At 57.0% G+C, this 53452-nt stretch carries 51 protein-coding genes and 2 riboswitches (1 of these 53 only partly in view); of the genes, 29 read left to right on the plus strand and 22 right to left on the minus strand.

All coding sequences use genetic code 11. The features are described from left to right. Positions 1-629 carry the 3' portion of an alpha/beta fold hydrolase gene (locus tag G5B47_RS21980; protein ID WP_165102866.1) on the plus strand. 190 nt of this gene lie to the left of the window's left edge, so only the last 629 of its 819 coding nucleotides appear in the window; its start codon lies beyond the left edge, outside the window; the stop codon is at positions 627-629. An 813-nt stretch (positions 630-1442) separates the two neighbouring features. On the opposite strand, the gene odhB is transcribed toward G5B47_RS21980, so the two are convergent. After that, on the minus strand, positions 1443-2768 hold the full coding sequence (odhB, locus tag G5B47_RS21985; RefSeq protein ID WP_165102869.1) for a 2-oxoglutarate dehydrogenase complex dihydrolipoyllysine-residue succinyltransferase: 1326 nt from the start codon (positions 2766-2768) through the stop codon (positions 1443-1445). A gap of 32 nt (positions 2769-2800) precedes the next feature. Then, positions 2801-5686 (minus strand): 2-oxoglutarate dehydrogenase E1 component, encoded by a 2886-nt coding sequence (locus G5B47_RS21990; protein WP_165102871.1) that lies wholly within the window; start codon positions 5684-5686, stop codon positions 2801-2803. 557 nt (positions 5687-6243) lie between these two features. Then, positions 6244-6333, plus strand: a riboswitch (cyclic di-GMP riboswitch). A gap of 26 nt (positions 6334-6359) precedes the next feature. Between G5B47_RS21990 and G5B47_RS21995 the strand changes: the two genes are divergently transcribed. Further along, a complete protein-coding gene (locus tag G5B47_RS21995; RefSeq protein ID WP_084266401.1) occupies positions 6360-6512 on the plus strand; it encodes an anti-repressor SinI family protein in 153 nt (50 codons plus the stop codon). A 136-nt stretch (positions 6513-6648) separates the two neighbouring features. On the opposite strand, the gene G5B47_RS22000 is transcribed toward G5B47_RS21995, so the two are convergent. The 4 genes from G5B47_RS22000 to G5B47_RS22015 all read right to left on the minus strand — a co-directional run bounded on the left by G5B47_RS22000 (position 6649) and on the right by G5B47_RS22015 (position 10325). After that, positions 6649-6993: a helix-turn-helix domain-containing protein gene (locus G5B47_RS22000; RefSeq protein WP_025332838.1), complete on the minus strand. Its 345-nt coding sequence runs from the start codon at positions 6991-6993 to the stop codon at positions 6649-6651. Between the two features lie 168 nt (positions 6994-7161). Then, the gene (locus G5B47_RS22005) at positions 7162-8139 is read right to left on the minus strand and encodes an aldo/keto reductase (protein ID WP_235957288.1); all 978 of its coding nucleotides are present in this window, start codon (positions 8137-8139) and stop codon (positions 7162-7164) included. A gap of 90 nt (positions 8140-8229) precedes the next feature. Beyond that, positions 8230-8799 (minus strand): PadR family transcriptional regulator, encoded by a 570-nt coding sequence (locus G5B47_RS22010; protein WP_165102873.1) that lies wholly within the window; start codon positions 8797-8799, stop codon positions 8230-8232. 5 nt (positions 8800-8804) lie between these two features. After that, entirely contained in the window at positions 8805-10325 is a 1521-nt protein-coding gene (locus tag G5B47_RS22015; protein WP_165102875.1) for an MDR family MFS transporter, read from the minus strand. A 182-nt stretch (positions 10326-10507) separates the two neighbouring features. On the opposite strand from G5B47_RS22015, the gene G5B47_RS22020 reads away from it, so the two are divergent. Beyond that, positions 10508-11860 carry an RNA-guided endonuclease TnpB family protein gene (locus G5B47_RS22020; protein ID WP_165102878.1) on the plus strand — a complete coding sequence of 451 codons (1353 nt, stop codon included), beginning with the start codon at positions 10508-10510 and terminating at the stop codon, positions 11858-11860. Between the two features lie 175 nt (positions 11861-12035). Here G5B47_RS22020 and G5B47_RS22025 read toward each other — a convergent pair whose 3' ends face one another. Together G5B47_RS22025 and G5B47_RS22030 are read right to left on the minus strand one after the other, a co-directional pair. Beyond that, positions 12036-13874, minus strand: a complete 1839-nt coding sequence (locus G5B47_RS22025; RefSeq protein ID WP_165102881.1) for a bifunctional diguanylate cyclase/phosphohydrolase — start codon at positions 13872-13874, stop codon at positions 12036-12038. A gap of 373 nt (positions 13875-14247) precedes the next feature. Continuing rightward, entirely contained in the window at positions 14248-14838 is a 591-nt protein-coding gene (locus G5B47_RS22030) for a DUF5317 domain-containing protein (protein ID WP_165102884.1), read from the minus strand. A 204-nt stretch (positions 14839-15042) separates the two neighbouring features. Between G5B47_RS22030 and G5B47_RS22035 the strand changes: the two genes are divergently transcribed. The 4 genes from G5B47_RS22035 to nfsA all read left to right on the plus strand — a co-directional run bounded on the left by G5B47_RS22035 (position 15043) and on the right by nfsA (position 19011). Then, positions 15043-15393, plus strand: a complete 351-nt coding sequence (locus tag G5B47_RS22035; protein ID WP_165102887.1) for a metal-sensitive transcriptional regulator — start codon at positions 15043-15045, stop codon at positions 15391-15393. 14 nt (positions 15394-15407) lie between these two features. Further along, positions 15408-15608 carry a copper ion binding protein gene (locus G5B47_RS22040; protein WP_165102890.1) on the plus strand — a complete coding sequence of 67 codons (201 nt, stop codon included), beginning with the start codon at positions 15408-15410 and terminating at the stop codon, positions 15606-15608. A 127-nt stretch (positions 15609-15735) separates the two neighbouring features. Next, positions 15736-18192, plus strand: coding sequence for a heavy metal translocating P-type ATPase (locus G5B47_RS22045; RefSeq protein ID WP_165102893.1), 2457 nt, complete (start codon positions 15736-15738; stop codon positions 18190-18192). 36 nt (positions 18193-18228) lie between these two features. Further along, positions 18229-19011 (plus strand): oxygen-insensitive NADPH nitroreductase, encoded by a 783-nt coding sequence (gene nfsA, locus G5B47_RS22050; protein ID WP_165102896.1) that lies wholly within the window; start codon positions 18229-18231, stop codon positions 19009-19011. Between the two features lie 246 nt (positions 19012-19257). Here the strand turns inward: nfsA and G5B47_RS22055 are convergent, their stop codons facing one another. From G5B47_RS22055 to G5B47_RS22075, 5 genes are all read right to left on the minus strand, one after another. After that, positions 19258-20028 carry an ABC transporter ATP-binding protein gene (locus tag G5B47_RS22055; protein ID WP_235949701.1) on the minus strand — a complete coding sequence of 257 codons (771 nt, stop codon included), beginning with the start codon at positions 20026-20028 and terminating at the stop codon, positions 19258-19260. A gap of 187 nt (positions 20029-20215) precedes the next feature. Continuing rightward, positions 20216-20977 carry an ABC transporter permease gene (locus G5B47_RS22060; RefSeq protein ID WP_165102902.1) on the minus strand — a complete coding sequence of 254 codons (762 nt, stop codon included), beginning with the start codon at positions 20975-20977 and terminating at the stop codon, positions 20216-20218. Continuing rightward, complete coding sequence (locus G5B47_RS22065; RefSeq protein ID WP_025332850.1) at positions 20974-21267, minus strand: thiamine-binding protein; 294 nt, start codon at positions 21265-21267, stop codon at positions 20974-20976. The genes G5B47_RS22060 and G5B47_RS22065 overlap by 4 nt, the downstream gene beginning before the upstream one ends. 99 nt (positions 21268-21366) lie before the next feature. Then, the gene (locus tag G5B47_RS22070) at positions 21367-22434 is read right to left on the minus strand and encodes an ABC transporter substrate-binding protein (protein ID WP_165102905.1); all 1068 of its coding nucleotides are present in this window, start codon (positions 22432-22434) and stop codon (positions 21367-21369) included. Positions 22435-22646: 212 nt separating this feature from the next. Beyond that, positions 22647-22759: riboswitch (TPP riboswitch) on the minus strand. 73 nt (positions 22760-22832) lie between these two features. After that, complete coding sequence (locus G5B47_RS22075) at positions 22833-24266, minus strand: hypothetical protein (protein WP_165102908.1); 1434 nt, start codon at positions 24264-24266, stop codon at positions 22833-22835. 199 nt (positions 24267-24465) lie between these two features. Here G5B47_RS22075 and G5B47_RS22080 point away from each other — a divergent pair, with 199 nt between their 5' ends. The 8 genes from G5B47_RS22080 to G5B47_RS22115 all read left to right on the plus strand — a co-directional run bounded on the left by G5B47_RS22080 (position 24466) and on the right by G5B47_RS22115 (position 31422). Beyond that, a complete protein-coding gene (locus G5B47_RS22080) occupies positions 24466-24906 on the plus strand; it encodes a pyridoxamine 5'-phosphate oxidase family protein (RefSeq protein WP_165102911.1) in 441 nt (146 codons plus the stop codon). Between the two features lie 163 nt (positions 24907-25069). Continuing rightward, positions 25070-26101 (plus strand): EAL domain-containing protein, encoded by a 1032-nt coding sequence (locus G5B47_RS22085; protein ID WP_165102914.1) that lies wholly within the window; start codon positions 25070-25072, stop codon positions 26099-26101. Between the two features lie 145 nt (positions 26102-26246). Next, positions 26247-26921: a response regulator transcription factor gene (locus G5B47_RS22090; protein ID WP_165102916.1), complete on the plus strand. Its 675-nt coding sequence runs from the start codon at positions 26247-26249 to the stop codon at positions 26919-26921. Beyond that, positions 26918-28408 carry a sensor histidine kinase gene (locus G5B47_RS22095; RefSeq protein ID WP_206107488.1) on the plus strand — a complete coding sequence of 497 codons (1491 nt, stop codon included), beginning with the start codon at positions 26918-26920 and terminating at the stop codon, positions 28406-28408. Before G5B47_RS22090 ends, G5B47_RS22095 begins: the two co-directional genes overlap by 4 nt. 63 nt (positions 28409-28471) lie before the next feature. Next, positions 28472-29380 (plus strand): ABC transporter ATP-binding protein, encoded by a 909-nt coding sequence (locus tag G5B47_RS22100; protein ID WP_165102918.1) that lies wholly within the window; start codon positions 28472-28474, stop codon positions 29378-29380. Then, positions 29380-30093, plus strand: a complete 714-nt coding sequence (locus G5B47_RS22105; RefSeq protein ID WP_165102921.1) for an ABC transporter permease — start codon at positions 29380-29382, stop codon at positions 30091-30093. The genes G5B47_RS22100 and G5B47_RS22105 overlap by 1 nt, the downstream gene beginning before the upstream one ends. Before the next feature lie 4 nt (positions 30094-30097). Then, positions 30098-30835, plus strand: a complete 738-nt coding sequence (locus G5B47_RS22110) for an ABC transporter permease (protein ID WP_165102924.1) — start codon at positions 30098-30100, stop codon at positions 30833-30835. A 221-nt stretch (positions 30836-31056) separates the two neighbouring features. Then, on the plus strand, positions 31057-31422 hold the full coding sequence (locus tag G5B47_RS22115) for an ArsR/SmtB family transcription factor (protein ID WP_025332863.1): 366 nt from the start codon (positions 31057-31059) through the stop codon (positions 31420-31422). Positions 31423-31629: 207 nt separating this feature from the next. Here the strand turns inward: G5B47_RS22115 and G5B47_RS22120 are convergent, their stop codons facing one another. After that, complete coding sequence (locus G5B47_RS22120) at positions 31630-32394, minus strand: CPBP family intramembrane glutamic endopeptidase (RefSeq protein ID WP_165102927.1); 765 nt, start codon at positions 32392-32394, stop codon at positions 31630-31632. Continuing rightward, a complete protein-coding gene (locus G5B47_RS22125) occupies positions 32375-32917 on the minus strand; it encodes a PadR family transcriptional regulator (protein WP_165102929.1) in 543 nt (180 codons plus the stop codon). Before G5B47_RS22125 ends, G5B47_RS22120 begins: the two co-directional genes overlap by 20 nt. Positions 32918-33101: 184 nt before the next feature. Between G5B47_RS22125 and G5B47_RS22130 the strand changes: the two genes are divergently transcribed. Next, on the plus strand, positions 33102-35363 hold the full coding sequence (locus tag G5B47_RS22130; protein ID WP_165102932.1) for a heavy metal translocating P-type ATPase: 2262 nt from the start codon (positions 33102-33104) through the stop codon (positions 35361-35363). Between the two features lie 192 nt (positions 35364-35555). Here the strand turns inward: G5B47_RS22130 and G5B47_RS22135 are convergent, their stop codons facing one another. The 3 genes from G5B47_RS22135 to G5B47_RS22145 all read right to left on the minus strand — a co-directional run bounded on the left by G5B47_RS22135 (position 35556) and on the right by G5B47_RS22145 (position 37765). Further along, entirely contained in the window at positions 35556-36509 is a 954-nt protein-coding gene (locus tag G5B47_RS22135; RefSeq protein WP_165102935.1) for an L-lactate dehydrogenase, read from the minus strand. 308 nt (positions 36510-36817) lie between these two features. Further along, positions 36818-37297 (minus strand): CcdC family protein, encoded by a 480-nt coding sequence (locus G5B47_RS22140; protein ID WP_165102937.1) that lies wholly within the window; start codon positions 37295-37297, stop codon positions 36818-36820. Positions 37298-37507: 210 nt separating this feature from the next. Further along, positions 37508-37765, minus strand: coding sequence for a GlsB/YeaQ/YmgE family stress response membrane protein (locus G5B47_RS22145; RefSeq protein WP_025332869.1), 258 nt, complete (start codon positions 37763-37765; stop codon positions 37508-37510). A 252-nt stretch (positions 37766-38017) separates the two neighbouring features. On the opposite strand from G5B47_RS22145, the gene G5B47_RS22150 reads away from it, so the two are divergent. From G5B47_RS22150 to comX, 3 genes are all read left to right on the plus strand, one after another. Then, complete coding sequence (locus G5B47_RS22150) at positions 38018-39070, plus strand: lactonase family protein (protein WP_165102940.1); 1053 nt, start codon at positions 38018-38020, stop codon at positions 39068-39070. A gap of 141 nt (positions 39071-39211) precedes the next feature. Further along, positions 39212-40126 carry a polyprenyl synthetase family protein gene (locus tag G5B47_RS22155; protein WP_165102943.1) on the plus strand — a complete coding sequence of 305 codons (915 nt, stop codon included), beginning with the start codon at positions 39212-39214 and terminating at the stop codon, positions 40124-40126. Between the two features lie 34 nt (positions 40127-40160). Beyond that, entirely contained in the window at positions 40161-40358 is a 198-nt protein-coding gene (comX, locus tag G5B47_RS22160) for a competence pheromone ComX (protein WP_165102946.1), read from the plus strand. 23 nt (positions 40359-40381) lie between these two features. Here comX and G5B47_RS22165 read toward each other — a convergent pair whose 3' ends face one another. Continuing rightward, on the minus strand, positions 40382-42706 hold the full coding sequence (locus tag G5B47_RS22165) for an alpha/beta hydrolase (RefSeq protein WP_165102949.1): 2325 nt from the start codon (positions 42704-42706) through the stop codon (positions 40382-40384). 317 nt (positions 42707-43023) lie between these two features. On the opposite strand from G5B47_RS22165, the gene G5B47_RS22170 reads away from it, so the two are divergent. The 4 genes from G5B47_RS22170 (at position 43024) to G5B47_RS22185 (ending at position 46277) form a co-directional block, all read left to right on the plus strand. Then, positions 43024-44136 (plus strand): sulfate ABC transporter substrate-binding protein, encoded by a 1113-nt coding sequence (locus tag G5B47_RS22170; RefSeq protein WP_165102952.1) that lies wholly within the window; start codon positions 43024-43026, stop codon positions 44134-44136. A 78-nt stretch (positions 44137-44214) separates the two neighbouring features. Beyond that, positions 44215-45051 (plus strand): sulfate ABC transporter permease subunit CysT, encoded by an 837-nt coding sequence (cysT, locus tag G5B47_RS22175; protein WP_025332875.1) that lies wholly within the window; start codon positions 44215-44217, stop codon positions 45049-45051. Positions 45052-45086: 35 nt separating this feature from the next. Further along, on the plus strand, positions 45087-45950 hold the full coding sequence (gene cysW, locus G5B47_RS22180) for a sulfate ABC transporter permease subunit CysW (RefSeq protein ID WP_165102955.1): 864 nt from the start codon (positions 45087-45089) through the stop codon (positions 45948-45950). A 108-nt stretch (positions 45951-46058) separates the two neighbouring features. Then, entirely contained in the window at positions 46059-46277 is a 219-nt protein-coding gene (locus G5B47_RS22185) for a YezD family protein (protein WP_025332877.1), read from the plus strand. Between the two features lie 120 nt (positions 46278-46397). Here G5B47_RS22185 and G5B47_RS22190 read toward each other — a convergent pair whose 3' ends face one another. Continuing rightward, positions 46398-46706 carry a hypothetical protein gene (locus G5B47_RS22190; RefSeq protein ID WP_025332878.1) on the minus strand — a complete coding sequence of 103 codons (309 nt, stop codon included), beginning with the start codon at positions 46704-46706 and terminating at the stop codon, positions 46398-46400. A 156-nt stretch (positions 46707-46862) separates the two neighbouring features. Between G5B47_RS22190 and G5B47_RS22195 the strand changes: the two genes are divergently transcribed. From G5B47_RS22195 to G5B47_RS22220, 6 genes are all read left to right on the plus strand, one after another. Then, positions 46863-47537 carry a DUF421 domain-containing protein gene (locus G5B47_RS22195; RefSeq protein WP_165102958.1) on the plus strand — a complete coding sequence of 225 codons (675 nt, stop codon included), beginning with the start codon at positions 46863-46865 and terminating at the stop codon, positions 47535-47537. Positions 47538-47678: 141 nt separating this feature from the next. After that, positions 47679-48002: a GNAT family N-acetyltransferase gene (locus G5B47_RS22200; RefSeq protein ID WP_328804621.1), complete on the plus strand. Its 324-nt coding sequence runs from the start codon at positions 47679-47681 to the stop codon at positions 48000-48002. 58 nt (positions 48003-48060) lie between these two features. Beyond that, complete coding sequence (locus G5B47_RS22205; protein ID WP_165102961.1) at positions 48061-48693, plus strand: NAD(P)-dependent oxidoreductase; 633 nt, start codon at positions 48061-48063, stop codon at positions 48691-48693. Positions 48694-48709: 16 nt separating this feature from the next. Continuing rightward, complete coding sequence (locus G5B47_RS22210) at positions 48710-48889, plus strand: hypothetical protein (RefSeq protein WP_165102608.1); 180 nt, start codon at positions 48710-48712, stop codon at positions 48887-48889. Between the two features lie 72 nt (positions 48890-48961). Continuing rightward, entirely contained in the window at positions 48962-49567 is a 606-nt protein-coding gene (locus G5B47_RS22215) for a hypothetical protein (RefSeq protein WP_165102964.1), read from the plus strand. Between the two features lie 214 nt (positions 49568-49781). Next, a complete protein-coding gene (locus G5B47_RS22220; RefSeq protein WP_165102967.1) occupies positions 49782-51551 on the plus strand; it encodes an NAD(P)H-hydrate dehydratase in 1770 nt (589 codons plus the stop codon). Between the two features lie 44 nt (positions 51552-51595). Here G5B47_RS22220 and G5B47_RS22225 read toward each other — a convergent pair whose 3' ends face one another. Continuing rightward, positions 51596-52039 carry a hypothetical protein gene (locus tag G5B47_RS22225; protein WP_165102969.1) on the minus strand — a complete coding sequence of 148 codons (444 nt, stop codon included), beginning with the start codon at positions 52037-52039 and terminating at the stop codon, positions 51596-51598. 44 nt (positions 52040-52083) lie between these two features. Beyond that, positions 52084-52983: an SDR family oxidoreductase gene (locus tag G5B47_RS22230; RefSeq protein ID WP_165102972.1), complete on the minus strand. Its 900-nt coding sequence runs from the start codon at positions 52981-52983 to the stop codon at positions 52084-52086. Between the last annotated feature and the right edge of the window lie 469 nt (positions 52984-53452).

Here is a 53452-nt window from a genome sequence, read left to right on the forward strand (position 1 = left end):
ATTATCAGGATATCCGCAGTTCGGACGAGATGCTGGAAGCGGTGCTGTCTTTTCTGGATATCATGCTTCCGGGTGAGACCTATTGTCTCGCTGGGGAATCTTACGGCGGTTATATCGTCAGGGGAATCATTGCCGGGCGTCCGGAGCAAGTGGATGGCGCGGCTTTGATTTGCCCGATGATTATACCGGAAAAAGAGGACAGGAAGCTTCCTGCACAATCCGCTGTTTATACAGACGCCAATTTTGTGGAGAAGCTTACAAAGGAACAGCGGGATGATTTCAGTTCAATCGGAGTCGTCCTTGACGAATATACATGGAATCGCTACAACGAAGAGATATTATCCGGCATCCGGTTGGCCGACGAAGATTTTCTAGCTGACATCAAAGTCCGGTACGGCTTCTCCTTTCCGGTGGATCAGGAGGAATTTCATAAACCGGGACTCTTTATTACGGGAAGGCAGGATGCCGTGACGGGCTACATCGATGCTTTTTCCATTCTTAAGCAGTATACCCGGACTTCATTTGCGGTGCTGGACCGGGCGGGTCATAACCTGCAAATCGAGCAGCCGGAGCTGTTCAACGCCTTGGTGCAGGAATGGCTGGACAGGGTGGGAAGAGAAGGGGAATAGGTAAACCGGCAAAGAGCTTTGAGGGAACGCAGAGCATGCAGGCGCTGGTGCCTTACCTGGCCCCTTCTTGCAGCGGATAGCATCGAACGGAGGATATGGAAGAATGGCGGGCTATGGAGGTCTAATTGACAGACGATCTTTTTTTGCGGGAGGGCGAACAGGGAACTGAGTGGCGATTCTGCGCACCGCCTCCGTCATTAATTCAAGGGACATGTTATCGAGCATAATAATATCCGCGTCTGCGGCCAACGAGGATGGTGCTTGAGTTTAAGCCGACGCATGTATGAACTGGAAAATATCCCCTTTATTTAGGGTAAAAGGGACGTTATACGGACATAAACGGGAAAAGCTCCGGCTTATTGGCCGGGGTTTCTTATATTTCTGCAAAAACGCCTGATTAAGAGGGAGGTATTCCCTTTCAGTTTGGGTAGAAGCCCTCCAGTTGGAAAATAAGAGGGAGGAATTCCGTTCCAGCTCACGATTAGCAGGTTCGATGTGGTTGACCACCGTCATTTGACGCCAAACACCGCGCTCTAAGGAGCTTCGCACTATGCTGACTTTCATCCCATCCGTCCGGCGGTGAGCGAATCCTGGACCACTGAGTTGCGTTGTGTGGAGCGGGGAGCGAGCGGGACTGTGCCAATAGGGTTCGAATTAGACGGGGACGACTCAAAAATGACCTCAAGCTCCACAGGCATGTGGAAGATGAGGTCATTTAGGGTAATAACATTCCGTTTAAAGTGGGGACCCAGCTTCCCGAAATAACTTTTGGGATAGCTTTAAAGGAGGGTTAAGGCTTCCTGTTGGCCTTCTTTAGCCCTCCAGAAGCAGCGCTTCCGGGTCTTCCAGCAGCTCTTTGACTTTGACGAGGAAGCTAACCGCCTCGGCGCCGTCGACGATCCGGTGATCGTAGGACAGGGCGATGTACATCATCGGCCGGTTGACCGTCGTTTCTTCGTCGATGGCGATTGGGCGGAGCTGGATCTTGTGCATGCCCAGAATGCCGACCTGCGGCGCGTTCAGGATCGGCGTCGACAGCAGGGAACCGAATACGCCGCCGTTGGTAATCGTGAAGGTGCCGCCTTGAAGATCGGAGAGGGCGAGCGTGTTGGCTCGGGCTTTGGCGGCAAGCTCGGCGATCTGCCGCTCGATCTGCGGGAAGCTGAGCCGATCGGCTTCCCGGACCACCGGCACGACCAATCCTTCCTTGGCAGACACGGCGATGCCGATATCGTAAAATTTCTTGATAATGAGGTCATCGCCGTCAATCTCGGCATTGAGCAGCGGGTACGCCTTGAGCGCGCCGACCACCGCTTTGGTGAAGAAGGACATGAAGCCGAGGCCGATGTCATGCTTCTCCTTGAAGTTATCCTTGCGCCGCTTGCGGATATCAAGGATCGCAGTCATGTCCACCTCGTTGAAGGTGGTCAGCATGGCCGCCGTGCGCTGCGCCTCCACCAGGCGGCTGGCAATCGTCAGCCGTCTGCGCGACATGCGCTTGCGCTCCGTCTCTTTCCCGTCCGCCGCCTTGGTCCCAGGCAGCGGGCTGCCGTCGGGCGCGCCCTGCGTGGGCGCGGCCGGGGCCGGCTTCGGCGCAGCGGGCGCCGCTGCTGCGCCGAAGGTCTCCACATCGGCCTGGCCAATCCGGCCGATGGGATCGCGCGCACCGACCTCGCCGAGGTCGATGCCGCGCTCGCGCGCGAGCTTGCGCGCACCCGGCGAAGCCAGGTACGCGGCGCCGCTTTCGGCGGCCGGTCCTTCGGGGGCCGCCAGGGTCCCTGCACCGGCGGATGGCGCCGCCGGCTGCTGCGCCGCAGGCGCTGCCGGAGCGGCAGGCACGACCGGCGCTTCCGGTGAGGCAGGCTTGCCGTTGTCCGCCGAAGCCTTGCCGTTCCCGCCGCTACCGCCGTCGCCGATCCGGCCGATCACTTCGCCGACGGCGACATTCTCTCCGGCTCCCCGCAGAATTGCGGAAATGACGCCGCTCTCTTCGGCGCTGATTTCCAAATTGACTTTATCCGTTTCCAGCTCGGCCAGCACGTCTCCCTGGCCGACGGAATCTCCTTCTTTTACATGCCACTTAAAAATCGTGCCTTCGGTAATGGATTCGCCCAAATCGGGCACTTTAATTTCGGACACAGGCCGCTACCTCCCCAAAGTGTGGATTTCTGCTATCGTGACACCGTCCCGGAAGGAGACGGCACAGCCGCTTTTGCTTGCGAGTTCAAATTCAGGGCCTCCGTGACGATTCTGCGCTGCTCGAAGCTGTGGACATCCGCGTATCCGCTCGCCGGACTGGAGCGTTCCGGACGGCCGATATACCGGATGCCGGCATGGGCCGGCGCAATGGCGCGCAGCCGGGGCTCCGCGAAGCTCCAGGCGCCCATATTCTTCGGCTCTTCCTGCACCCAGACAATTTCCTGAAGGGAGCCGAAGGAGGCAAGATGGGCGGCAAGCTCACGCTCGGGGAACGGATACAGCTGTTCCAGACGCAAGATATGCAGCCAGGACCAGTCTCTGCCCTGGGACGCTTCCAGCTCGGCCTCCAGATCGATGGCAATTTTGCCGCTGCAGACCACGAGCCGTTTGACTTCGCCCGGCTTTTGTCCAAGCAGCGGTTCGGGGAACACCGCCTCGAACCGCCCGGACGCCAGCTCCATGCCGGAGGAAGCGCTGCGCGGGTTGCGGATCAGGCTCTTCGGCGTCATAATGACGAGCGGTCTGGCGTCCGCCTTGCCGCACATCGAAGCCTGACGGCGGAGCAGGTGGAAGTATTGCGCCGCGGTGGTCAGGTTGGCAACCGTCCAGTTCTCTTCGGCCGACAGCTGCAAATAGCGCTCGATTCTGCCGCTGGAATGCTCTGGCCCCTGGCCCTCATAGCCGTGGGGCAGCAGAATGGTCAAATTGCTGCGCTGCGTCCATTTGGCCCGTCCGGCGGAGATGAACTGGTCGATAATGACCTGCGCGGCATTGGCGAAGTCGCCGTACTGCGCTTCCCACAGCACGAAGGTCTCCGGCGCGAACACATTGTAGCCGTACTCGTAGCCGAGCACCGAAGCCTCCGACAGCGGGCTGTTATAGACCCCGAAGGATGCGCGGGCGTCCTCAAGCTGGTGAAGCGGGGCGAAGAGCGCTCCGCTGTCGCTGTCGTGAAGCACGAGATGCCGCTGGGAGAAGGTGCCGCGCTGCGCATCCTGGCCGCTCAGCCGGATCGGCGTCCCGTCCTGCAGGATCGTGGCAAAAGCAAGCGTTTCGGCCAGCGCCCAGTCCACCTTCTCCCCATCGTTTAGCAGGTCCTTGCGCCGCTGCAGGATGCGCTGCAGCTTCGGGTACACCTTGAACTGGTCCGGAACGGACAGAAGCTGGCGGTTAATGCTCTGCAGCCGGGTCAGCGGCACGGCGGTTGAGGCCGTCCGGCTTTCCGCGGTCTGAACGGGGACCGACGTCTTGACTTCACCGTTCTTCTGCTTGCCTTCCTTTATCCGCTCGTAGGCCTGCTGGAGCACATGCTCGGTACCGCGGCTCATCGCCGCCACCTCTTCAGGAGTTACGAGCTTCTCGCGTTCCAGCCGCTGCGCATAAATCCTGTAAACGGTAGGGTGGTTCTTCACCTTGCCGTATACGATCGGCTGGGTCATTTCCGGGTCATCCATTTCATTATGGCCGTGTCTGCGGTAGCCGACAAGATCGATGAGAAAATCTTTTTTGAACAGACTGCGGTAAGCGCTGGCCAGACGGACGGCGGCGATGCAGGCTTCCGGGTCGTCGGCGTTGACGTGGACGATCGGAATTTCATAGCCCTTGGCGAGATCGCTCGCGTAGTGCGTGGAGCGGGAATCTTCGCTCTCCGTTGTAAAGCCGATGCGGTTGTTGACGATGATATGAATCGTTCCGCCATTCTGGTACCCCTTAAGCTGGCCGATATTCAGCGTCTCTGCCACAATGCCCTCTCCGGGGAAGGCGGCGTCTCCATGCATCAGGACGGCCATGGCCTTGTTCGTGTCCAGCCCAGGCAGCCCCGGTGCGCTCCGGTCTTCCTGGGCGGCGCGGGTAAAGCCTTCCACCACCGGGTTGACGAACTCCAGATGGCTCGGATTGTTGGCGAGCGTCAGGCGGGCGCGCACGGTTTCGCCTTCATGCACCGCGCGGTCAGCACCCAGATGGTATTTGACATCTCCGGTCCAGCCGTAGTTGATGCCCATGGAGCCTTCAGACGGGAACAGCTCCTTGTTCGGAGAGTGGTGGAACTCGGAGAAAATGATTTCGTAAGGTTTGCCCAAAATATGGGCAAGCACATTCAAACGCCCCCGGTGGGCCATACCCATCAGAATATGCTCCGCACCGTCATGCGCGGCGGCCCGGACGATCTCGTCCAGCATCGGAACCAGCACGTCGGTGCCTTCCAGACTGAAACGCTTCTGGCCGACGAACGTCTTGTGCAGGAAGGTTTCGAAATGCTCGACCTCGATCAGCCGATTCAGCAGAGCTTTGCGCTCGGACGGCGTCAGCGGGGCGGGAGAGGTGGCCGATTCGGCCTGGTTGTTCAGCCAGCGGAGCTCGGATTCGTCGTGGACATGGCCGAATTCATAGGCGATCGTCTTTGTATAAGTCTGGCGCATCCGGTGATAAGCGTCCCAGCCTGTCTGCACATCCGGCGGAGCGTTCTCCCAGATAAGCGAGGCCGGCAGGGCAAGCAAATCCTCGCGCGTCAGTTCGTAAGTCTCGGGGTTCAGCCATTTGGCCATGGAATCCTGAACATGTTCCAGCGGGTCGATATCGGCCGCCAGATGGCCAAAGATGCGAATGTTCGCGATCAGCTTGGAGGCTCTCACCGCTTTCCGGAGCCAGTCAGTGTCGCCAGACAGCGAGGGTCCGGGAGCTTTGGCGGCCTCGGATGTCAGCGGTGGAGGGCCGTAGATGGTGAAAAGTTCGCGGTAGCGGGCTTCGACGGAAGACGGATCTTCAGTGAACTGCTCGTATTTTTCCTGGATGTAGCCCAGATTAGGACCGTAATACTTGCTCCAAACGGATTCGCTATAGGACTCATTGGCTGACATAAAAAACATCCTCCTAACGGATAAACTCCAGGCAGGCGCCGAAGGGCGGTCTGTACAGGAGCTGCAATGATTACGTTTACATTCTATTATAAAAATAACCGATTATAAAGGTATGGCTTCCATCCTATTGTGCTACTTTCAATATAGGTAATCAATTCAACCTTTCGTCCAATCCGTTCGAAAAAAGGCATGAGTAATCACGGCGGTCTTCCCTTGGCCGACCAGCACCTTATAGACCGCATCGGGAGAGGTGATAAACTCTAATTATCGGGCCTATATGACTAGATAAATAATTTTTTACGTTCAAAAAATATGATTAGGGGACTTGAAAAAGGGGTAGTTGTAATTTATAGTCCTTATATACTACAGACTACTAAGAAGATACATAATTGAAAGCGATTGCTATATAGGGATTATCATTTCATCCTGATTTGATCTTCCCTTCCGCGCAAATTATATGGTTTCCATCATTCGACACACTTTCGGCCAAGTCTTTTGTATAATAACCTTTGCAACCTAGTAACAATGATGATCGTAACCAGATCCTTAAACAAGGGTCCAGTAAAAGGTAAACCTGCTGAAAAGCTGGGGCACAAAGTCTCGGGTCTAAGGTGATCTTTAGAAACTACGACGGCCGGACTGCCTGGGGACAAAAATCTTAGGAGGAGATTTTTTGGATAAGTCCAACCAGGGGAAAATCGAAGAACTGCAGACGGTAGAGCTTGATATGGAATGGGTATATTTGCTTCTGAAGGCGAAGAAGCAAGGGATTCATGCGGATGAAATTCGTCGGTTCTTCAATGACAGGACGCTGAAGGCTATGTAGTGGAAAGGGTCTGACAAGATAATCAAATTCATAATGACAGAGGCCATGGCGGCGCGGCGCCATGGCCTCTTTATGTCGGTATAAGAATCTGCAAGCTGCATGTCCGCACCTTCTTATATTGCCCGCGGACAACGCATTATTGATCCTTTTGTTCAAGCCGCCATTTCTGGTAATCCAGAAACTCCTTGAACTCGCGTTTGCTTACACCTGAGGCCATGGCCTCCTGAACCAGCTTGAACCATTCGGAATCGAGCGGTTCCTCCTGCGAATCGGAAAGCTCTCCGTAGAGAAGAACGTGAACGGGTACGTCCAGAGCTTCGGCAATTTTCTCGATGAATTGGATAGAGGGGTTGGATTGGATGTTGCGTTCAACATTGCTTAAGTAGGATTTGGCCACATCGGCCTTGCCCGCCAGCTCGGATAAGGATAATCCCTTCTCCAGGCGGAGCTGCTGAATGTGCTGCCCTATGTTATCTGGCACGACTAGTTACGCCCCCCTCCTTGCTTTTTTGTACTAGTATAGCAAACGTCCGCAGACATGGCAAAACCGGCATTTTCCAGATTTGCCCGAGAAATCCGAAAGGTGCCGGCAATGCAGCTTTATGAGCGGACATATGGCCTTCCCGGCGGCGCTGCGCCGAATGAAGGGTCAGGGCAAGCGTACGCCCCGCGAACTGACATACAGGTCATACCATTCTTTGCGGGTAAGCTCCAGCTTGTCTGCGTCTTTGCAAGCCGCGATGCGCTTCGGGTTTACCGTTCCGATGACAGGCTGAATCGCGGCGGGATGCGTCATCAGCCAGGAGAGGACGACAGCCTCCGGAGTTGTCCCTTTTTCTTCCGCCAGCTTTTGAACCAGGCGAGCGGTGCTGCGGACCGCTTCCGGTTCCTCGTCTCCCAGCGGCCGTCCGCTGTATTTGCCTTGGGCAAGCGGTCCCCAGGCCTGAAGCTGGATATTCTCCAGCCTGCAATGCTCGATCGTCCCTTCGGGCAGGCCGTGGTCCTTCCAGGCTTCCTGGTTCACGCTCACGACCGAATCGATCCAGAAGATTTTCTCCAGGCTCATTTCCAGCTGATTGACGATAATCGGCTCGTCACTGTAAGCCTGAAGCAGCTTGATCTGTCCTGCGCTCATGTTGGAAACGCCGAAGTTCCGGACTTTGCCGGACTCCTTCAGCAGGCGGAGCGCTTCGCCGACCTCTTCCGGGTCCATCAGGGGATCGGGCCGGTGCAGCAGCAAAATATCGAGGTATTCGGCGCCGAGGCGCGACAGAATGCCGTCCACGCTGCTCAGGATATGGCTCTTGGAGAAATCGAACATATTGGAGCTTTCGCCCGGCTCTGCCAGCTTGATGCCGCACTTCGACTGAAGAATGATGCTTTCGCGCAGCTCAGGGCGTTCTTTAAGAACGGCGCCGAATACCTTCTCCGCTTTGCCGCGTGTATAGATATCGGCATGGTCGAACATATTGATGCCGACCGAGAGCGCCGCTTCCACAGCTTCATGTCCTTCCTTGATGTGCTCTTCGGTAACCGGCTCGCGGTCCCAGCCTCCGCCAAGGCCCATGCAGCCCAGGACCAGCCGGCTTGCGGGGATTCCGCGTTTGTTCAGCGGTAACGTTTTCAATACAATCCCTCCGACATGTGATTGATGACAACAAGGCTATTGTACAACTTTAAATGCCCAATTTCTAATCCTGGGCGGGTACCCGGCAAGCTATTGTACGTTCAGATCGAGCGGTTCCCCGACATCACCGAGCCTGTGCGCCCGTACATCGCTGTACAGGCGCTTCAACCATTTCAGTTCGGTCATGCTGTGCTCGTACTTGCCGTACATCAGATGCAGCGCCGCCCGGGAGACGGAAGGAATATGCTCCTCGTAGACCTGATAGGCAAGATTGACCTGGTGCTCGGCCTCCCGGATGCGTTCCTCAAGCAGCTTCGCGATCTTGTCCGGATCGACATGCCGGGAGAAGGCCAGGGCGATATACATCGGGTGAAATATCGCATCGTTTTTGCGGAACTGCTGCAGCAGCAGCTGTTCGAACAGCGATTTGCCCGAACCCGTAATCCTGTATATCGTTTTGTCCGGCCGGTCGATACTGCGGATAATTTCAACTTGCTCGATCTGACCGCTCTTGGCCAATTGATCAACGGCGTAATACAGGGAGCCCATCTGCAGCTTCGTAATCCGGTCCATAGCGCGGTCTCTCATCACCAGCATCATTTCATAGGGATGCATGTCCCGCTCCAGCAGCAGTCCGAGAATGGCCAGCTTCATCGACATGGGGATTACTCCTTGTCGAGGACCGGCTGCGGGGCTTTCTGGCGGTTGAACAGGCGGTCATGCGGCATCAGCAGCACGGCTCCGAGTCCAAGCGCCGCCGGAATAAGCGCCCACAGGAACGTATGCGCGATGGAGGAGGACAGCGCAGCCGAAATTTTCTCCAGCACCGGCGCTGGGATCTTCGCTCTGGCTTCAGGCGTCAGCGCGGACCGCGGATCGCCGAAGGCCGAGGACTGGGCAGCTCCCCCGAACGCACTACTCAGCTTGTCCGTAAACATATTGCGCTGGATGATACCGAAGATCGTAATACCGAGCGTCATGCCGAGCGAGCGCATGAAGGTAATGGCCGACGTGGCCGAGCCGCGCTGACGGACATCGAAATGATGGACCGAGGACATATTGAGCACCGAGAAGGAGAATCCGACGCCGAAACCGGTCAAGGCCATATAGATATTGACCAGAAGGCGGGAAATGTCCGGCGACAGGGTGCCGAGCAGGGCAACGCCGGTGACGAAGCAGACGGCAGACAGCAGCATAATATTGCGGAAGCTCGTTCGGGCCGTGAGCTGTCCGCCAATCTGGGCGCCGGCAACAGAACCGACCATCATCGGCATCAGGATGAGGCCGGAATTGGTCGCGGACCCGCCGAATACGCCCTGCACGAAGATCGGGATGTAGACGGTCGCCACGATGAAGGCCGAACCGTAAAAGAACCCGGCCAGGGCGCTTGTAGCGAACAGCCTTTTTTGAAACATGCTGAAGGTGATGACGGGTTCGGCCGCGCGGCGCTCAATCAGCAGGAAGGCGATCAGCAGAACCGCAAATCCGGAGAACAGGCCGATGATATTGACGGAGCTCCAGGCATATTCCTGACCGCCCAGCTCCAGGGCGAACATGAGGCAGATAACCGATCCGACCAGCGTAAGGGCACCGCCCCAGTCGATCCGCTGTCTGGAGTGGGTGACCGACTCCTTGTAGAACATGGCGATCATAACAAAGGCGATTACGCCAAGGGGAAGATTGATATAGAAGACCCACTGCCAGCCGACGTAGTCGGTAATGTAGGCTCCGAGAAGCGGGCCGAGCACGCTGGAGATGCCGAAGACGGCGCCGAACAGTCCGGTCATCCGGCCGCGCTTCTCCGGCGGGAAGATATCAAAGACGATGGTGAATGCGATCGGCATCACAGCGCCCCCGCCTACGCCTTGAATGGCGCGGTAAATGCTCAGCTGGGTAATGCTGCTTGCCGTACCGCACAGGGCCGAGCCGATCAGAAACAGCACTAGGCCGAGCATGAAAAAGCGTTTGCGGCCGTACATATCGGACAGCTTGCCGAATATGGGGGTGCCCGCCATAACCATGACCATATAGGCGGAGGTTACCCAGACAATCTTGTCCAGGCCGCCAAGTTCGGCGACAATGGTGCCCATGGCCGCGGCGACGATCGTGTTGTCCATGGCGGTCATCAAAATGCCAAGCAGCAGGCCGACCACGACCAGCTTCAAATTGCTTTCTTTCGAATGCATGGGTATAAACTCCTTTTTTGTAAGTTGATGAAATTAATTATATTCAAGTTTGAATAGATTTAGTGTCGCAGTCCTCCACCTCCAAGTCAACAGCGAAGGTGGGGGTTAGATACATTCGCTTTACCAAACATACGTTCCTGTATTATACTAGACTCATCAAACTTGCGATGGAGGCGTATCTCATGAAGGTGGTCAAAACACTTAAACATCCGATTATATCTCACCACCGCATGTTGGATGCGACTCTCCATGTGTATCAAGAGGCGCTGTCCTTTTTGATTACGGTCATTCAAGAGCAGTTTATGGCCTTGGCATCGTTATCCACCCAATCGGTGGTGACGGCGGTAGAACGGTTGACTCACCGTACCAGGCACAATCCGAATCCGTTCTACACCGAATTCGATCAACGCTTTTATAAGTTTCCTTCGTACTTCCGCAGAAGTGCCATTGCCGAAGCGTTTGGCATTGTGAAAAGTCATCATTCCCGGGTTCAGCTTTGGCAAGCCGAGCGGAAACACGCCCAGCAAGAAGGGAAACGCTTTTCGAAAAAACCGCCGACACTCCAAGCTCAGCATCAGGCGTTCCCATGCTTGTACAAAGGCAACATGTTCATACGAACATCTCATACGACAGCCAACATCAAAGTATTTCATCAAGGCGATTGGGTATGGTTCCCCATTACCTTTAAAGGCCAGGACCTATTTAAACGTAACGTGTGGAGCATGAAAGAATGCAGCCCCACATTGGTTCGAAAAGGAAAACGCTATGCTCTTCATATCGCCTATGAAGGTGATGTGAAGTTGACTCAGGCGGAACATTCCAAACAGCGGGTGTGTGCCGTTGATTTAGGATTAACGAATTCCGCAGTTTGTTCCGTGATGGACGCAAGCGGCACTGTCTTGGCGAGGACCTTTATTAACCAAGCCAAAGAAAAAGATCGGATGCGGCAAATCACAGGCAAACTAAAACAAGCCCAGCGTCAATCCGGTCTAGGGGCAAAACCGAATTTCTGGCGGCGGATGAACGGCTTACAGACGCATATCGTCCACGATACCGCGCATCAAATCCTCGCCTTTGCCCAAAAGCACAGCGCAGATGTCATTGTCATGGAGTATTTAGGGAAGATGCGTCTGCCTAAAGGAACATGGGGAGCCAAGCGGCTTCGTGCCAAACTCCAGTTTTGGGCCAAGCGGCGCATCCAAACGAAAGTGACCGAAATGGCGCATTTCCTGGGGATGCGGGTTTCCATGGTTAGCCCTGCGAATACAAGCGCGCTTGCTTTTGACGGCAGTGGATGGGTGCAACGCAACACGAAGCGTGATGTTGCTGTATTCGCAACAGGCAAAACGTATCACGCGGACCTTAATGCCTCGTATAACATCGGCGCACGGTACGTGTTACGCAGTATACACAAAGCCACATCTGAAAAGGTGTGGTTGTCTTTGGAGGCCAAAGACCCTTCATTGGCAAAACGAACGTATTGGACGTTGGCTTCCCTCATTAGGGTGCAACAGGCATTGAGTCTTCAAACATGAAGCTCGCAAGCGTGTGCAACCCTGTATCGATGCCAACAGAAGCCCCCACTTCATGCGTAAGCTAAGTGGGGGAGAGTTCACTAGGAGGGCAATGCTTATTTTCAAAGATTTTCAAGGTTGATCTATCGTTTCACTCGCCGAGCGGGAAACTGCGGTAATGCGCACATCCCGCGCGCTATACCGCAGCCTCCTTGGTGCGAAGATGCCTGGACTCAATGTAACTGATAAAAAACTCCGTAAGCTCCGGATCGAACTGGCTGCCCGCGCAGGCTCTCAGCTCGACAATCGCCTCCTCCACGGATTTGGTCGGCTGGTAGGGCCGCTCCGTCGTCATGGCGTCAAACGAATCGATAATGGTCAGCATCCGGCACAGCTTCGGGATTTCCTCCCCCTTGAAGCCGTGGGGGTAGCCTCTGCCGTCATACCTTTCATGGTGCAGCTCGATGTAGGCGGCGAGGTCTTTGAACTTGTCATTGGTCATCGCCATCTGCTTGCCCCAAGTTACATGCCATTTTACCATTTCCCATTCCTCGGGCGTGAGCTTCTCCTTCTTGTTCAGAATGCCCCAGGGAATTTCCAGCTTGCCGATATCGTGAATCAGGGCGCCCAGCGTAAACTGGCGTTTCGTCAGGCTGTCGAGCTTCAACAGCTCGCTGATGTCCATGGCGTAGCGGAATACCCGCTTGGAATGCTTGAAGGTCTCCATGTCCTTGTACATGAACAGGTTGAGCTGCTGCTCGATATCCCGTACGTCCTGGCTGAAATCGATATCCTGCTCAAGCAGCGATTGGTGGCCGTAAATATGCACCATATTCTTGCCCTGCTTCTTGGCATAGTACAGCGCCTGATCGGCATGTTCGACGAGCTCCGATTTGTCATGAATGTCCGATCGGTAGCCCGCGATGCCCGCCGAGAAGGACAGACAGCCCTGCGGAAAGATCTCCGTGCCGTCGAAGGGGGAGTTGTTCAGCGTTTTGCGCAGGCGGTCGAGAAAATCTTTAGCCTGGTCGGTATCGTAAGAGGGCATCAGAAGCGTGAATTCTTCTCCGCCGTAGCGGGAGACGACCATTTCGGCGCCGCCGCATTCTTTTTTCAGCAACTCCGCCAGAAAAACAATCAGACCGTCGCCCTTGAGATGGCCGAAGTGGTCGTTGTATTTCTTGAAATCGTCGATATCGATCATGGCCAGCGACAGAGAGGAGCCGGTGCTCCGGGATTTGCGCATTTCCTCCTCCAGCACCACCTCGAAGTAGCTGTGGTTGAACAGGCCGGTACGCGGATCGCGGTTCGCCCGTTCTTCAATGTCGCGGTACATCGTAAACATTTGCTTGAAGGAATAGGACAGCAAAATGCTGAGACAAAGAAACAGCGCCAGCCCGAAAATATGATTATGGTACAAAAGAATGGTCAGCACAAGCGACAGCACGAGCGTGCTAAGGTAGGCGATGATCGTATCCTTGAGCATTCCCTTTAACGTCTCGTACAGATTTTCATTATGGAAGACATAATAGTACAGGACGATCAGCAGCGTGTTCATGATAAAATAGATCGCCATGCCGCCGGCATATGCCGCCAGATGGTTGTCCATAAGAGGTCCCCGTACGCCGCCCAGCGCCGCAAAGGTATAGGACGCCGAGGCATTTATGATCGAATAGACGGCAAAGTTGATCAGATGCTTCCACCAGACGGTCTTTCGTTCTATCAGGAAAATCACCGCGGACGCAACCAAAAGGACGGTTAGACTGAACGAGGGTCCGAAGACGAAAATACAGGCCAGATAAACGGAGGAGTCCAGAGATAATCCGTTGCCCTGAGGAGGAAGCTGGAAAGTAAAGATCGTCAGCACCACTGCCGCTCCCGCCAGCGCATATACCCATACCCAGGTTGAAGTAGTGTAATGGATGAAAACGGCCCGATTAAATAAGGCGAACAGGCCGATTCCCGTAAGACAAATGGCAGCTGCATATAGATGACTCAGGTTCAGCTTGGGCGTGGCTGTGTCCTGCTTTGACAATGGTGATCCTCCTCTCGCAAATGTCGTGTTGCTCCACTTATTTTAAAGGATTACATACAAATTTCATAGATTTCCGGCAGGTTAATTCAGCGCATCAGAAACCGGCTTCTTTTCCCGCAAACGGCATTTGTTCCCTGCATATGTATATCGCCTGAAATAGCTCAACTTTTAATAAATATGTTAAAAAAGCAGGCTGAACATCAGCCTGCCCCTCTGCTTGCTTTGAATTAACGACCGCCGCCGATGAGTCTGAAGCCGGAAGTCAAAGCCATAACCACGGAAGCAACGATAACCGTATTGATAATGATGCGCGAATAGAACACGCCGTCCAGTTTCTTTTTCACAATTACTCACCCCTTTCGGTAATGGATCGTCAAGACTGCTTGGCTTCCATCTCCTGCTTTATTTGCCGTTTGTCCGGAACCAGAATGTACTGAAGGTAGAGGAAAATCCCCGCGTTCATCACAATATCGCCGATGCTGATCACCTGGGTGCGCGGATAAGGCTTGGACAGCGGAATAATGTCCCCCAGAAACGACAGCCGTGTCGCCGAATCCATCAGATAATGCTTCGTGGCGACGGTTCCCGACTCCAGCAAATGCACGTAATAGGGGTCCAGAACCTTGGCCGCATCCAGCGATACAGGCATCTTGCCGCCGTTGACGGCCATGACGAGAAAGTTCAGAAAGACGCCGGCGAAAATAAACAGGAAGCCCGGAGTGCTCCGGTTCAACCACAGGAGATAAAGCCCGGCTGCGTATACAGCGATAAAAATAATTCCGCTGACCGAAGCAAAGGCAGACGACCGATCATTCAGTTCAAACACGGCGAACTGCAGCAGCAGCAGGAGAGGGAACCAGAGTCCGCCCCTGATGCGAAGGTTGCCGAATTGCGTCAGACCATAACGGAAGCCGCCGCGAAGCAGACCCGCCACCAGACCGAGCACAATGCCATCGTAGACCATGTTGTTAGCTCCTAAATCTATGTATTTAGAACTATGGAAAGCCTTGATAAGAGGGAATATTCGCCCCTAATTATGGAAATCCTCCTGCGTATAACAAAATTTTCCGAAGAAATGTGACAAAAAATAGCGGTAAGGAAAAATATGTTTATTTCACTTGACATACCCTATGGGGGTATATTAAAGTATGGGTGAGGAGGTTGATGCATGACGGCACATGAAAAACGAGAGGAGACGCTTGACCAAGAGTCCTGCGGCGGCGACTGCCATTCTTCCGAAGTACGTAAAAGTCATCATACTCAGGAATTCAAGAACGGGCTCACGGCCCGGCTTAACCGCATAGAAGGGCAAATTCGGGGCATCAAAGGCATGATCGACCGTGACACCTACTGCGACGATGTTCTCACCCAGCTTGCGGCGGTCCAGTCGGCGCTAGGCAGCGTCGGAAAGCTGCTCCTCGAGGGCCATATGAAAAGCTGTATTGTCGAGCGAATCGAAGCCGGCGAACACGAGGTTATTGACGAACTGCTGATTACGGTCGGCAGATTAATGAAATAAGGAGAGGATTAATCATGGCAAACGTTGTATTAAATGTGGAGGGAATGTCCTGCGGGCATTGCGTCAGCTCGGTAGAGAAGGCAGTGGGCAATTTGGGAGCGTCGGCCAAAGCGGATTTGGCATCCAAGACGGTTGCGGTCGATTATGACGACAGGAAGCTTAGTGTGGATGCCATCAAGGAAGCGATTGAGGACCAAGGCTACGACGTGGTTTAATAACAGGTAAGACAGCCGAAAGGAAAGGCGTGGAACGGCAGAGGAAGAAAGTTCCCCGAGCCAATCCAGGCCTTCTCTTTTTTAATGTTTGTATACCCCCTATGGGTACTAAAAAGGGAGTGATCGTATGGATAACGCAGCAGCTGCGCCGGCGGAGGAACAGGCGACCTTACAGATTACGGGCATGACCTGCTCCGCCTGCGCGGCGCGAATTGAGAAAGGGATATCCCGCATGGAGGGCGTTTCCCGGGCGAATGTCAATCTTGCGCTCGAGCAGGCGTCTGTGGGCTTCGATCCCAAGGTTGTCAGCGTGCCGAAAATCGAGGAGAAGATCCGCTCGCTCGGGTATGACACGGTGAAGGAAGCGGCGGACTTCGATATTTCGGGCATGACCTGCGCCGCCTGCTCGGCCCGGATCGAGAAGGTGCTCGGCAAGATGCCGGGCATTGCCGGAGTCAATGTTAACCTTGCGCTTGAAACGGCGCATGTGGAATATACCCCGGGGATGATTACTCCTCAGGACATCATCGCCAAGGTCGACTCGATCGGCTATAAAGCCTCGCTCAAGGAAGACCGGAAGGAGACCGCTGACCGGCGGGAGCTTGAAATCAGCCGCAAACGCATAAAGTGGATGATTTCGGCGCTGTTGTCCCTGCCGCTGTTGTGGGCGATGGTCGGGCATTTCTCGTTCACTTCCTGGATTCCCGTCCCTGAGCTGTTCATGAATCCGTGGTTCCAGCTTGTTCTGGCGACCCCGGTACAGTTCATTATCGGCTGGCAGTTCTATGTCGGCGCCTACAAGGCGCTGCGGAACGGCAGCGCCAATATGGATGTGCTGGTCGCGCTGGGCACGTCGGCCGCTTATTTCTACAGCCTGTACCTTACAATTGATTCCTTGCGGATGGACGGCATGAATCATACGGTCGAAATGTACTATGAGACCGGAGCTGTGCTGATCACGCTCATTCTGGTCGGCAAATGGTTCGAGGCGCTGGCGAAGGGCCGCTCCTCCGACGCCATCCGCAGCCTGATGGGCCTGCAAGCCAAGACGGCGCTTGTCATCCGGGAAGGAACGGAGATCAGCGTTCCTGTAGAGGAAGTCGTCATCGGGGATATCGTGCTCGTGAAGCCGGGCACGAAGATTCCCGTCGACGGCGAAGTAACCGAAGGCCTGTCCTCCGTGGATGAATCGATGCTGACGGGCGAGAGCATTCCGGTGGAGAAGAAGCCGGGCGACCCTGTGATCGGAGCAACGGTGAACAAGAACGGCGTGCTGAAGATCAAAGCCCGCAAGGTGGGCCGCGATACGGCGCTTGCGCAGATTATCCGCGTGGTCGAGGAAGCGCAGGGCTCCAAGGCGCCGATCCAGCGGGTAGCCGACGTTATCTCCGGCATCTTCGTGCCGATTGTGGTGGCCATCGCGGCGCTGACCTTCTTCATCTGGTACCTGTGGGCGGCCCCGGGACAGTTCGCTGAAGCGCTGGAGAAAGGAATCGCCGTGCTCGTTATCGCCTGCCCCTGCGCGCTGGGCTTAGCTACGCCGACCTCGATTATGGCCGGTTCCGGCAGGGCCGCGGAGCTGGGCATTCTGTTCAAGGGCGGCGAGCATCTGGAAGCTGCGCAGGGCATTCAGCTCGTCGTGCTCGACAAGACGGGCACCGTGACGGCCGGCAAGCCGGTACTCACGGACGTACTGGTATCGCCCGGCTTCAAAGGCGCGCCGGAGCTGGCTCCGGAAGACGGCTTGCTGGCGCTTGCGGCAGCGGCCGAGAAGCTGTCGGAGCATCCGCTGGCCGAGGCGGTGGCCGCAGGCGCGGCGGAGAAGGGGCTGGAGCTGACCGAAGCCGGAAGCTTCGTCAATGTACCCGGGCGGGGTATCAAGGCCGCCGTCCAGGGCAGGGAGATCATCGTCGGCACCCGCCGGATGATGGAGGAGAGCGGCGTCAATGGGCAGCGCTGGCTTGACGCCATGAATGAACTGGAGCAGCAGGGCAAGACGGCGATGCTGGTCGCGGTGGACGGAATCTGCGAAGGCATTGTGGCCGTAGCGGATACGATCAAGCCGACCTCGCGCGAAGCCGTGGCGGCTCTGCGGGGCATGGGGATCGACGTCGTGATGATCACCGGCGATAACGAGCGGACGGCCCGGGCGATCGCGGCCGAAGCCGGCATTGACCGGGTGATGGCCGAAGTGCTCCCCGAAGGCAAGGCCGAGGCGGTGCGGAAGCTTCAGGCAGGCGGCGTGAAGGTGGCGATGGTCGGCGACGGCATCAACGACGCGCCGGCGCTGGCGACCGCCGATATCGGCATGGCGGTCGGCACCGGGACCGACGTGGCGATGGAAGCGGCGGATATTACGCTGATGCGCGGCGATCTGAAGGCCATCGCGGACGCGATCAAGATGAGCCGCAAGACGATGGGCAACATCAAGCAGAATCTGTTCTGGGCGCTCGGCTACAATACGGTCGGGATTCCGGTGGCCGCGCTGGGATTCCTCGCGCCGTGGCTGGCTGGCGCGGCGATGGCGTTCAGCTCGGTTTCGGTCGTACTGAATGCGCTGCGGCTGCAGCGGGTAAAGTTATAACGCATAAGTGAAATAGCTTGAAAGGAAGTGGTAGCAATGAGCAAGGATCTCCGGGAGTCCGAGGCGGCGTCCCTTGATAACGAAGTGCTGTCCCTGCTGGGCAGACATGTCTCCGTCCGCAAGTTCCGGCCGGACCCGGTGAGCGAAGAACAGCTTGAGGCCATTATCCAGGCGGCGCAGATGGCCTCCACCTCCAGCAACGTGCAGGCGTACAGCGTAATCGCGGTGACCGATCCGGCGCTGAAATCGGAGCTTGCGGCGCTTGCCGGGAACCAGGCTTATGTGGCGGAGTGCCCGGTCTTTCTGGTCTGGTGCGCCGATCTGTACCGGCTGCGGGAGGCGGCCAAGCCGCATCTGGGCGGCGCGGCGACCTACGAGGATTCGGCGGAGAATTTCATCATCGCCACCGTCGACACCGCGCTGGCTGCGCAGAACGCCGCCGTGGCGGCGGAGTCGCTGGGGCTGGGCATCGTCTATATCGGCGGCTTACGGAACAAGATCGCCGAGGTAGCGGAGCGGCTCGGACTGCCCGAGCTGGTCTATCCGCTGTTCGGCATGTGCCTCGGCTATCCCGATCAGTCCCCGGCTCTGCGCCCGCGCCTGCCGCTGCCGGCAGTGCTGCATCGTGACCGCTACGATGCCGGTGAAACGGTTCGTCAGGTCAAGGCCTACGACGCTACAATGTCCGAGTATTTGCGCAAGCGGACCGGAGGGGCGAAGGATACGCCTTGGTCGGCGATCATGGCCGATCGTCTGGCGGAGCCGATCCGGCTCCATATGAAGGATTTCCTTCAGGGCAAAGGCTTTTTGCGAAGATAAGGTGTAATAGGGTGTAGTCCGCAGGGGGCGTGTGGGATTTCAATAAGAAGGGTACGGGCTTCGGCAGGGGATTGCCGGGGTCCGTACCCTTTTTGCTGTCTTACGGGTTAGGTCGAGGTCAAGAGCCGGATTGAAGCGGTGCGGCTGGCCGAGGAGAAGGGTTGGATATAAACAGCCCCGCCTATCAAGGATTCCACTCGAAGCAGTTCCTTGATTTGGCGGGGCCTAAGGGGAGGATCAGCACGGTCAGCGCAGTGCCCTGCTCTTGGCCTGTTCCTCCCGCATCCATCCCGACAGCTGCCGTTTCAGCCGCAGAAACTCAGGGTGCTCGGTCATTTCCTCTCGGCGCGGCCGGGGGAAAGGGACTTCGACCGTGTGCAGCAGCGTGCCCGGCCGTCCCGAGAACACATAGATGCGGCTGGACAGCAGCAGCGCCTCCTCAATGTTGTGCGTGATGAACAGCACGGAGCGGCGGTTCTCCTCCCACAGCTCCAGCAGCCAGCGCTGCATCTCGCTGCGGGTAAGGGCGTCCAGCGCGCTGAACGGCTCGTCCAGGAGCATCAGCTCCTGGGGCGCCAGCAGCGCGCGCAGGAAGGCGGCGCGCTGCTGCATGCCGCCGGACAGCATATGCGGATACGCCTTCTCGAATCCGCCAAGGCCAACCTTCGCGAGCCAGCGCCGGGCCTCCTCGCGGGCTTCGCCCCGCGCCGCGCCCTTCAGCTCGCGGGCAAGAATCACGTTTTCCTCGATGCTGCGCCAAGGAAACAGCGCCGGCTGCTGCGGCATGTAGCTTACGCTGCCGCGCTGCCCGGTAACGGGAGCGCCGTTAATACGGACGGCGCCCGCATCCGGCTTGACCAGCCCGCCGATGATGTGGAATAGCGTGCTCTTGCCGCAGCCCGACGGCCCGATAATGGACACGAACTCCTGCCGCTTCACCGTCAGCGACACCTCCTCCAGCACCTTGATGCTTTCTCTGCGCCGGGCGAATGATTTGGAAATGCCGGAGACCTCCAGCGCGGGAGCTTCGGTACCCGGGCCCGGTGATGGCGCGCCGGAAACAGGGGGATGTCCGCCTCCAGGGGACGGCCCTTCCTCCCAGTTTCCCTCTGAAGACGAAATGATCTTACGCGTCAACTTCAGCAGCCTCCTTCTATACCTCTTTTCCATGCAGCTTTTCTACACACGTTCTATGCGACCCTGTCTAGGCATCCCGCCGAGGCTTCCAGCGGACGAGCCATCTCTCCAGCAGGACAACGGCGGCGAACAGCAGCAGGCTCAGCAGCACGCTTAGAATAATGGCGACGAACATCCGGTCCGTGCGGTACGCCGATTTCTGGATCTGCATATAGTAGCCGAGCCCCTGATTCCCGCCGATTAGCTCCGCGACCACAGCGCCCGTTACGGCGTAGGCGGCGGATATTTTGATGCCGGAGAACAGCGAGGGCAGCGCATGGGGCAGCTCCAGCTTGGTGAAGATATGCCGCCTCGCGGCGCCCGCCATCTTCATGAATTGAAGCATCATGCGGTCGGTCTGGGCCAGCCCGCTCAGGCCCGCGACCGCCACGGGGAAGAAGCACACCAGAACGATGAGAATAATCTTAGGCAGCTGCCCGAAGCCGAACCAGATGACCAGCAGCGGACCCAGCGCGATCACCGGCACGTTCTGGCTCAGGATCAGCAGCGGGTACAGCGCGCGGGCCGTCCAAGGCACAATATGCAGCAGCACGGCGCAGATCAGCCCCGCCGCTACCCCGAGCGGAAAGCCGATCAGCGTGAGCCGCAGCGTCGCAAGCGTATGCCCTTTAAGGGAAGAAGCGCTGGCCATGCCTTCCCGCCAAATGTCGGAGGGAGCGGGCAGCATCCATTTTTCCACATGGAACCAGGAGACCGACACCTGCCAGACCGCCAAAAACAAGAGGACCGCCACAAAGGGCGGCCAGATTTGTCTCCAACGGGAGCTCACGGGCGGTATTTCTCCGTCAGCTTGTCCATGCTGATTCCGCCCGGGTTATGGGCGATCTTCACTTGCGAGATCACGCTGGGGCAGCCTGCTTCGATCAGCGCCTCCTGCATCTCCCGGACAATTTCGAGCAGGTCGGCGAGCTCGCCTTCCATCGTCGTCTCCAGTGCGTTCACCTGATGCTTCACACCGGAGCGCTGAATGACCTCAATCGCCTTGTCCACATAAGGAATTACATCCTCGCCTCCCGGCGTCTTCGGAATTACCTGAATGCTCAGCAGCGTGCTTGCCATTGCCTATCATCCTTTCATGACGTTGATATTTTCATGACCTTAATACTTTCATACCGTTAATGGTGAACCCCGTGAATCAAGATTTTAACTCTATTAAGCTTACTGCCCGTCCGGCAAAAAATCGTTCGTGAACGCCTTGTCGGCCTCAAGCGGCTTCTCCAGCAGCTTCAGCCCGTACATCCAATCGGCGTAATCTTTCCATACAGAGGCTTTCTGCTCGCCCCACCGGGCAGCATCGTCCTTGTATTTCGGGCTGAGCCATTCCTGGCTGGCCTGAACAAGCTTAGGGTCCAGATCGGGAACCGCCTTGATCAGAATATCGGCAGCCTCTTTCGGATGGTCGATTGCGTATTGATACCCCTTGGATGTCGCCTTCAAAAAGGCTTTAACCACCTCGGGATTCTCGGCGATTTCTTTCTCGCTTGTCGTCAGCACCGGCGTGTAGTAATCGAGCTGTGGCGCGTAATCCTTCAAATAGAGCATATCGAGCGGCTCACCGCGCAGCTTCGCCTCAATACCGGTCCAGGCGTAGAAGATCCAGGCAAAGTCAATGTCGCGCTTAACGGCCGTAAAATAATCGGCCTCGCCGATCGTGACCTGCTTGACCTTCTTCACATCGCCGCCAACCGGGTCCATAATCGCCTTCATGGAAGCTTCTTCGACCGGCGATCCCCAGCCGCCGTAGGTTTTGCCTTCAAAATTCTTCGGCGACTTGATGCCCCGGTCAACCGGAGCCGCAAAGCCCGACGTGTTATGCTGGATAATCGCCGCGATAGATACGAGCGGAACGCCCTGAATGCGGGCCAGCGTCAGACTGTCCTGCGCGCCGACGCCAAAGGCGGCTTCTCCCGAGGTGACCATCGTATCCGCGCCCGCCGCTCCCGGCTGCACAATCTCAACGTCAAGGCCTTCTTCCGCGTAGTAGCCGAGCTCTTTGGCAACATACAGCCCGGTGTGGTTCGTGTTCGGCGTCCAGTCGAGCGCGACCTTTACCGGCGTCGCCGCTTTGGGCGAGCTTTCGGCGGAAGCCGATGCCTCCGGCGATGCAGAAGCAGGGGTTCCCTGAGCGCCGCCGGCGTTTCCTCCCGAATTATTGCCGCCGCAGCCTGCTGCCGTCAGGATGAGCAAGCTGGCCAGGGACAGTGTTAACCATTTTTTGACTCCCATTATATCGTCTCTCCTTTGTATTGCCATCCCGGGCGGCGAAGCCCGAAGCGGCGGGTATTCCCGTCTTCATGATAACTGATCCGCAAATTGCGGGACCGGCCGGCGGACCCGGAAATTTGCGTTCTCTCCTTGGTGCCAAGAAACAAAGCCAAAAAAGCGTCCCTGAATATTCGGGACGCTGCGGAGTGCATAACGGCGGCGGTCTATCGGGACCACACGCTTTTGGACTTTCCTACGCTGGCATTATCCAGATCAGGTATAAGGGTCAGTATCTTGCGGGATACACTCTCAGCCGGCCGTAATTCCAGCACCCCAAGGCGGTATGAAGTTTGCGGGTATTTCTTACTGCTTACGGTGTAATTATAGACGCAAGGTTCCGGGATTGTCCAGCCTGACGGCTATTCTAGCTTCTTCCGGCGGCGGCTTTTGATCCCGCTCCGCAGCTCGCGCAGCGTCAGAACGCCGCTGACGATGATGCCGCAGAAGGTCAAGAGCAGTGCGATGTATTCGAATACGGAATACTGAAGCATTTTGCCCCAGTCGATGTTTCCCTTTAAGTCCTCGATGACCTGATTCATCCCGTAAATGCCGCTAACGACCGTGAATACCGTCAGAATCATCAGCAGGTTGTCGCGGCGCTTGGCCTGGAACGTCTCCTGATACTGGAACAGATCGGCCAGCGTCTGCTTCACTTCCTCGAACAGTGCGTCATTGCCGTACACTTTGCGCAGCTGAAAGAAGATTTCACGGCCCTGCGTCTGTGAGATCAGCTCAAGGAAATAAAATTTGGCGGAGAACTTGTTAATATAGTAGATCAAATCCTCGATTTCCTCGTAATCATGCTCGATCCGCAGCCGCGAGTGCACATTGGACAGCTTCAGCAGCACGATCTTGTGAAAAAGGCTAAGCAGCAGGCCGTAATAATATTCGCCATACATTTGATTGGCCAGCTTCACTGCGGTTTCGGAATCACTGCGGCTCAGGCAGCAGAAGGTCTGTTCGTTCGTCATGTAGTAGGTATCCGGACCCCAGCGTCCGTACCGGTGCTTCCGGCAGTATTCCCCGATATATTCTTCGCTGCTCGCGCTCGTATAGGGCCGTCCGTCCGCTTTCATCCCGTCAAGCTGGGAAGCCCGGTAGCATGTTTCGCGGCTGATGTTCTCCCCTTCCTCGAATCCGTAAAAGGCCTGAACCATCATCCGCTCATCCACGAAAAAAGGCAGCGTCTCGAAGTAAGCCCCGTCCAGCTCCGACTGGTCGAGGAACTCTCCCAGACCGTTCACCAGATTTTTGAAGATAAAATCCTCCATTTGGTTAAACATCCGTTCTCCGCAGAAGATGCGGGATGCCTCGTCCGCTTCCTTTACATTTTCCAGCGAGCGGAACCGGTCGGCGAACTCCAGAGCGAAGCTGAGCGGAAACCTCTTGTCGTCGATCATCGTCCGTATGGTCAGAAAGCCGAGCTGGAACGGACAAATGAACACATCCGTCGAGAGCACCTGGAAGGGTACCGAGCCCTGCGGCATTTCCATCCGGCAGCTCAGGCCATTCACCCGGGAAAAGCGGCGGAATGAATCTTTGTCCTCCCGGTACGGAAACAGCACATGCGCGGCGAACGGCATATAGGAACGCTCCATGCTCTCGTGCGAGACACAGTAGCCATCTCCGTAATAATCGTCCTGCAGTTCTTTATTATTCAGAAAAAACGGGGTAAACCCGTCCCGCTTCAGCTGTGCCTCCAGCTCCTGTCCCTGGGTCTGCTTAATCGAGAAGGGGAAAATAAACTGAAGGAGGGCGGTATGCAGAATGGGATCGTCCAAGATTTGATTCATGGGTGGCAGTCCTCCTGAATTTGCGGGTAGTCGTCAATAGTATTTACACCGTCCGCATACCGTTGAAAAAGGAGCTCAGGCCCCCGAGTAAATCTTTTCCATTCAGGATTCATTCTGCCCATCAGGGCACATTATATTGTATCGACCCGCTTAAGCTTACGTATCTCTTGGCTTGAAAAGAAAGGAGATTGGGATATTCATGGACAATAACGAATTGGAACAACGTATAATCAAGGCGCTGGACGACAATAAATTCGGTTCTTTCGGTACCATCGAAGCGGGCGCCAAGCCGAAGGTCCGTTATATGGCCGTCTTTCATGAAGGGCTGAACCTCTATTTGGCCACTGACCGCAAGACGCATAAAGTAGAAGAATTGCAGACCAACCCGAACGTGTTTCTGTTGCTGGGCTATGAAGCGGGAGGCAGCAAGGATATTCTTGGGATCGAAGCAGGGGCGTCTGTCACCAAAGACGGCAGTCTGCGCCAGAAAATATGGAACAAAGATCTGGAGCGCTGGTTCAAGGGACCGGAGGATCCGGATTACGTCATTCTGGAGCTTTCGCCGACGCGCATCGAATATACCGGAATAGACGGAAATCACGAGGTTTGGGAAAAACAGACGGCGTCCGCGGGCAAGTAAGCTTGCCCTGATTATCAAACCCGAAGTCATGTGGTGCCATAAATGGATGGAGCAAGCGTTCCCGGAAGGGAACGCTTTTTTCCATAGGCTGCCTTTTTCAGAGGAAAAAATGCTATAATAACCACAAGTATTGGTATGATTGCAGGTCATAAGGAGGATGTCCATGCAGTGCAGCGATTGCTTCCCTATTACTCCCATTGAAGATATAGGAACTGTGAAAATCCGGCGCGCACCGCCAGTGCTTGCCTCCGTCATTCAAGCGGCCGGATATACACTTAATGATCTGAATAATACAGGCTATGAAATTCCGTATGCTTCCCGCGAGCAGTTCATGGCCGTCATGAAACTGCTGGAAGATTCGCCCGTAACAGAGCGGGTTGCCGTATGCGTGACCGGGACGGGGGTTTCGGGTTTTTTTGAGCGTTGGGTATCCCTCGAACAGCTAAAGGCCCGCGTCTTCAATCAAACGATGGTCGATATCATTTCCAATCAAGAGTTCTGCAGCTACATGCAGCCGATCGTAGACTCCGTCGAACAGATTATCGGATTTGAATTTCTGCTGCGCCCGCTTCCGCACGGACTCGAATTTCAGCCTCATACCCTGTTTGAAGTGGCGAGGCGCAGCGGGTTTCACACCTATCTGGACCGGGCGGCCCGGAGGTCGGCCATCGAGTCCAGCGCCCGGCATTTGCCAGACGGAATCAAACGGTTTGTCAACTTTCTCCCCTCCTCCATTTATAATCCCAAATATTGTCTCACGCATACGTTTCAGACGATTGAGGAGCAGGGTCTTCGCCCGGAGGACTTCGTGTTTGAGGTCGTGGAGACAGAAAAAATCCGTGATATCGATCATCTCGCCAGGATTTTTTCAGAATACCGCGAGCACGGCGTGCATGTTGCGATGGATGATGTCGGCTCAGGCTATGCTACACTGGAGGTCATGTCGCGCCTTCAGCCGGATTATGTGAAAATTGACCGCGGGATGATCAGCATGTGCGATCAGGCCTCCCATAAACAAGCCCTCATCAGGGAAGTTGTGGAAAAGGCCGGCCGTTTCGGAGGCAAAGTCCTGGCCGAGGGCATTGAGCGGCGCGAGGAGTTCGAATTTTGCCTGGATAATGGGATCGAACTGGCTCAAGGATACCTTTTTGGCAGGCCCGAGCTTGAGCCTCCGGCGAGGTTTTTCGAGAGTTAAGCTTTTTGGAATCCAGCTTTTTTGGCGTCATACATGTACATAGGGTACGTTTAAAAGAAACGGTTGCCATTTCTGGATCGGAGGGCGCAGCCGTTTCTTCTTGTCTTGGGTGCCACAAACGTGAAATGAAGGAGGAACTGTCGTTATGAGCGGTACTTTACTGTATATCGAAGATGATCCCCAAATCGCCGGCCCTGTCGCCAGGGACCTGCGGGACCGCGGTTATGCGGTCCGCTGGCTCCAGAGCGGAGAGCGGGCTGTGGAAGAAGCGGAGGGCTGTCAGCTGGCTATTCTGGATGTCATGCTGCCCGGGCTCGACGGATTTACCGTCGGACAGCGGCTGAAGAAGTGTTATCCGGGCGTTCCCATTCTGATGCTCTCGGCGAGAACGTCGATCGACGACAAGCTTCAGGGCCTGGAGTTCGCCGACGACTATTTGACCAAGCCATTTCATCCCGACGAGCTCGCCGCCCGGATCGGGGTTCTGCTGCGCCGGTCGGGCAGTGTTTCCGGAGCGCCGCTCGCGCTGAAGCATCTGACCGTCTTTGAGGAGGAGAACCGGATTGTAGGGTCGGAGAGCGGAGAAGAGATACTGCTTACCGGCAAGCAGTTTCAGATTTTCTTTTATCTGCTGCGTCATCTCGGCCAGATCATGACCAAGGAGCAGATATATGAAGCGGTCTGGGGCGAGCCTTATATGGAAGGGGACAAGACGCTGATGGTGCATATCCGTTATTTGCGTGAAAAGCTGGAGAAGGACCCCGCCGCGCCGGAAATTATCGAGACCGTCCGGGGCATCGGTTACAGGATCAAGGCATGATAAGGAACCACAGGATGCGGGGGCGGATTCCGGGGTTCCGGCGGTCGCTGCTCTCGCGGTATTTGCTGATTATCGTCATTGCCGTGCTGTTCTTGCCCGTGCTCTTTCCGCTCAGTCTGATCATCTATACGTTATCGGACCATTGGGCGACAGGAAATAAGGCGGGCGAGATGAAGGAGTCTTCAAGACCGTATGCCAGTGTGACCGAAATGGAACGAATGTGGCACAATGAAGCGCGCCTGCTGGCCGGCAAGTCCAGCGGGGAAATCGGGGCTCGCCTCAAGGAGCTGGGAGACCGCTACCAGTATGCTTCTCTGTTCTGGGCAGACAGGGAAGGAGTGACCCGGCTTGCGCTTCCTCCGCAGAAGAGGGCCAATTCCGAAGACGGCGCAGATAAGGGAGCAGCGGATGTTGAGGCGGCTGTACCGGAGCGGTGGACGGCGCCTCAGGCAATCGCTTTTATGAAGGAGAGCGTGGGCGCCGACCCGCTGACCATCGTCGCCTTTATTGGCGACCGGGCGGATGCGGGTGAAGGGTTCATGGCGATGCGCGTTCCGAAGTCCGTCCTGCCTTCGAACACAGGCAGCGTCCCGCTTGGAATGTACGGCGTGATGCTGCTCGTTCTGCTCGCGTTCGCGGCGGTATCCTGGCTGTTCTTCGCCCGGATACGCGGCCGGCTGCTCCGGCTTCAGACCGCGATGACGCTGGACGGGCGGGACGGCCTTCCGGCTACGATTCCGAAGGGCAGCCCCGATGAGATCGGCATGCTGGAAGAGGCTTTCAACACGATGGTTGCTGAGCTTAAGGACAGCAGGCGGCGGGAACGGGAGGAGGAAGAACTGCGCAAGCGGCTGATCGCTGACCTGTCCCACGACCTGCGCACACCGCTTACAGTCGTGCGGAGCCACCTGTTTCAGGTCGGCAAGGAGCCGCTGTCCCCGCAGGGCAAGGAATCGCTCAACCTGATGGACGAGCGTATTGCCGACCTTGGCGTGCTGATCGACAACCTGCTGAATTATAACCTGCTGTCCAGCGGCAGAGTGAAGCTGTCGCCGGAGAGCAGGGATGTGCTGCGGCTGCTGCGGGAAAGCGCCGCCGCCTGGTACCCGATATGGACCAGAGAGGGCATGGAGGTGGACATCGGGCTTGAGGGCGAGCCGCTCGTCTGGGAGGTCGATGAAATCTGGTTCCGGCGCGTGCTGGACAATCTGTACCAGAATGTCGTGCGTCATGCCAAGAGCGGCGGTTATGTGGGGATATTCGCCGAAGAGCGCGGCGGTGTCCGCAGCGTCGTCATCCGCGACCGGGGAATGGGCATAGGCGAAGCTTCTCCGGCCAAAGGGGCGGGGATCGGGCTGGCCATCGTAGACATGCTGCTCTCCCGCATGGGGCTTGCCTGGGCGGCGGACAGTACCCCGGAAGGCACCTCGGTCTTCATCTATCCGAAGGAGAACGACGACCGTCGTCTGATTTTAAACAAAACTTAAACTTCACGGGCCGTCTTCTTTAACCTTGGAGCGTTAAGCTGGTAACCGAGGTGAAGAGAAGAAATGGAAACCATTATACAAACAACCGATTTGGTGAAGAGGTACCGCGGCCGAAACGCGGTCGACCATCTGAATTTGAGCATTAATCAAGGGGATATTTACGGATTTCTCGGGCCCAACGGCGCGGGCAAGACGACGACCATCCGCATGCTGCTCGGCCTGATTGCCCCGTCGGAGGGGCAGGTGCGGGTCTTCGGCAAGGATCTCCGGAAGGATAGGCTGGATATCCTGCGGCGAATCGGCTCGCTGGTCGAATCGCCGTCCTACTACGGCCATCTGTCGGCCGTGGACAATCTGGAGGCGATCCGCCGCATCCTCGGCGCGCCGAAGCGGCGGATCGCCGAGGTGCTGGATATCGTCTCGCTGACCGGGGAGGAGAAGCGTCCGGTCAAGGGCTTCTCGCTTGGCATGAAGCAGCGGCTCGGCATCGCCGCCGCGCTGCTCGGCAGCCCCGAGCTGCTCATTCTGGACGAGCCGACGAACGGGCTGGACCCGGCCGGCATTCAGGAGATGCGCAGCCTGATCATGTCGCTGCCGAAGGAGCACGGCATTACCGTGCTCGTGTCCAGCCACCTGCTGAGCGAGATCGAGCAGATGGCGGGGACGGTCGGCATCATCCGGCAGGGCCGGATGGTCTACCAGAATACCATCGCCCAGCTCCGGCAGCGCTCGGCGGGAGAGATGCGGCTCGTCGTGTCGGAGCCCGAGGCTGCCCTGGAGGAAGCCTCCCGAAGAGGCTGCGACGGAATGCTGCGAACAGGCGAGCTTCGCTTCTCGGGAATGGACGACGCGCGGGTAGCGCTGCTGGTCAAGGCGCTGGTAGAGCGGGGGCACGCCATCTACCGGGTAGAGGAACGGCGGCAGTCTCTTGAGGAGCTTTTCCTTCAGGTTGTCGAAGGGGAGGGACAGTAATGGGCAAGGTAATTGCGGCCGATTGGCTGAAAATCCGGGGCAAGGGTCTCTGGCTTCTGATCCTTGCAGGCCCGCTTGGCCTTACGGCCATGCAGGCGCTCAATTTCGGACTCCGCTTCGACTATATGAAGAAGAGATACGCCGGCGACTTATGGGGCGGGCTGCTGGACAATACCGCGCTGTTCGTCCCGATGGCCCTTTTTCTCGGAGGAACGCTGGTCTGTTCCCTGATGGCCAATATCGAGCATCAGACGAGTGCGTGGAAGCAGCTTCTGGCGCTGCCGGTTTCCCGCATAACGGTATTTGCCTCCAAGCTGCTGCTTTGCCTGCTGCTGCTGGCCGTATCCTGCCTGCTGCTCTCCGGGTTCGTGACGGCGCTTGGGCTGAGCTTCGGGTTCGGAGCTTCCGCGATACCGGTCTATGGCATTCTGCGCATCGGCTTTCTGTCCTTCGCCGCCGTGATGCCCTTTACCGCCCTTCAGCTCTGGCTGTCGCTGGCCTTCCGAAATCAGGCGCTGCCGGTTTCGATCGGCGTCATCTGCGCCATTGTGTCGCCTTTTACGACGACCCTTTCGGAGTGGCTGCCGATCAACTGGCCGTACATGGCGTGGACAGGTCCACATCGCCTTTATTTTGCGGCCGCGGGGCTTACGCTGGGCCTGCTGGTGCTGCTGCCGGGAGCTGCGCATTTCGCAAGGAAGGATGTGAACTGACGGCATGAAGATGTTCCTGAGAATATGGTCGGCCGAAAGGCTGAAGCTGTCCGGTTCCTATATTTGGCTGCTTGTCCCGGCGAGCCCCGCTGCGGCGGTTCTGATCGGGCTGTTCGCCTCCTCCCCGGCCGGAGGAAAGCCGGACTGGACCGTTCTGCTCTCCGTCATGTCGATGCTTCACGCCGCCTTGTTTCTGCCGATTCTGTCCGGCCTGTACACCGCCATGCTGTGCCGCCACGAGCATCTGGACGGCGGCTGGAAGGCGCTGCTGGCGCTGCCGGTTTCACGGACCGCCGTATACTTAGCCAAGTTCACGATGGCGGCTGTTCTGCTGGCGGCTACCCAGATCATCTTCGCAGCTGCGGTGATCGGAACGGGGCTGTTCCGGGGGATCGGGACTTCCGTTCCCTGGGAGATGATCCTGGGAGCCTGCGCGGCAAGCTGGACGGCCTGTCTGCCGCTGGCCGCGCTCCAGCTGGCCGTTTCCCAGGCGTGGAGCAGCTTCGCCGCGCCGCTCGCGCTGAACGTCAGCTTCACGGTGCCCAATATTTTGATCGCGAACTCGGCGACCTATGGCCCGTATTACCCGTGGGTACAGCCGATGCTGGCCATGATTCCGCATGGGCAGGCGGGGTACGGAGCGTTCAATCTTCCGCTTAACAGTCTGCTGATCGTCGTGCTGGGCAGCTTCGCCCTGTTTCTTGCAGCGGGCCTGCTGTCTTTCCGGCGCAAAGCGGTGTGACCCGCAGGTTTAGGCCGGTAAAGCACAACCCGCTTGGATGGCGGCCTTGAGCCTGTCCTTTTGCTGTCTCCGCCGTTTCACCCGGCTGCAGAACAGGCCTTCGGTCACAGCCCGTCAGGTCCGGCCGATGGACATTTGCCCTCTTTTTTTCTTATAATGGTCTAAGAATGCGGCAGCCGGAAGCGACACGACAAGGACCTTGCCGCAAGGAGGCGAAGCAGATGAAACCGGCGGCTATCGAAGAATGCGACAATACCTGTAACGGCTCGGAGACTTCGCTCGAGCATATCCGGTTAACCCTGCCGGAAAGGACGACGACCGACAAGATGGCGGAGCTGTTCAAGGCGCTCGGCGATCCGACAAGGGTCAGGCTGATTTACGCATTGTCCCGTCAGGAGCTGTGCGTGCATGACTTGTCGACTATTTTGGACATGGGCCAGTCGGCGGTGTCCCACCAGCTTCGCTATTTGCGGAATTTGCGGATCGTGAAGCGGCGGAAGGAAGGCAAGACCGTATATTATTCGCTGAATGACGCGCATGTCGAACAGATTTTCCTGCAGACGCACGAGCATATCCGACATGAATAGATGGCACACCCCTAAGCCAAACGGCAGGAGACTTTTTCGTCTCCTGCCGTTTTTTCGAAATATAAGACTGTATAATCTGGGGACTTATCATTTTGACTTCTATTTCTACGAGAAACGTACTTGCGTCTTAAAAAGACGCCGTCAGGCGTTTCTTCTTGCATGTATAATCTGAGCGTTTATCGAAGCCGCTTCTTCCTGTGCGCCTGTTTAGTTGAAGCTGTGTTCCGCTTGCGAAGGGGTTGCCGTCTTCTTCAAGCTGAGCGCCAGCAGGGCGCAGTACAACGCAAGCAGTGCGAGAATCGCCAGGTCGTAGCCCAGATAGGAGTCGCTGTTGTCGTTGCCGACAAACTGGATGAAGTTATGTAGAAAGTGAAACAGGATGAGCGGCCAAATATTGCGGCCCCGAACCATCAGAAGCGCCAGAGCGCAGCCGATCAGCAGGGCATAGACGATTAGGAGGACGGTCTGAAGTGCGCTCTGCCCGGAAAGAACCCGCAGAATATGGGTGACGGCGAACAGGATGGATGAAGTGAGAACGGCCGTTTTGACTCCCTTGGGCAGCAGAATGTTCAGAATCAAGCCGCGGTAAATACTCTCCTCGACGAACCCCACTAGCAGGGTGAACAGGAGATAGAACAGCACCTCGGAGACGGAAATCGGCCGGAAGCCCTTCAGGGCGATTATGGCGAGCACAACCAGCAGCGGCGCATAATATACCAGATCCGGTTTAGGAATGCTGCGCAGACTGCGAAACCCGTAGAACCCCCATTTCTTTTTTACGGAAAAATAAATGGCAAGTACCACCGCAATAGGAATGAAGGAGATCAGCACCGGCGCGGTTCCGCTGAGCTGCCTGATCGTTGCGTAAGCTCCGGCCGCAAATACGGCAAGGAACAGCAGCGCTTCAATAATCACGACGGCGAGCACGGGGTGTTTCTGTGAAAAGGTCCGTTTAACTTTCTGGTTTGACATGTCCTAAATCCTTCCTCTCCATAATATCCTTGATCCACTGCTTCTGCATTCGCGCATGGTTAAGTCCATATCCCAGCACGGACACACGGTAATAATAGTCTTCCGGATGCTCCATCCCGGCCAGCTCTTCTGCCACTATGGACTGCACGGCTTCCAGCGCGCGAAGCTCATGCTCGGCGGTATACAGGTACTCCTGCAGACGCCGCAACCGGACATCCTTATCCAAATAATCGAAAAAGAAAATCCGGATAAGCTGCTCGCGGCTTGCCGCCTGCGGTTCTTCCAGCCATTTGAGAAACACTTCTTTCCCTTCGGGCAGCAGGGAGTACAGCTTCTTGTTCTTGCTGTCTGCGGTTTCAAACACGGATACAAACCCTTTGTCTGCCAGCCGCTTCAAAGCGGGGTAAAGGCTGCCGAAGCTGGCCGCATAGAAATGGCCGACCGTGTGGTCGATCGTCTTCTTCAAATCATAGCCGCTCATTTGGCCTTCCATCAGCATTCCCAAGAGAACATATTCGAGCATATCGCACCTCTTTATATCGTTTTGATATATCTGTTTGATACATTTATTCTACCCAAAATTTCGTCGCCGTCAAGTGTCCATTACCGATTGACATCCGGAGAAGATGAGGAATATAATGGCGGTAAGAACATATGAACAGTTGCTCATATATTAATCGTAAACGTTACGGAAGGGGCTGGAGAGTTTGAGTACGATAGAGCCGACGGTCAAACGCCAATGGATATTGGAAGGACTGGACTGCGCTAACTGTGCGATGAAAATTGAGAACAAGGTGAGCAAGATGGAAGGAGTCGCCTCCTGTTCGGTCAATTTTGCGACGAAGACGCTGACGATGGAAACGGACGGCCGCTTTCCGGATACCGGCATCGCGCAGGTCGAGCGGACCGTGATTTCACTGGAACCTCATGTGCGGCTGCTGGAAAAAAACGCCGGCGGCGCAGCGGCGGTTTCCCGCCCCCATGCGCATGACGCAGGGGCCCGTGAATCCGAGCGGGACCCTAACCATGCCGCTCCGTATGAACAAGGGCATGCTCGGTCGGAAGGCCTCGCGCACGGGCATTCGCACAGCCATGGCGAGGGTGAGACGCGGCGGACGCTGCTGCGCCTCGGGATCGGCGCGGCGCTGGCTGCTGCCGCATATCTGATTCCTGCCGGCGGTTACTCGGAGCTTGGCCTCTTCCTGCTTGCTTACCTGGCGGCGGGCGGAAATGTAGTCTGGCAGGCCGCGAGAAATATCGTACGGGGACAGGTCTTCGACGAGAACTTCCTGATGGCGCTGGCGACCATTGGGGCGTTCGCGATCGGCCAGTACCCGGAAGGCGTTGCCGTCATGCTGTTCTACCAGGTCGGCGAGCTGTTCCAGGGGCTGGCGGTGAACCGTTCCCGTCGCTCCATCACGGCGCTGATGGACATCCGGCCGGAAACGGCGCGCCTGCGGATCGGAGATGAGACGAAGATCGTTCCTCCCGGGCAGGTAAAGATCGGGGAGATTATCGTCGTCCAACCGGGCGAGAAGGTTCCGCTCGACGGCACGGTGATCGAGGGAAGCGCGATGATGGACACCTCGGCGCTGACGGGCGAATCGGTGCCGCGTTCAGCCGAGCCGGGAAGCGCGGTGCTGAGCGGGTTTATTAACAAGAACGGCGTCGTCGTCGTAAGAGTCACCCAGACGTTTGCGGAATCCGCGGTCTCCAAAATTCTGGAGCTGGTGCAGAATGCGTCGAACAACAAGGCCAAGACCGAGAACTTCATTACCCGGTTTGCCCGCGGGTATACACCCGTTGTCGTCATTACGGCCGCGCTGCTGGCCGTGGTTCCTCCCTTGCTGGTCCCCGGAGCGACCTTCTCCGACTGGATTTACCGGGCGCTGGTCTTCCTCGTCATCTCTTGTCCTTGTGCGCTCGTTGTGTCGATTCCGCTCGGCTTCTTCGGCGGCATCGGGGCGGCTTCGCGAAGCGGCATCCTGGTCAAAGGAAGCAATTACCTGGAGGCGCTGAACGACGTCAAGACCGTCGTGTTCGACAAAACGGGCACGCTGACCAAAGGGCAGTTCAAAGTTACGGGAATTTATCCGGCGGAGGGCATGACGGCGGACGAACTGCTGCGGCTGGCCGCCTATGCGGAGAGTCATTCCGGTCATCCGATTGCCGAATCGATCGTTGCGGCCTACGGCGGAAGCATTGCCGGGAACGCCGTCTCTGACTACCGTGAAATTTCCGGCCACGGCATTCGGGCGGCCGTCGAAGGCCGGACCGTGCTCGCCGGGAACGCCCGGCTGATGGAGCGGGAAGGCATCGCCTTCCGCCAGCCGGACGGGGCGGGCACCATCGTGCATTTGGCCGTGGACGGCCAATATGCCGGAAGCCTTGTCATCGCCGATGAAATCAAGGAGGATGCCGCCCGGGCGCTGGCCGCTCTTCGCCAAATCGGCGTCCGGAAGACGGTGATGCTCACCGGCGACGCTTCGGCGGTGGCCGAGGATGTGGGCAAGCGGCTGGGCGTCGGCGAAATCCACGCCGAGCTGCTGCCCCAGGACAAGGTGGAAAGAATCGAGCGGCTGGAGTCGGAGAAGACGGGCCGGGAGAAAATCGCCTTTGTAGGCGACGGCATCAACGATACGCCCGTGCTGGCCAGGGCGGATGTCGGGATTGCCATGGGCGGGCTGGGGTCGGATGCCGCCATCGAGGCGGCGGACATCGTCATTATGACCGACGAGCCGTCCAAGATTGCAGCGGCCATCGGCATCGCCCGCCGCACCCGGACGATCGTCTGGCAGAATATTTGGTTCGCGCTCGGAATCAAAGCGGTCTTTCTGCTGCTTGGAGCGTTCGGCATCGCGACGATGTGGGAAGCGGTCTTCTCCGATGTCGGCGTGACGGTGCTTGCGGTGCTTAACAGCATGCGGGCCCTTCGCGCGCCGGCTTCCGCAGATGGAGCGCGGGGATAAGAGCCGCGAAAGAACAAACCGCCTGATACGGATATCACAATCCATATCAGGCGGTTTCCTATTTAGCGCATACCGTTTGGTTCATTCCGGTCCAGCCAGCCTAGGCGTACGAAGCACCCCTTCAGGACTTTGGGACACTCGGTATGTTTGCGGGGCTTTCCCCGGCTCGGCCCAGTCGCGCGCCGAAGCTTTTTAGTTCAGGCTCACACTCTCGATGCCGCGGCGGATAATGTCGCAGGAATTGGTGAATTTGGCGGACTCCTCCTCATTCAGGTTCAGCTCCAGCAGCTCCTGAATGCCGTCGCCGGCAATGATGGCGGGCACGCCCGTGCAGGTGCCCTTCTGCCCGTACTCTCCGTCCAGGATGGCGGAAACGGCAATGATTTTATGCTCGTCGTTCAGAATCGACCGGGCGATATACGCCAGCGCGCTGCCGATCCCGAAATGGGTCGAGCCCTTGCGGGTGAAGATCTCCCAGCCGGCATCCTTCGTCTTGCGGGCGATATCGCTGAGGTCCAGATGCTTGAACCGCTCGCGGTGCTGCTCCAGAATGTGCAGAATCGGCTTGCCGCCAATCGTCACATGCGACCATGCCACAAACTGCGATTCGCCGTGCTCGCCGAGCGCGTAGCCGTTCACGCTGCGGGGATCGATGGAGAACACCTCGGACAGCAGCGTCTTCAGCCGTGAAGAATCGATGGACGTTCCCGTCCCGATCACCCGGTGGCGCGGAAATCCGGATATTTGCCAGACGAGATAAGTCACGATATCGACGGGGTTGGCCGCGATGACAAAAATGCCGTCGAACCCGCTCTCCACGATCGGAGTTACAATGCTTCGGGTGATGGTCGCTGCGTCGTCAAGCACGTCCAGCCGTGTCTGTCCGGGCTTCGGATTGGCCCCCGCCGTCAAGATTACGATATCCATGCCGGCGCAGTCGCTTGCCGTCCCGGCGTATACTTTAGTTCGGGTACCCATAAAATCCACACAATGCGAAAGATCCAGCGCCTGCGCCATCGCGCGGTCATAGGTGCGGTCCACCATCATAATTTCGTCGCAAATCGCCTGATTGACCATGGAATAGGCGCAGCTGGAGCCGACATTCCCGGAACCGACGATCGCCACTTTTCTTGATTTGCTTTTCATTAGCCCATCCTCGCTCTCTCCTTAAAGTGCGCAAAGTCTTCAATGTCAAAAGACTCGGTCCGTGTCTTTATTTTACCTCATCCGGGGGGAAGTTACCTGACATGGGTGAAAAAAGGTACATGCATCCTTTCGCCGTTTGCTTTTTTAACCTTCCCTAGGAAAAAAGATGCAAAAAAACCGCATGGCCAGCATGCGGACGATGAATGTATATAGGGCGGCAGCGGCTCTCCTCAGAGGGTCGCGGCCTGGATAAAAGGCGGGGCCGAAATTCCTCGGCAGACCGGGAGATGTTACTGCGGAACCCGCGCTTACTGCGGAACGAGCGAACGGTACCTCCTGAGCATGAACACTCTCCAATGTACGATCATGCCAAACGCCAGAATGAAGAACAGCCCGCCCGACTGCGGAATCGAGATGTAGCGGTCGATGAATTCATGCAGCAGCGTGCGCACCAGAAGCAGTCCAAGCAGAACAAGGATGAAGCTTTTGGAGCGTTTGGCGTAAATCAGCCCTTCTTTTTCATGAAAGGTGGTTGTCTTTATCAGCGGATAAGCGAATATGAACCATCCCGCAAGAAAAGCGGCAAGGGCCCACCACAGGGGAAATCTGACCTCGGGAACGACGAACATGAAGAAGCCGGTTGACATGCCCAGCGGCGGAATGAGGATTTTGCGGATGGTAACGGGGCGGTCGCTCGCCTTTAATCGGATAAAAATAACCATCAGCGCCATAAGCAGCGCGCCCACGGTGGAGCCGATATGCAGAAACGACGGATTGATGCTGCCCATGATTCACGTTCCTCTCTAAAAAAAATAGTAGATTGTGCGCGTTATGCACATATTATAACAGAAATGCTCCGGGCCGCCTAAACGCCCGCCCTTAGGCGAGAGAGCGCCGAAGCAGGAGTATGTATGGCAAAAAACCGCCCGGCGGCAAGCCGAGCGGCTGTTAAGACGTTATAAGCTTCGCGTCAAACGCGCTGCTTCAAAGGTAAAGGATCAGGAGCGGGTTCGTCCGCCCATGGAACGCATGACCAGACTGACAATCGCAATCAGAACGATGGCTCCGATCAGGGACGGCAGAACATAGAAGTCGCTGACTTTAGGGCCCCAATCGCCAAGGAAACCGCCCAGCCAAGAACCGAGGATACCCGCAATAATGTTACCGATAATGCCTCCCGGAATATCTCTGCCCATAATCAGACCTGCCAGCCAACCGATGATACCGCCGACAATAAGCATCCAAATGAAACTCATTTTGCTTCAGCTCCTTTAAGGTTATTGTCTTGGATGCTAACTATTAACCTTGTGCGGAAGGTTTAAATCAGGTGTCATATTTTGACGAATTGCAGGAAGGAAGGCCGTCATGGCCAATAGTGGAAGCGGAAAAAAATGTCCGGAAAACCGGGTAATTTTCCCTTGCGAAAGGGTAATAAAGGGTGGAGATCCGCTCCCTTAGAGCTTTCGGATCATGCTGAATCCACACTTGCTACAAAAGGAGATGCTGCCGTGAAACGTCCAGATGAAATGTTGTTTTATGTCGGAACTTACAGCTCTGCAGAGCATCCGTCCGTTTACTTATGCGGGCTGAATCCCGGCAGCGGAGAAATGAGGATCATCCGCGGGACTGCGGGAATCGAGAATCCGTCATACATAACGTTGAACCGCGCAGAGAATGTGCTGTATGCTGCCAACGAAAAAGATGACGGAGAGGTCAGCGCCTTCACCGTCGATCCCGAAACGAAGGAGCTGTCCCTGCTCGGCAGCCGGCGGACAGAGGGCGGAGCTCCCTGCTACGTCTCCGTCAGTCCGGAGGGGGATTATGTGTTTGTCTCCAATTATTCCGGAGGCAACGTCAATGCTTTCCCCGTGAAGGAAGACGGTTCACTCGGGGAAATGTCCTCTCAGGTGCGGCATGCCGGCAAGGGCTTCCGTCAAGACCGGCAGGAAGCGCCGCATCCGCATTCCGTAACCCCGGCGAGCAGCGGAAGGCGGGTGCTGGTCTGCGATCTCGGTATCGACCGGATCGTGAGCTACTTTTATGAGAATGGAGAACTGGCAAGGCACCATGAAGCGGTGCTTCCGAAAGGCGCCGGCCCCCGGCATCTGGTATTCCATCCGAGCGGCAAGTGGCTGTACTGCGCGAATGAGCTAAACTGTACCGTAACGATATTTGCCGTGGGCGGGCAATCCGGGGAACTTGAAGTGCTCGGGCATCTGTCCACCCTGCCGGAGCAGTACGCCGCGGGAAGCGGCGATACCGCGGCCGATATCCATATCTCGGCATGCGGCAGATTTCTGTACGTATCCAACCGCGGGCATGACAGCATCGTGCTGTTCCATATCGATGAAAGCTCCGGGTTGCCGAAGGCGATGGATTGGCAGAGTACCGGCGGGCGGGTGCCGCGCAATTTCGCAATTGCCGGAGACATGCTGCTGGCGGCCAATCAGAATAGCGGCAACATTACGTCGTTTACAATCGACGGTGAGAACGGCAGGCTGATTCCGACAGGCTATGAGCTGGAAGTGCCTTCGCCGGTATGCATTGCGCCGCTGAAATAACCGTCTGCCGGCTGCTGCGGCATGTCGAAAAAAATTTTTATCAGGCTGCAAAAATATTGAAGGATATGGAAAAGAAAGGGCGAATATGTATTCCTGACAAGATCCTTGTCGCTTTCCATATCTGATAATAAGGGGGATAGGATGGACGATTTTGCGGAATCGGTGGGTAAGGAAATCGGGGAAGGCCTGCGCGCCTATTTTGTCGAACCGCATTTGTACGAGCAGGCCATGGCTTGTGTCGAAGAGAAGCTGAGGGGGAAGCTGCCGTTCAGCAAGCTGACCGTGCTTCACTTCCATGCATTCGGCGGTACGGGGCATGCCATTTATCGGGCAGCAGCCGCAGTTGAACTGATGATCCTCAGTGCGGATATCATCGACGATCTTCAGGACAAGGACAACAGCTTGACGGCATGGAGCCGGATGAGTCCGGAAATGGTGCTGAACATTGCCTTTGGGCTGACGCTCGTTTCCCAGCAGATGATGCTTACCGGCGATTTCCCTATGGAAGTGGTTCACAAGGCTGTGCAATTTCTGAACACCCAGACCCTTGCGGCGATTAATGGACAAACGACGGATCTGCTCAACGATATCGGGAGCGAAGAGGATTATCTCCGCATGGTCAAGCAAAAGTCGGCCGGATTTGTGGTGGCCGCCTGTATGATCGGCACGCTGCTGGCCACCGGCGAATGGAACGAGCGGGTCAGGGATTATGCCGAAGAGCTTGGCATCGCCGATCAGATCAAGAATGATATCCGTGATCTCCTGGACTGGGAAAGAAGCGACTTCAAGAACCGCAAGAAGACGCTGTCCACCCTGTATCTGCTTCAGTTTATCGCGGAAGAGGATCAATGGATAGCGGACTACTTTGAGGGAAGCCTCAAGGCGGAGGAGATCAGCCACCGCCGGGAGGAATTCGAAAGAGCTATAGAGCGGACGGGCACTTTTCTCTATACTTCTGTTCGGATGAGAACACATTGCTACAATTATTTGCAGTTGGTAGACAAGCTTGAGATTGACGCTCACTGGAAGAACCGTATCATCGCTCTGTCCGAATAGACCGGAGCGAAATCATCGATTGGGGGAATTGTCCATGTTAAAGGAAATCATTCAAGTATTGATGAAAGATCCCGCAGCAGCCCATCGTTTGCAGAACGGCCAGTTTGAACTCGCTGGAGTCAGCGAAGTGGAGCACAGAGCATTGCTTGCTGCATTGGGGGACAAAAATGGATTTGGCAAGGAACCGCAGCTCGGAGCCTGGGACACCGTTAAAGCGCAAGCGGCGTTCTAATTTGCAGGATTTAGCAAACAGCCTTAATCCGGTTCATTTCGGATTAAGGCTGTTTGTATGAGGGAAGGATGAGTTCCGCTCGAATAAAGACCGATATCGTCAAGCATAACGGCGTCTTTGCCGCTGAGCAGATGGAAAGCGATCTGCGCGAGCTGCGCCGGATTGAAGGAAGGATTCTTCTCCCGGAACAGGCTGAACGACAGCTCATACGTCTGAAAGACCGCTTCCGAGGGGTTGCCGTACTTGCCGTCGCTGATCCGCTTCTCCAGCCAGGCTGTCCGGGTAAACTGCGTCTTGGGCAGCGGCAGGGGCGGCATTACCGCCGTCAGCGGCAGCCGCGCCTTATTGCCCGATCGGTCGGCCAGTTCGACCTCCACCTGCGGCGCCAAGCCGGAGCCTGAACCCGCGTTGCGATTGGCCATGGAGAAGGTGAGGCCATCCGCTCCGTAGATCGCGGCGTCCGCTGCCGGTCCGGCCTTCAGCGAAATCCGGTAGAAGGCTTCTCCGGTGTCATCCGCCCCGCGTTCCAGAAATGCCCCAAACGTCCCTTTGCCTTCTCCCTCGCGGTCTTTGGCCGTCTCCTCGGTGAAGCGCAGTCCGGCCGCCGAAATGGTGCCGATTTGGCCCGCCGTTGTCTTATCCCGGTCCTCTTCGAAGTCCGTGATACCCCTGAATCCGCCATCCTGATAGCGGTTGAAGTACGAAGTCTCCTTGGGAAGCCACTCCAGTCCGCGGCGATAATCCCGGAACAGTCCGGCATACTCCTTCCTGCCGTGCAGCGCCGCCTCCAGAAAAGCGGAGATATACACCTTGGCGATCTGCCGCTGCTCTTCTCCATCCATGATGCGGCTTCGGCTCAGGAACAATCCGGTCGGAAACGCCAGATCGTACATGCCCCAGTCGCTGTTGAACTGGCTGTGATTCGCATCCCCGATATACAGCGAAGTCTTGAACGCATCCGTATGGCCGGAATACACCGAACGGTTATACTGCCGGTCTCCGTAGAAATCATGCACATCCCCGTCCCGTGCCCCCTGAAGGGTCATATAGCTGATATCCCGAAGCCGGGCCTGCCCGCTGCCGACCGTCTGGTCGGTGGGAGCCAGCGCGGCCACCGCCGAAATATGGAAACGGCTGACCGATTCCAATACGGGATCGCCTTTGAACCAGCGCTGCGCGTCCGCAGCCATGGCGACAGCCTGACCGCCGCGGCTGTGCCCGATCAGCGCCGTTTCGGCAAAGTCGATTTTGTTGTAGAAAGGGTTGCCCGGCTTATCCGAGAAACCGGCAAGCTGCTCCAGATGCTTCAGAATCATCCAGGCGCGCAGCTTGTAGTCCTCCTCCGGTATGCCAGACCAGACGGAATAATTCAGAAAGTTCTCGTCCAGCGAAATGGCAATAAAGCCCCGGCTGGCCAGCAGTTCTCCGAGATAGTCATAGCCTCCGTCGGAGAAGTCCTCCATCATATGATTGCCGTGCACAATCAGCACAAGCGGAAAAGGGCCGTTTCCCTCGGGCATCCATACCCGCCCATTAAGCGGCAGCGATTCCGGACCGAAGCCCCAGAACAGCTTGCGCAGCGGGGGCCACTTCTTTATATAGGAAGAAGCGTTTACCGAAGAAGAAAGGACCGCCGCCGCTTTCCCGTATTCGGCGCGGTGCCGGTCGCTTCCGCCGGCATAAGTGAAGCTCCGGTAAGCATATGCGCCCGGTGCTCCCGGATTGGCTTCTGCCAGCTTAACAACTGCTGCGGAAGCGCTGGTGTCTGCAGCAAGGACGCCTGCTTCCGTACTGTCCCGGTCGGCTGCACCCGGCAGCGGAAATCCGCCGGCCGGAATGAACGGAAGGGAGGCCAATGCCGCCAGGATCAGCAGTCCCGGCACGATTCTCCCCGTCCGTACAAGACCGGCGGCGGCGCCGGCTAGCGCGCCAAGTGCTGCGGCGGCTCCCGCGATGACGGCGGAGGCGGCGGCAGCGACATGGGCATTGCAGAGAATGACCATGACGATTCCCGCGCTGCCGAGCAGGCAGCCTGTGAACAGCCGCGGAAGACGCAGACCGGCAAGCGCGAGCAGCGCAGCGGCGAGATGGCCGGCGGCAGCCAGCAGAGCCGTGGCGATTCCCGCGGCCAGCAGCAGATCCGCCGGCTTGCCAAGCCCGGTCGGACTCCCCAGCATGGCGGCCGCAACCGCCGCGAAGCATGCCATCCAAGGCCCGGCAATGCCGGTACGCCATATTAATGTGTCATAACGGTAAGTTTCGCGGATTCTGCGTCCCAATGTATGAATAAAGGTTCTAAGCCGTCCGGGCCTTTCCGGCACGGGCGGGCGTCCCAATTGTAAATCCATTCTCGTGTCCCCCGGCTTCTCCCTGATGCAGATTCTCTAATAAGATGTAGCCATCATAGACTTTTTGCTTAAAGTATGACAAGGGGGAACTGCAGAATTTCAGCATTGAAATAAATGGTTGACAAGTAGACGGGAGGCCATTATTATAAGTCCATAACCTACTATTTAGGTAGGAATAATAAATATTGTTCTTACCGTACAGACGGAGGAACCCAGAGTATAGAATGCAGCGGCTGGTTTGCCGGTTTGCGCGCCGAAGGGTTTCCTCTTTCTTTTATGCAAAAAAGGGTCTATTCAAAATGGGGGAGTGGATTAAAATGAGAAAAGGCTTGAAAAAGGGATTGTTAACAGGATTTACACTGCTGCTGACGGCGGGTCTGACCGCTTGCGGAAGCAGCAACAGTGCAGAGAGCGGAGCAGCCTCTTCGGCCGCGCCAGCGGCGTCGGCCAGCACAGCACCAGCGGCTTCGGCTGCCCCAACCCAATCGAAGGAGCCGGTGGAGCTGCTGAACGTCTCCTACGATCCTACGCGTGAATTGTACGAGAACTATAACAAAGCTTTTGCCGCTTATTGGGAGAAAGAGAACGGACAGAAGGTAACGATCAAGCAGTCACATGGCGGTTCCGGCAAGCAAAGCCGCGCCGTACAGGACGGTCTGGAAGCCGACGTCGTAACGCTGGCGCTCGGATACGATATCGATGCGCTGCAAACAGCGGGTCTGATCAATGAAGGCTGGCAGAGCAAATATGAGCATAACAGCTCTCCTTACACCTCGACCATCGTATTCCTCGTTCGCAAAGGAAATCCGAAAGGCATCAAGGATTGGCCGGATCTGCTGAAGGACGGCGTAGAGGTTATCACTCCGAATCCGAAGACCTCGGGCGGAGCCCGCTGGAATTATCTGGCCGCTTGGGGCTATGCGCTGGATCATAACAACAATGACGAAGCCAAGGCTCAAGAGTTCGTCAAGAACCTGTACACGCATGTACCCGTACTGGATACCGGAGCACGCGGTTCGACGACAACCTTCGTAGAACGCGGAATCGGCGATGTGCTGCTCGCTTGGGAGAACGAAGCTTACTTGTCCGTGAACGAGCTGGGCAAGGATAAATTCGATATTGTCTATCCTTCTGAGAGTATTTTGGCCGAGCCTCCGGTAGCCGTGGTTGACAAAGTGGTTGACAAGAAGGGCACCCGCGAGGTAGCCGATGCCTATCTGAAATATCTGTACACTGAAGAAGGACAAAAAATCGCCGCTGAGAACTACTACCGTCCGACGCTTGACAGCGTTAAGGCGCAATACAAAGACAAGTTCCCGGACATTAAGCTCTTCACGCTGGCCGACAAATTCGGTACGTGGAAAGAGACTCAGGAGAAGCACTTTAACGACGGCGGCGTCTTCGACAAGATCTACGTTCCGGGCAAATAAGGGATCAATTGAAGCAAAATAGCTGTGCGGTGCTGATCGGCCAAACGGAGCCGAAGGCGAAGAAAGGATGAACAATCGATGAATGTCACTGCTAAAGGAACACAGCGTGGCGTGCTGCCAGGATTCGGCCTGACGATGGGATACAGCATTTTATACTTGAGTCTTGTAGTGCTCATCCCTCTATCGGCGCTGCTGTTCAATTCCACAGGACTGAACTTTGCGAAGTTTTGGTCGGTGGCGAGCGACCCTCGGGTCCTCGCTTCCTACCGGGTCAGTCTGACCACGGCGGCGGCGGCCGCATTTGCGGACACTCTGTTCGGTCTGCTGATGGCATGGGTGCTGGTGCGCTACCGGTTTCCGGGCAAAAGAATATTCGATGCCCTAATCGATCTGCCGTTCGCGCTGCCGACGGCGGTAGCGGGCGTATCGCTCACCGCGCTGTACTCCACTAACGGCTGGATCGGCTCACTGCTTGAGCCCCTCGGCCTCAAAGTGGCGTTTACGCCGCTGGGAATTACTTTGGCGCTGATGTTCATCGGGATTCCCTTCGTCGTTCGCACCGTTCAGCCCGTTCTGGAGGATATGGAGAAGGACACGGAGGAGGCTGCGGCGACTCTGGGGGCCGGACGCTGGCGGATCTTCCGCAAGGTGCTGCTGCCGGATCTCGTTCCGCCTCTGCTCACCGGTTTTGCCTTGGCCTTTGCCCGGGGAATCGGCGAGTACGGCTCCGTTGTATTCATCTCGGGAAATATGCCGATGCGGACGGAGATCGCCCCGCTGCTGATCATGTCGAAGCTGGAACAGTATGATTATGCCGGAGCGACAGCCGTGGCGCTGCTGCTTTTGCTGATTTCCTTCCTGATGCTTCTTGTAATCAATATGCTCCAGCGCTGGACCCGGAGGTCGTCGCGTTAAAGCTAATACACTGAAAATTTAAGGGAGGAATAAGGATGGCAGGAACAGTTCCGCTTCGCGCCGGACGGCGGCAGGCAGCGGCACCTTCGGCCGCTGTGAACGAATCGCCCGCGATCAAATGGCTTCTGATTGGCGCCGCCGGGCTGGTACTGCTCTGGCTGATCGTGCTTCCGCTGGTCATTGTGCTGACTGAAGCCCTTAAGCAGGGCTGGAACGTATATTGGGAAGCGCTGAAAGATCCCGACGCCGCTTCTGCGCTGCGGATGACTCTTCTGGTGGCGGCCATTACCGTGCCGCTGAATACGGTGTTCGGCATCGCGGCTGCATGGGCGGTAGCGAAGTTCAAATTTCGCGGCAAGGGAATACTTATTACGCTTATTGATCTTCCCTTTGCCGTCTCGCCGGTTATCGGCGGTCTCGTGTTTATTCTCGTCTTCGGCGCGCACGGCTGGTTCGGACCGTGGCTTGATGCGCATGATATCAAAATCGTCTTCGCCGTTCCGGGAATCGTGCTGGCTACGGTGTTCGTCACATTTCCGTTTGTGGCCCGCGAATTGATTCCGCTAATGGAGGACCAGGGCACACAAGAGGAGGAAGCGGCGCTTACACTGGGCGCCCGGGGATGGCAAATCTTCCTTCGCGTGACACTTCCCAATATTAAATGGGGCCTGCTGTACGGCATTATTCTGTGTAACGCGCGGGCGATGGGCGAGTTCGGCGCGGTATCGGTCGTGTCAGGCCATATTCGGGGGGAGACCAATACCCTTCCGCTGCATGTGGAGATTCTCTACAACGAATACCAGTTCTCGGCGTCCTTCGCGGTGGCCTCGCTGCTTCTGCTGCTGGCGCTGGTCACAATGATCTTCAAAAGTTGGCTGGAACGTAAATCCAGTCATTGACAAATAATAGGACAGCATGCTACCTTAAATCTTAGTATATAGGTTGGAAAGCAAGGAATTATGAATGGAGCGGTAAATCCGCTGCCGAATGAAGAGGGGGCACGGTGAATGGCTAAACCGCTGAAGGTGGATGAAATTTGGCTGGAGAGAATTGCGGGACTTCTGGACAATATGGAATTCGGCTCCTTGCATATCGTGGTTCATGAGGGGCAGATCGTGCAGATGGAGCGGACGGAGCGCAAACGGTTCGAGAACGCTTCGGCACGGCACAGCGGGGAAGCCGGAAACCGGCGTTCCGACGCCCGCGCCGCGGGGGGACGAGGGTAGCTCAGCAAGTCCCCGCAAAGCATAGGGCGGGCAACCTGAATTGAATGTTTCGGAACCGACAGATAGCGGCCCGCTCCCGGGATAGGGGAGCGGGCCGCTATCTGCGATTATATGGCCTTGTTAATAACGGGGTGTGCGCCGCGACGCTGAAATGCCTTCGAACAGCAGAACCAGGGCGGTTACGGCGTGCATGATCCAACCGACGATCGGAATAAAGGCGACAATGGACGTGACGACGCCGATGACGTTGCCGACGACGGGCCCCCGCTCATTGTACAGAACGACGATGGCAACGGCATGCAGCAGAAATGCGATTCCAAGCGGCATCCAGGCATGGGCGAGTACGAATGCGCCGCCGATGATCGGAAGCGCCAGAAAAGCCTCGTAAGCGAATGTGCCCCATTTAAACAGTTTTCCCCAAGGAGACATCTCCTTCACCAACCTTTCCTTATTATTACTATTCCATAGAACGTACAGTGATACAAGGTTACGTTCTTTGCCGTCCTCCTGAGTGGAGTTATTTTAACCGCTTGGCGAATTGGGTAATACTCGTTGAGAGTCATTAACATGCAGGAGGAACGCCATATGGATTATGAATTAATTACGATCAAGCTGGTTACCGGTTTCATCGGCTTATGGATAATGACGCGGCTGCTCGGGAAGAAGGAGATTTCCCAGCTGACCCCCTTCGATTTTGTCTCTTCGTTAATGCTTAGCGAAATTGTTGGCAATACCATTTACCAGGAGGATGCGCGTTATTTTCAACTGGTCTATGGGCTGGTGCTGTGGGGGGGATTGTCCTATTTTTTCGAAAAAGTGACGCAGCACGCCAAACGGATGCGCGCCCCGCTGGAAGGATCAACCTCCGTCCTGATCTGCAACGGCAAAATCGACATGAACGAAATGAAGCGGAACCGGCTCGATTTCGGACAGCTGCGGATGATGCTGCGGCAGAAGGACATTTTTGCGCTGGAGGAAGTGGCGTATGCTATATTTGAGAACAACGGCTCGCTCAGCGTGATCAAGAAGCCGGATTACGAAATGCCGGAAAGGAAAGACCTGGGGATGCCGCATGTGGAGGCGTCTTTTGTCTATTCGCTCGTAGAGGCCGGAGATATTCTGGAAGACAATCTGAAAAAAATCGGAAAGGATCGGGTCTGGCTGGAAAAAGGGCTGCGGGACGAGGGATACGGGGACGTAGAAGCTTTGGCTTTTGTGGAATGGAGCAAAGACAAAGGCTTTTTTGTCATGGAGCCCTGAGAGACGGGCTTTAGGTAAATTGCGATTTGGGGAAAGGAACGGGGGAGACAATGAACAAGGTAGGCAAGATCGAGATTCGCCGCAGGATACCGCCGCTTGAGGACTATTTAAGCTTAAGGGTGGAAGCGGGCTTAAGCTAGGGTGAGCCGGGAGGGGGCCGAGATTGGCCTGCCGCGCTCGTTGTTTGCGGTAACTCTGGTAGAAAACGGCGAAACTATCGGTATGGGACGGGTGATTGGAGACGGGGGATGCTTCTTTCAAGTCACGGATATTGCCGTCAAGCCTTCCCGGCAGGGACAGGGGCTTGGAAAAGCGATAATGAAAGAAATCCGCGATTTTCTGGATACGGTGCCCGTCCCTTCCTATGTCAGTCTTATCGCAGACGGGGAAGCGGCGAAGTTGTATGCCAAGTTCGGGTTTGTGTCCGTGCATCCGGGGTCACAGGGGATGTTTTTGCGCCGCTGAATGAAACGATGGACAATGAAAGGAAAGAACATACAATCAGGAAGGCAGGGGATAAGGTATGAAAGTGGTATTATTCGGCGCATCGGGAACGATTGGCCGCGCCATTCTGGAAGAAGCGCTGAAGCGGAAGCATGAGGTGACGGCGGCGGTCCGGCGGCCGGAGGCGCTGGAGATTCAGCACAACGGGCTGCTTACGCTGCCCGCCGATCTGCTGAGACCGGAAGAGGTGGCGCGGGCAGCTGGGGGCCACGAGGCTGCGATCAGCGCCTATGGCCCTGAATTCGGGGCGGAGGGTGAGCTTCTTGAAGTCGCCCGCTCGCTGGTTGAGGGCCTGAAGACGGCCGGGGTGAACCGGCTGATTGTGGTTGGAGGCGCGGGGAGCCTGAAGACGGACTCGGGAGAGCGGCTGATGGATACGCCGGAGTTCCCGGAGGAAATCAGGCCGCTGGCGGCGGCTCATGCCGATGCGTATGAAATCTATGCGCAGTCCGGCTTGGAGTACACCTATGCCAGCCCGGCGGCGATACTTACCCCGGGACGGCGAACGGGGCAGTTCCGTGTCGGGCTGGACCGCCTTGTGGTGGACGAGAACGGCAAAAGCGAGATCAGCACCCAGGATTACGCCGCCGCGGTTATCGATGAACTGGAGGAAGGGAATTTCATCGGGACGCGGTTTACGGTGGGATATTGATACGTAGGTGGAGGGGATGAGCGGCGTCCATACCGGCCCCAGCCCCGACGCTGTTCACACGGATGCTTGGCCTACAAGCGAAAGAGCGAGGGAGCGGGTGAACGAGACGATGGCTCCTTTGGTCGATCTTGACCCCCAAGCTTCGCTGACGCGGGCTGGAGCGGCCAAGCTGCTGGATGGAGTGTTATTAAACTAATCAGACAAGTCCCTCTGTACGTTCAACATTATGGAAAGCGGGACGCTCATGAAGAAGAGATATTCCTTAGCTATGTTGCTTTACATTCTAGTATTGGTTTTGTCGATACTATCTCTTATGGCAGGCGGAGAGAAGAGCGGCGGCGGTTTTTTCGATTTCAGTGGGCTGGCCACCGCCTTCGGCATCGGAATTGCCATAGCGGGGACGTTGCTTTTTGCGCTCTACTTGCTGCTCGTTTACACCTACAGTAGAGGGCGGAGAACATTCCTTGTTATGATTTCCGTGCTGGCCGGAATCCTGTTAATTGGCGCGGCTTCGGGGATTATGAAATCGATGGTGACGCAAAACAAGAATCTGGATTTCTCTTCTGCTATCGTTCTTCAACCCGGCATCGAGCACATGGAACTGGACCATAGCCAAAGCCAATCGAGAGAAACGAAGTATAAATACTTGCTGCAGCGGGATGGAGAATTGACGATCCTGTTAACGCCTGTCGGATGGGACGACCAAATCAGAGAGATATCTGTTTACGATTCCCGTAAGAAAAAGATGATCAGGCGAAACGGGATCGTCCCGTCGCATTTGAAAATCAGCGATGCCGTGTCCGGCCAATGGATTTACGTAACTGTACAAACACGGTCAGCTTATGACGTCTACCGGATCACTATACATCAATAGCCGAGTGGGATTCCGGAAGTAATCGAAAAGACGGTGAAGTACAATTGTAATGGTCAGATGATAGAGCAAAGAGGAGCTGTCCGGAACGGAAGAAGCGAGATATGAGTGAAGGATTACGCCGCTGACGCGGTTCACGGTGGGATATTGACGGGGCTCAGCCGATTACGGTAAAAAAATTAAGAATTTCGGAGAACAAGGGAAGGGGAGAACAGGAATGCATTTGGTGACGGCGGAAGAAATGCGGCGTCTTGACTGCATCACGATTGACCGACTGGGCATTCCGGCTGTTGCCCTGATGGAAAATGCCGGGCGCGCGATAGCTGAGGAGATTATCGCCTTCTGCAACCGGCGGGGCAAGGCCGGGATGGCCGGCGCCCCGCGGCAGGGAGGTGGCGCGGCGCACAGCAGCGCGCCGCTCGATGCCTCAGCGTGGGCGGCTGGCAGCGCCCACGGAGAACCCGCCGCGCGAAGCGGCGCGCGCGGCGTTGCCTTCGCAGCGGGAGCGACGCTCCGCAGCGGCGGCCCCGGCGGCGGCCCGGCATCGCCGCCGAAGCTGACCATCAGCGGCGATGCCGCGCTGATGGCGGACCATGCCGAGAGCGAGCATTGGCTCGTGCTCGTCGGCAAGGGCAACAACGGCGGCGACGGCCTGGTCGCCGCCCGGCACCTTCGCGAGGCGGGCATCGCCGTCTCGCTCCTGTATGCGGTCCCGCCGGAGTCGCTGACCGGCGAGGCCGCCCTGCAGCGCGATGCCGCTGCGGCGATGGGACTGCCCGCCGCCGTGCATGGCGGCGGCAGCCCCGTCTTCGCCGGGTACAGCGGCATCCTGGATGCGCTGCTGGGCACGGGCGCCGCGGGCGCGCCGCGCGGCGTCTACGCGGAGCTGATTGCCGCGGCGAACGCGAGCGGCAAGCCCATTGTGTCCGCGGATATCCCGAGCGGGCTGAACGCGGACACGGGAGAGACGCATGAGCCGTGCATTCAGGCGTCGCTTACGGTCTGCCTCGCCTTCCTCAAGCGAGGCCTGCTTCAATACCCCGGAGCGGGAGCCGCCGGCCGCGTCGTCGTCCGCTCCATCGGCATTCCGGCCGGACTCGCCCGGGAAGAGGGCTTGTCCGCCTATTGGCTGACGCCCGACGTGCTGGAAGGCGTGCTGGGCGTCGATGTCCGGCGCCGCCGCGCGCCTGACGGGCATAAGGGCACTTACGGCCATGTGCTCGTGGCCGCGGGCAGTCTCCGCATGAGCGGCGCCGGTCTGCTCGCAGCACGCGCTTCGCTGCGGGCGGGCTGCGGGCTTGCGACCTGGGCGGTGCCGGGCAAGCTGCTGCCCCTTCTGGTCGGCGCGGCTCCCGAGCTGATGCTGGCGGGTGCCGGCGGAGAAGCGGACGGAACGTGGAATGCCGCGGCCGCAGAAGAAGTGTTGAAGCTCGCCGGGCAACGGGATGTACTCGCGATCGGTCCGGGGATCGGGCGGTTCGAAGACGACAAGGCTTGGCTGAAGGCCATCTGGGAGGGATCGGAGTGTCCTCTGGTAGTGGACGCCGATGCATTGAACATCCTGGCCGAGTGCGATTACGGGTCCTGGCGGCAGCGGAAGGCGCCCGTCATCCTGACGCCGCATCCCGGCGAAATGGCCAGACTGGCCGGTGTGCAGACGAAGAAGGTCCAGCGAGACCGCATCGGTCTGGCGCTGTCCTTCGCCCGGGAGCGGGGCGTAACGCTTGTGCTGAAGGGGGCGCATACGGTGATTGCCTCGCCGGACGGCAGGGTCTTCGTCAATACGACCGGCCACCCGGGCATGGCCACCGGGGGTGCCGGCGATTGCCTGACAGGGATCATCGCCGGTCTGCTTGCCCAGGGGCTGGACGGCGCACAGGCCGCGGCGTTCGGGGTCTATCTGCATGGCCTGGCAGGCGAAAAGGCAGCGCTCCTCCGGGACGATCCGGCATCGGTTATCGCCTCGGATATTATCGAGGCGCTCTGAATCCAGCCGCTTCGCCGCTTACGGTTCTTCCCGGCACGGCGGCTTTAGAGCAGCTGAAGGCAGAGCAGTGGAACGAACAGGGCGAACACGGGAAGCAGCGCCGGTATGCGTTCTCCGGCAAGCTCGCTCAAGCGGAACAAGAGCAGTGCCGCTATTCCGGGAAACGCGCTCCACTCCCAGGCGCTTCCCTGGTCATGGGCCAGCCATAGCCCCGCGCCGAATCCGGCAAGCGCATAAATAATCAGGGCGGCAACCTTTGACCGGGTTCCCGCCAGCTTCAGCAGGCCGTCGGCCGGCAGAGAGGCGGTAAGGGCGTAGGCGTATACGTTGTAGGCCGGAGCGGACAGCCAGCCTGTGCCGGTATGGGGAAACATAAAGGACAGCAGTCCCAGCAGCGTGAAGGTCAGGCCGGCGGCGGACAGCTTGCTCAAGGCGTACATGCCGGCGGTCAGGCGGACCGACGGGACGTTTTTCGGGACAGGTTTCATAACGTTGTCTCCTTTGGAGAATTGTTCGTGATTGAGAGAGGGCGTCAGCTTGTAACCATTTCCCCTCCATTGACATGGATGCACGCTCCCGTTACATAGCTCGAATCGGAGCAGGCTAGATATACGTAGGCCCCGGCAAGCTCGTAAGGCTGTGCGGCCCGCTTCATCGGCGACTCCAGCCCGAAGACACTGACTTCTTCAGCGGAGAAGCTGGAGGGGATAAGCGGTGTCCATACCGGGCCCGGCGCGACGCTGTTCACGCGGATGCCTTGGTCCACCAGCGAAAGAGCGAGAGAGCGGGTGAAGGAGACGATGGCTCCTTTGGTCGAAGAGTAGTCGATCAGCTCTTTATGCCCCTGGTAGGCGGTGATCGAAGCCGTGTTGATGATGGCGGACCCTTTTTTCATATGCAGAATGGCGGCCTGGGAAAGGTAGAAGAACGGAAAAATATTCGTGCAAAACGTCTGATGCAGCTGCTCCTCCGAAATATCCAAAATGCTCTTCTGCGGATATTGAACGGCATGATTGTTCACCAGAATATCCAGCTTGCCGAATGTTCGGATTGTGCGATCAACCGCGGCGAAGCAGTTCCTTTTGGGCCGGAGATCGCATTCGATCAGCAGACAGCGTCTTCCCAGCTGCTCGATGCGCTGCAGCGTCTCCTCGGCGTCCGGTCTTTCCCACAGATAAGCGATAGCGACATCCGCACCCTCCTTGGCAAAAGCGATCGCGGCCGCCTTCCCGATTCCGCTGTCTCCGCCGGTAATGAGCGCAACCTTTCCCTGCAGCTTCCCGCTTCCTCGGGATTCGGGGTCTTCGCTGATCGGCCGGGGATGCATCAGGCTTTCGAGCCCTGGCTGGCGGTTCTGGTGCTGCGGGGGGAAGGTAAGCGGCTGCACTTCACAGACCGTTTTGTATCCGTAATAGGGATAAATGGGGTTCACTGGCGGTAATCCTCCTTGGTGTTCGCATGTACTTCTCAGGATGGTATATGTCTATGCAGCCGCCCAGGGAGGGGTGCCCGCCCGGGGAGCGATTGGCTGAATCGGTATCTTCTTGAACCGACTTATTTTGCGTCCGCCCAGGCAGGGGGCTCTCTCGGGGAGCTCCGTGCGGCATTCGATTATGGGGGGGGGAGGAGAGTGCGACGGCAGCAGGCGTTAGGAATGTTCGCAACCCGCCCCACTCATTAATTCTGTTCATTCTGTATACACGGTGTAGGGTAACAAACTGAATTTCATTACGGCCTCCTTCTCTAGCGGCAACACGAATCTGGTGGCAGAGCATTTACCTGCAAATCTGCAGGTTTATCAGGTTAAATGCGCGCTTGGAAGAAGGAAAGGCTACATTTGTGCAGTTTTTAGAGGTTGCGGGGTGTCAAGCGGGAGGTCGGAGGAGAAATGCCTGCACTTT

The sequence above is a fragment of the Paenibacillus apii genome (assembly GCF_011043685.1).
In the GTDB taxonomy this organism is placed as follows: Bacteria; Bacillota; Bacilli; order Paenibacillales; family Paenibacillaceae; genus Paenibacillus_AQ; species Paenibacillus_AQ sabinae.

What these genes read in the sequence shown, in the direction of transcription:
- G5B47_RS22125 (WP_165102929.1), bottom strand. Translation starts at nt 32,917, where the DNA reads ATGCTCGAATATGTTCTCTTGGGAATGCTGATGGAAGGCCAAATGAGC.
- G5B47_RS22165 (WP_165102949.1), bottom strand. Translation starts at nt 42,706, where the DNA reads ATGGATTTACAATTGGGACGCCCGCCCGTGCCGGAAAGGCCCGGACGG.
- G5B47_RS22225 (WP_165102969.1), bottom strand. Translation starts at nt 52,039, where the DNA reads ATGAAACCTGTCCCGAAAAACGTCCCGTCGGTCCGCCTGACCGCCGGC.
- G5B47_RS22220 (WP_165102967.1), top strand. Translation starts at nt 49,782, where the DNA reads ATGCATTTGGTGACGGCGGAAGAAATGCGGCGTCTTGACTGCATCACG.
- G5B47_RS22205 (WP_165102961.1), top strand. Translation starts at nt 48,061, where the DNA reads ATGAAAGTGGTATTATTCGGCGCATCGGGAACGATTGGCCGCGCCATT.
- G5B47_RS22015 (WP_165102875.1), bottom strand. Translation starts at nt 10,325, where the DNA reads ATGCATTCGAAAGAAAGCAATTTGAAGCTGGTCGTGGTCGGCCTGCTG.
- G5B47_RS22075 (WP_165102908.1), bottom strand. Translation starts at nt 24,266, where the DNA reads ATGAATCAAATCTTGGACGATCCCATTCTGCATACCGCCCTCCTTCAG.
- G5B47_RS22040 (WP_165102890.1), top strand. Translation starts at nt 15,408, where the DNA reads ATGGCAAACGTTGTATTAAATGTGGAGGGAATGTCCTGCGGGCATTGC.
- nfsA (WP_165102896.1), top strand. Translation starts at nt 18,229, where the DNA reads ATGAGCAAGGATCTCCGGGAGTCCGAGGCGGCGTCCCTTGATAACGAA.
- G5B47_RS22090 (WP_165102916.1), top strand. Translation starts at nt 26,247, where the DNA reads ATGAGCGGTACTTTACTGTATATCGAAGATGATCCCCAAATCGCCGGC.
- G5B47_RS22070 (WP_165102905.1), bottom strand. Translation starts at nt 22,434, where the DNA reads ATGGGAGTCAAAAAATGGTTAACACTGTCCCTGGCCAGCTTGCTCATC.
- cysT (WP_025332875.1), top strand. Translation starts at nt 44,215, where the DNA reads ATGAATGTCACTGCTAAAGGAACACAGCGTGGCGTGCTGCCAGGATTC.
- G5B47_RS22155 (WP_165102943.1), top strand. Translation starts at nt 39,212, where the DNA reads ATGGACGATTTTGCGGAATCGGTGGGTAAGGAAATCGGGGAAGGCCTG.
- G5B47_RS22145 (WP_025332869.1), bottom strand. Translation starts at nt 37,765, where the DNA reads ATGAGTTTCATTTGGATGCTTATTGTCGGCGGTATCATCGGTTGGCTG.
- G5B47_RS22095 (WP_206107488.1), top strand. Translation starts at nt 26,918, where the DNA reads ATGATAAGGAACCACAGGATGCGGGGGCGGATTCCGGGGTTCCGGCGG.
- G5B47_RS22115 (WP_025332863.1), top strand. Translation starts at nt 31,057, where the DNA reads ATGAAACCGGCGGCTATCGAAGAATGCGACAATACCTGTAACGGCTCG.
- G5B47_RS22170 (WP_165102952.1), top strand. Translation starts at nt 43,024, where the DNA reads ATGAGAAAAGGCTTGAAAAAGGGATTGTTAACAGGATTTACACTGCTG.
- comX (WP_165102946.1), top strand. Translation starts at nt 40,161, where the DNA reads ATGTTAAAGGAAATCATTCAAGTATTGATGAAAGATCCCGCAGCAGCC.
- G5B47_RS22010 (WP_165102873.1), bottom strand. Translation starts at nt 8,799, where the DNA reads ATGTCGATGAAGCTGGCCATTCTCGGACTGCTGCTGGAGCGGGACATG.
- G5B47_RS22140 (WP_165102937.1), bottom strand. Translation starts at nt 37,297, where the DNA reads ATGGGCAGCATCAATCCGTCGTTTCTGCATATCGGCTCCACCGTGGGC.
- G5B47_RS22110 (WP_165102924.1), top strand. Translation starts at nt 30,098, where the DNA reads ATGAAGATGTTCCTGAGAATATGGTCGGCCGAAAGGCTGAAGCTGTCC.
- G5B47_RS22035 (WP_165102887.1), top strand. Translation starts at nt 15,043, where the DNA reads ATGACGGCACATGAAAAACGAGAGGAGACGCTTGACCAAGAGTCCTGC.
- G5B47_RS22085 (WP_165102914.1), top strand. Translation starts at nt 25,070, where the DNA reads ATGCAGTGCAGCGATTGCTTCCCTATTACTCCCATTGAAGATATAGGA.
- cysW (WP_165102955.1), top strand. Translation starts at nt 45,087, where the DNA reads ATGGCAGGAACAGTTCCGCTTCGCGCCGGACGGCGGCAGGCAGCGGCA.
- G5B47_RS22185 (WP_025332877.1), top strand. Translation starts at nt 46,059, where the DNA reads ATGGCTAAACCGCTGAAGGTGGATGAAATTTGGCTGGAGAGAATTGCG.
- G5B47_RS22135 (WP_165102935.1), bottom strand. Translation starts at nt 36,509, where the DNA reads ATGAAAAGCAAATCAAGAAAAGTGGCGATCGTCGGTTCCGGGAATGTC.
- G5B47_RS22030 (WP_165102884.1), bottom strand. Translation starts at nt 14,838, where the DNA reads ATGGTCTACGATGGCATTGTGCTCGGTCTGGTGGCGGGTCTGCTTCGC.
- G5B47_RS22020 (WP_165102878.1), top strand. Translation starts at nt 10,508, where the DNA reads ATGAAGGTGGTCAAAACACTTAAACATCCGATTATATCTCACCACCGC.
- G5B47_RS22210 (WP_165102608.1), top strand. Translation starts at nt 48,710, where the DNA reads ATGAGCGGCGTCCATACCGGCCCCAGCCCCGACGCTGTTCACACGGAT.
- G5B47_RS22215 (WP_165102964.1), top strand. Translation starts at nt 48,962, where the DNA reads ATGTTGCTTTACATTCTAGTATTGGTTTTGTCGATACTATCTCTTATG.
- G5B47_RS22105 (WP_165102921.1), top strand. Translation starts at nt 29,380, where the DNA reads ATGGGCAAGGTAATTGCGGCCGATTGGCTGAAAATCCGGGGCAAGGGT.
- G5B47_RS22045 (WP_165102893.1), top strand. Translation starts at nt 15,736, where the DNA reads ATGGATAACGCAGCAGCTGCGCCGGCGGAGGAACAGGCGACCTTACAG.
- G5B47_RS22190 (WP_025332878.1), bottom strand. Translation starts at nt 46,706, where the DNA reads ATGTCTCCTTGGGGAAAACTGTTTAAATGGGGCACATTCGCTTACGAG.
- G5B47_RS22080 (WP_165102911.1), top strand. Translation starts at nt 24,466, where the DNA reads ATGGACAATAACGAATTGGAACAACGTATAATCAAGGCGCTGGACGAC.
- G5B47_RS21990 (WP_165102871.1), bottom strand. Translation starts at nt 5,686, where the DNA reads ATGTCAGCCAATGAGTCCTATAGCGAATCCGTTTGGAGCAAGTATTAC.
- G5B47_RS22195 (WP_165102958.1), top strand. Translation starts at nt 46,863, where the DNA reads ATGGATTATGAATTAATTACGATCAAGCTGGTTACCGGTTTCATCGGC.
- G5B47_RS22065 (WP_025332850.1), bottom strand. Translation starts at nt 21,267, where the DNA reads ATGGCAAGCACGCTGCTGAGCATTCAGGTAATTCCGAAGACGCCGGGA.
- G5B47_RS22120 (WP_165102927.1), bottom strand. Translation starts at nt 32,394, where the DNA reads ATGTCAAACCAGAAAGTTAAACGGACCTTTTCACAGAAACACCCCGTG.
- G5B47_RS22100 (WP_165102918.1), top strand. Translation starts at nt 28,472, where the DNA reads ATGGAAACCATTATACAAACAACCGATTTGGTGAAGAGGTACCGCGGC.